The following is a 55,468-nucleotide window of genomic DNA, read 5'->3' as shown; positions in this document are numbered from 1 at the left end:
GGTGGTGCATAACCGGCTGGACGTGATCGACCCGGACGCTTTCCTGAAGGACAAGGTGAACCTCCTGCGCCTGTTCGAGGAGGCGCTGCGCACCGGCATGCTGATCCACCCGGACGCGATGCGGCTGGTTACCGCCAATCTGCACCTGATCGATGACAACATGCGCAGCGACAAGGAAGCCCGGCGCATCTTCCTCGACCTGCTGCTGAAGCACGGCAACCCCGAACGCGCGCTCCGGCGCATGAACGAGCTCGGCGTGCTGTCGGCCTTCCTGCCCGAGTTCGAGCCGATCGTGGCGATGATGCAGTTCAACATGTACCACTCTTACACGGTGGACGAACACACCATTCAGGTGATCGCCAATTTTGCCGAACTTGAACGCGGCGAGCTGGAAGATGAGCTGCCGCTGTCCTCGGAAGTGCTGCGCAAGGGGCTGAACCGCAAGGTGCTGATGGTGGCGATGCTGCTGCACGACATCGGCAAGGGCCGGGCCCAGGACCATTCGATCCTGGGCGCCCAGATCGCCCGCAAGGTGGCACCCAGGCTGGGGCTGAAACCCTCGGAATGCGAAACCGTGGAATGGCTGGTGCGCTATCACCTGCTGATGTCCGACATGGCCCAGAAACGCGACATCGCCGACCCGCGCACGGTGCGCGATTTTGCCAAGGCGGTGCAGACCGTCAAGCGGCTCGACCTGCTCCTGCTGCTCACCGTCTGCGACATTCGCGGCGTCGGCCCGGACACTTGGAACAACTGGAAAGCCGCCTTGCTGCGCGCGCTCTACAACCAGACCCGCGCCGCGCTGGAAGGCGGTATGGAAGCACTCAACCGTGAGCACCGCGGCGCCGCCGCCAAAAAGGCGCTGCGCAAGGCGCTGCCGGAGTGGCCAAAGCCCGAGCTCAAGCGCGAAACCGCCCGCCACTATCCGCCCTACTGGCACGGGCTGCATGTCACCGCGCATGTGGATTTCGCCGAGATGCTGCGCGATCTCACCGCCAAGGGTGACCCCGGCGAGGTGCTGATCCGCCTGACCCCGGACGAAGACCGCGACGCCACCCGCGCCTGTTTCGTGATGGTCGACCACCCCGGCATCTTCGCCCGGATCGTCGGCGCGCTGGCGCTGGCGGGGGCCAACGTGGTGGATGCGCGCTCCTACACCACCAAGGACGGTTATGTCACCGACGCGTTCTGGATTCAGGACAGCGAGGGCCACCCCTTCGACCCCGCCCGCTTGCCGCGGCTGACTGAGGTGATCCACAAGATCCTGCGCGGCGAGCTGATCACCCGCGACGCGCTGCAATCGCGGGACAAGATCAAGAAGCGCGAGCGCGCCTTCAACGTGCCGACCCATATCACCTTCGACAACGAAGGTTCGGAGATTTACACCATCATCGAAGTCGATACCCGCGACCGCCCCGGCCTGCTGTATGACCTTGCGCGCACCTTGGCGTCGTCCAACGTCTATATTGCCAACGCGGTGATTGCCACCTATGGCGAGCAGGTGGTGGATGCCTTCTATGTCAAGGATATGTTCGGTTTGAAATACCATTCGCTCTCCAAGCAGAGGTCGCTCGAAAAGAAGCTGCGCGAGGCCATCGCCGAAGGGGCGAGACGGGCCGGCACATGAAACCAATCAGATTGCTGACGGGGTTTCTGACCGTCGGGTTCTGGACGCTGGCCAGCCGGCTCCTCGGGTTTGCACGCGAAATCCTGATTGCCGCCTTCATCGGCCCCGGCCCGGTGCTTGACGCCTTCATTGCCGCATTCCGCCTGCCCAACCTGTTCCGCCGTTTCTTTGCCGAGGGCGCCTTCAACGCGGCCTTCGTGCCGGCCTTTGCCAAGAAATACGAGGCTGGCGAGGACCCGCGCGCCTTTGCCCAGAGCGCCTTCAACCTGCTGGCGGCGGCGGTGCTGACGCTGGTGGGGCTGGGGATGGTGTTCATGCCCGGGCTGGTCTGGCTCACCGCGGGCGGCTTCGTCGGGGATGCACGTTTCGACATGGCGGTGGGCTATGGCCATATTGTTTTCCCCTACATCCTGTTCATGTCGCTGGCGGCGCTGTTTTCCGGCGTGCTGAACGCGACCGGGCGCTTTGCTGCCGCGGCGGCGGCTCCGGTGCTGCTCAACATCCTTACCTGTGCGGCGATGACCATCGGTGCGCTTGTGGGCGGCGAGGTGATCACCTGGCTGGTCTGGACCGTGCCCCTTGCAGGGGTGGCGCAGCTGGCGCTGGTCTGGGTGGCGGCAGCGCGCGCAGGCGTCACCCTGCGCCCGGGCCTGCCGCGCTGGAATGATGAAATGCGGCAGCTCGTACGCGTGGCGCTGCCCGCGGCGCTGGCGATGGGGGTCACGCAGATCAACCTGGTGGTCGGGCAATACGTGGCCTCGGACATCGAGAAGGCTGCAAGCTGGCTGTTCATCGCCGACCGGCTCTACCAGCTGCCGCTGGGCGTGGTGGGCATCGCCATCGGCATCGTGCTGCTGCCTGCGCTGTCGCGCCGCCTGCGGGCGGAGGACGATACCGGCGCGCGCGATGCGCTGTCGCGCGCAGGCGAGTTCTCGCTGCTGCTGGCGGTGCCCTCGGCGGTGGCCTTCATCGCGGTTCCGGTGCCGCTGGTCTCGGTGCTCTACGAACGCGGCGCCACCGGGCCCGAGGACGTGGCCGCGATTGCTCTGGCGGTGGCGGTCTACGGCGCGGGCCTGCCCGCCTTCATGCTGCAGAAAGTGCTGCAGCCGCTCTACTTCGCGCGCGAAGACACCCGCACCCCCTTCCGCTTTGCTCTGGCTGCTATGGTCGTCAACGCCGGGCTCGCCTTCGGGCTGAAGCCCGCACTGGGATGGATCGCGCCTGCGATCGCGGCCTCGGCGGCGGGCTGGACGATGGTCCTGCTGCTCTGGCTTGGCTCCCGCGGCATGGGTGAAGCCGCGCAGTTCGACAGCCGTTTCAGAAGCCGTGCCTGGCGCATACTGGCGGCCTCGGCGGTGATGGGCGCCGCACTCTATGCGGCGACCGAGGTGGCGGAGTGGACCTTCTACCTCGCCTACTGGCGCTACCTCGCCCTGCTCGGGCTGGTTGCACTCGGCGGCGTGGTCTATTTCGGCACCGGGCAGGCGCTCGGCGCCTTCCGCCTTTCCGAATTCCGAAGCGCCCTCAGCCGCCGCAGGCAGGCCTGACATCGGCCGCCCTGCCCGGCTATCGCCGGGTCAAGGGCCGCAAGGCGGCCGCGCGGGACGCGCGGTTTACCCTTGAGGCGGGGATGGCCGGTATCACGCTGGGCAAGGCGCCTTAGGGGGCAGACCTGCCCCTGAAGCGCTTCTCAGCAGCCCCCTTCGGCAGCGCGCCCAAGCGCGCTGCCCGGCCCAACGGCTGGAAACGCCCCGGCAGGGGCTTTGACAGCGGGCGGGAGCGCGCCCGAAACGCTCAATCGTGGCGGATCTTGCTGCGGATGCGGGCCCAGCCGCCGGGCGCGAGGAAGAAGGACAGGCCAAACCCGGTGGCAAATCCCGTTAAATCCGCCACCCAGTCATTGTGCCCGCCAAACAGCAGCCCGAACAACAGCTGCGCCCCCATAAGGAAGGCAATCAGCGTGAATGCCCGGCTTTGCTGCGCGCCCACCGTCGCCAGCGAGCGCCAGAGCAGGTAGGTGAAGGCCCCGATCAGCCCGTAGACCGCCGGGAAGCCGCCCGCCAGCGGATACCCTCCGCCAACCACCAGCGCATATCCGAGCGCGCCGCCCGCGCCGGACAAGAGGAAGATCAGCACCATCGCCAGATCCCCCATCACCTCACCCACCATCTTGCCCATCGCCAGCACGAAGACGCAGACGAAAAGCGCATGGGTGAAGCCGCCATGCACGAAGATGTAGGAGAGAAAACGGATCAGATGCTCGGCAGGCCAGCGCCCGCTTTCCTGCATCCACCAGAACACCTCGCTGGAAAACGCATAGGATTGCAGCGCCGATAGCCGCCAGCCCAACGCCTCCGGCCCGCCAAGGATGCCGCGCGCGCCGAGCGAAAAGGCAGCCTCCACGCCGATGATCACCAGCACCAGCGCCACCACCGCGGCGGGCAGCGGGTTGACCGGGGCGCCGCCCGGCGCATGGCCCTGGGGCGGGTCTGCGGGCCCCCGCGGGGGGGTGTTCTGCGGGCTGCTCATCTTCTGCCTCCTAAAGTCTCGCGGGGGCGGCCGCGCCGGTTGACGGATCACGGCCTCATGGGTAAGCCACCGGGGTTGCTATTTCCAGACGGGAGTTACGCCCACATGAGCGAAACCACATTCACCCCGCGCGTGTTCTCGGGGATCCAGCCCTCCGGCAACCTGCATTTGGGCAACTACCTGGGAGCGCTCAAGCGGTTCGTCGACTGGCAGGCCAAGGATGTGGAAACCATCTATTGTATGGTAGACTTGCACGCAATCACCGTCTGGCAGGATCCCGCAGACCTGCGCAAATCCACGCGCGAGCTTTGCGCTGGTTTCATCGCAGCCGGTCTGGACCCGGAGAAATCCATCCTCATCAATCAGTCGCAGGTGCCCGAGCATGCGCAGCTGGCCTGGATCTTCAACTGCGTGGCCCGCATGGGCTGGATGCAGCGGATGACGCAGTGGAAAGACAAGGCGGGCAAGAACCAGCAGAATGCCTCGCTGGGCCTGTTCGCCTACCCCGCCCTTATGGCAGCGGACATTCTGGTCTACCACGCCACCCACGTGCCGGTCGGCGAGGACCAGAAGCAGCATCTGGAGCTGACCCGCGACATCGCGATCAAGTTCAACCATGACTATGGGGTTAACTTCTTCCCGGAGACCGAACCGGTGATCGAGGGCGCTGCGACGCGTGTGATGTCCCTGCGCGACGGCGCCAAAAAGATGTCGAAGTCCGACGCCTCGGACGCCAGCCGCATCAACATGACCGACGACGCCGACGCCATCGCCAAGAAGATCCGCAAGGCCAAGACCGACCCCGACGCGCTGCCGTCCGAGGCCGAAGGGCTGGAAGACCGCCCCGAGGCGCGCAACCTTGTGAATATCTACGCCGCACTGGCCGATCAGACCGTGGATCAGGTGCTGGCCCAGGCCGGCGGCAAGCAGTTCTCCGAGTTCAAGCCATTGCTCGCTGATCTGGCAGTGGCCAAGCTGGCGCCGATCTCCTCGGAGATGGCCCGGCTGATGGATGAGCAGGACGAAATCGACCGCATCCTGACCCGCGGCGCCGAGCGCGCCCGTGCGATCACAGCGCCGATCCTGCGCCAGACCTACGACATCGTCGGCATGGTGCCCCCGGCCGAAGTTTGAGTTCCGCAGCCGGCGCGCGGATTTCCGCCATCGGGCCGCTCCTTCGGGGGCGGCCTTTTCTTTTGCGGGACGCGCAATGCAACTTTTCTGCGGCTCATGGGTTTCCCCCCCGCGGCCATGTGCCGGAAAAAGGAAGGAACCGCTATGAAACCTGGAATTTTCAAATCGACCACGGCGCTGGCGGTGGTGGTCTCGCTTGCCGCTCCGCTGCCTGCCCTGTCGCAGGGCCAGGGCGGCAAGCGCATTGACCTCACCCAGATGTCCGGCGCCGAAATCGGCGAACTGGTCGATCGCTGCAAGAAACGCGCCGACCGGCGGCAGAAGAAATTGGACAAGGGCAAGGAAGTCGAGGAGAAATCCGGCCCCGTTGCCAAGTTCTGCACGGACTACGGCGCGGGCGCGTTCGACGGCCAGCTCCCCGCTGAATTGCAATCGGCCACAGTGCTGTCCAGCATTGCGGACATGACCGCAGAGGCGGAGGCCGGCGCCGCGGCGGAAGCAGAAGCTGAAGTCCAGGCAGAAGCAGCCGCCGAAGCGGAAACTGAAGCACAGGCGCAGGCCGAGGCGGACGCGGAGCTGAAGAAGCAGCTGCAAGCAGAACAGGAAGCAGCCGCAGCGGCCGAGGCGCAGCAGCAGGCCGAACAGGAAGCCGGGGCGGAGGAGCAGCCCGCCGCCGAAGCCGGCGCTGCGGATGCCTCTGGAGATGCCTCCGCAGAAGCGATTGCGCAGGACCTGGCTGAGCAGCAAGGCCAAGCCGGTGGCGAGGCGCAGGATGACGCCGCAGCCGGGGCTGGGGAGCAAGCCGACTCCGGTACGGCCGCAGAGGCGCAGCAGGAAACCGGCGGCGGCGCCGCGGCAGAGGCTCAGGCCGAAAGCGCGGCCTCAACCGATGGCGAGGGCGCCACTGCCGAGGCCATTGCCGAGGATCTGGCTGGGCAGCAAGGCCAAACCCAGGATCAGGTCGACACGGCAGTAGAGGCAGGCGCCGAAACCGAAGCCGGTACCGAAGCGGAAACCGAAGCTGCCGCGGCAGCCGGGACCGAGGCCGGCAACCCCGAGCTGGTGGAGCAGGACAGCCAGGCTCAGGCCGATGCGCTGGCCGAGGCGGAAGCCGAAACCGCCGCTGCCGCGGCAGCCGCTGCCGCCAGTGAGGACGCCGCAGCCGAGGCCGAGGTGATCGAGGAAACCGTGACCGAAGAGACTGCCCGCAGCTCGGACGAGGAGTTCGAGACGCAAGTGGGCGAAACCGCACCGGAAGCCGCGCAGGCTGGCGCCGGCGCCGGGGCGCAGGCCCCTGCCCCGCAGGCCAATACAGCGGAAGACGATGACAGCGGCCTCTCCGACCGCCAGCGCCAGGCGCTGATCGGCCTTGGCGCACTGGCCATCGGCTCGCTTCTGAACAACGGCGGCAAAGTGGTAGCCAACACCGGCGACCGCGCCATCGTGGAGCAGGACGGCCAGTACCGGGTCCTGAAGGACGACGACGTGCTGCTGCGCCGGCCGGGCTCCGACGTGACCACCTACAAGTTCAAGGACGGTTCCACCCGCACCGTCGTTGTCCGTGAGGACGGCACCGAGGTGGAAACCATCCGCGCCGCCGACGGCCGCGTGCTGCGCCGCACCCGCACCCTGCCCGATGGGCGCAGCGTGGTGCTGTTCGACGATACCCAGGCCGCCGAACGGGTGGTGGTGAACGAGCTGCCGCAGATCCAGGAAAACCGCCGTGCGATGATTGACGCGGATCAGGTTTCGGCCCAGGAGCTGGCTGCGGCTCTGGCTTCGCAGCAGGCGCCCGCCGTGGACCGCAGCTTCTCGCTCGCGCAGATCCGCAACATTGACGCGGTGCGCAAACTGGTGCCGGAGATCAACGTCGACTCGGTGAACTTCGATACCGGGTCCTCCGTGATCCGCCCGCAGGAAGCCGAGGAGCTCGCGGCGCTCGGCAACGCCCTGCGCGAAGTGATCGACAAGAACCCGGGCGAGGTTTTCCTGATTGAGGGCCACACCGATGCTGTGGGTGCCGCCACTTACAACCTCGCCCTGTCGGACCGCCGGGCAGAGACCGTGGCATTGGCGCTGACCGAGTACTTCGACGTGCCGCCGGAAAACATGGTGGTGCAGGGCTACGGCGAGAGCGACCTGGCGGTGAAGACGCTGGAGGCCGAGCGCACCAACCGCCGCGTGGCTGTCCGCCGTATCACGCCGCTGCTGGGGTCTGGCAGCTAAGGACGCGCCCCATAGAGAAACGAATGCCCCGGTTACGGCCGGGGCATTTTTCCTTCGGCGCCGGCCGCATGGGCCGGGATGTAGCGGAAGCTACAGGCCGCGCAGCCCGTTCAGCGTCAGGTTTGCGACCAGATCGGCGTAATCCTCCCGCGCCGCAGAACCAGCGCCGGAATTCCACATGTAATACCAGTTCAGCATGCCAAAGACGGACATGGTGGCCGCGCGCAGCTTTTCCGGGTGGCGGGCGAAGGCCTCCGGCGCGGCGGCGGCAAGCGCGTCGCTCATGAATTGCACCATCTGCCGCTGGTAGCCGCGCAGCAGCCTCTGCTGGTCCTCCGGCAGCGCCCCCATCGCGCTGATCTGCACCTGGTGCTCGTTGTCGGCACCCTGGTAGGCCATCAGGATTTCTGCCACGATCCGGCGCAGACGTTCGTCCGGGCCATATCCGTCCAGCACCACCCCGCAGACCCGGTCGCGCAGCGCGCTGAGGTAGCTGTCGAGGAGGCCGAACAGCACGGCATCCTTGCTGTCATAGTAGTGGTAAATATTGGCTTTTGAGATGCCGCACTCGCGCGCAAGTTGGGTCATCGACGCGCGGTCATAGCCGGAATCGGCAAACACCTTGGCGGCAGATTTCAGGATCTGGGCGCGTTTCTGGTCGTGGTCCTTGGCGATCGTGCGGGCCAATGCTCTCCTCCCTCCGGCTCAGTCCTTGCCGCGGTTGTCGACGACGCGCTTTGCCTTGCCCTGGCTGCGCTCCACCGAGCCGGGGTCGCCGACGACGATCTCGGTCGAGACCCCCACCACGTCCTTGATCCGCTTGGTCAGCATCCGCGCCGCGGCGGTGCGGCTGAGTTCGTCTGCCTTGTCCGGCTCCGCCTCTACATGGACCCGCATCGCGTCCATGCGGCCGGACTTGTAGAGCTCGATCTGGTAATGCGGCGCAAGGCCCCCGGTTGCCAGCAGCTGCTCCTCGATCTGGCTGGGGAAGACGTTGACGCCGCGCAGGATGATCATGTCGTCGCTGCGGCCGGTGATCTTCTCCATCCTCCGCATCGAGCGCGCAGTGCCGGGCAGCAAGCGGGTGAGATCCCGGGTGCGGTAACGGATCATTGGCAGGCCTTCCTTGGTGAGCGTCGTGAAAACCAGCTCGCCCATCTCCCCGTCAGGCAGCACCTCGCCGGTTTCCGGGTCGATGATCTCGGGCAGGAAGTGGTCCTCCCAGATCACCGGGCCGTCCTTGGTCTCGACGCATTCATTGGCCACACCCGGCCCCATGATCTCGCTGAGGCCATAGATGTCGACCGCGTGCATGTCGAAGGCCTGCTCGACCTCCTTGCGCATTGCGTCGGTCCAGGGCTCGGCCCCGAAGACGCCGACTTTCAGCGAGCTCGCCCGCGGGTCGAGGCCAACCTTGTGGTACTGCTCCAGGATGTTGAGCATGTAGGAGGGCGTCACCATGATGCCGTCGGGTTTGAAATCGGTGATCAGACTCACCTGTTTCTCCGTCTGCCCGCCGGACATCGGCACCACCGTGGCGCCCAGCCGCTCGATCCCGTAATGCGCGCCCAGGCCCCCGGTGAACAGCCCGTAGCCATAGGCGTTGTGCACCATATCACCCTTGCGCAGGCCCGAGGCGCGCAGGGACCGCGCCACCAGATCCGCCCAGTTGTCGATGTCGCCCTTGGTGTAGCCCACCACGGTCGGCTTGCCGGTGGTGCCGGAGGACGCGTGCAGGCGGATGATCTGCTCACGCGGCACCGCAAACAGGCCGAAGGGGTAGTTGTCGCGCAAGTCGTTCTTGTAGGTAAAAGGGAACTTTGCGAGGTCTTCCAACTCCTGCAGGTCGTCCGGATGCACGCCCGCCTCGTCGAACCGCTGCTTGTACATCGGCACGTTGTCATAGGCATGGCGCAGCGACCACTTCAAGCGCTCCAGCTGGAGTGCGCGGATCTCGTCGATCGAGGCGATCTCGATCGGGTCCAGTTCAGCCCGGTTCGGGGTCAGGTCTTCCATGGCGTCCTCCACACCTTATTCGTCAAACAACTGGCCCTTCACCGCCCGGGAGAAGCCCCGGAACTCGGCGATCTGCTGGCCGTCCTGGTTGGTCACTGTCACATCGTAAATGCCGCTGCGCCCGGTGAGCGACACTTCGCGGGCGGTGGCGATCAGTGTGTCGCCCAGCCGGCCCGGCGCGGTGAAGCTGATCACGTTGTGCTGCGCCACGGTTGCCTGGTTGCGGCTGTTGCAGGCAAAGGCAAAGGCGCTGTCGGCAAGCATGAAGGTGACGCCGCCGTGGCAGATGCCGTGGCCGTTGCAATGGTGCTGAGCGATGGTCAGCTCCAGCGTGGCCTCGCCCTCGTCCACGTGGGTGATCTCCATCCCCGCCCACTTTGACGCGTGGTCGTCCGCCCACATTGCAGCGGCTGATTTCTCGGCGCGTTCCTTGGGGGTCATCCTCATTCCCCCTTGAAGACCGGCGCGCGCTTTTCGAGGAAGCTTGCCACGCCCTCGGCATAATCGGCGCTTTCGCCGCAGGTCTTCATCGCGTCCGCCTCAATCTCCAGTTGGTCGGACAGCGTGTTGACCGCCGCCGCCTGGATCGTCTGCTTGGTGAGGCCCAGGCCCAGTGTCGGGCCGTTCGCGAACCTCTCTGCCATGGCGCGGGCTTCACCCATCAGCTCGCCGTCCGGCAGCGCTTTCCAGATCAGGCCCCAGTCCTCAGCCTTATTCGCAGGCAGCGGCTCAGCCGTCAGCGCCAGCCCCTTGGCGCGGGCCTCGCCCAGCAGCCGCGGCAGGTGCCAGCTGCCGCCGGTGTCGGGGATCAGGCCGACCTTGGAGAAAGACTGGATGAATTTGGCGCTCTCGCCCGCCAGCACCATGTCGCAGGCCAGCGCCAGGTTAGCCCCCGCCCCTGCGGCGACACCGTTCACCGCGCAGATCACCGGGAAATTCAGGTCACGGATCAGCCGCACCAGCGGCGCGTAGAACTTCCGCACGGTCTGGCTCAGGTCCGGCGGCGCGTCCATCTTGCGCGGGTCCCGGTCGCCGAGGTCCTGCCCGGCGCAGAAGCCGCGGCCCGCGCCCGTCAGCAGCACGCAGCGCTTGCCGCCGTCGCGCGCGGCCACCAGCGCGGCCCGGAGCGCCTGGTGCATCTCCTCATTGAAGCTGTTCAGACGGTCCGGACGGTTCAGGGTGACCTCCACCCAGGCGCCGTGATCTTCGACCAGAATCGTATCCGACATGTCGCTCGCCTTCTCCCTCTCTCCCTGCCCCTCCCCGCGGTCACAATCGCAAAGCCCGGGCGGCGGTTTCGACAAATTTCTTGCATAAACCGACCGGACGGTCAATATATTCCCGCATCGGATTCACCCTGCGCCGGCGCCGCCCGGCCTGACCTGAAAGGAAAGCAGCATGAGCCTTCAAGAGATTTCCAGCTTTGCCGCAGGGCAATGGGTCGCGCCGGGCGCAGGCGCTCGCAACATCGCCAGCGCCATCACCGGCGAGGTGATCGCCAGCGCCGGCAATGACGCGCTCGACGTGCAGGGAATGCTCGACTACGCCCGCACCGTGGGCGGCCCGGCCTTGCGCAAGCTGACCTTCCACGACCGCGCCCGGATGCTGAAAGCGCTGGCGGGGCACCTGAACCAGCACAAGCAGGCGCTTTACGACCTCAGCTTCCACACCGGCGCCACCCAGTCCGACCACCTGATCGACATCGACGGCGGCATCGGCACCATGTTCGTCTTTGCTTCCAAGGGCCGCCGAGAGATGCCGGACGCGCATGTCTACCTCGACGGCGAGGTGGAGCAGCTCAGCCGCAACGGCACCTTCCTCGGCCAGCACATCTGCACCCCGCTGCGCGGCGTCGCAGTGCATATCAACGCGTTCAACTTCCCGGTCTGGGGCATGCTGGAGAAGCTGGCGCCCACCCTGCTGGCAGGCGTCCCCGCCATCGTGAAACCGGCAACCAACAGCTGCTATGTGACTGAGCTGGCGGTGAAGCTGATGCTCGACTCAGGGATTTTGCCCGAAGGCGCGCTGCAGCTGGTCTCCGGCGGGCTCGGCGGCATGCTCGACCACCTGACCATGCAGGATGTGGTGAGCTTCACCGGCTCCGCCGACACCGCGCTGAAACTGCGCGCGAACCCGGTGATTCTAAAAAACTCGGTGCGGTTTGTGGCCGAACAGGACAGCCTCAACGCGTCTATCTTGGGCCCCGACGCCCAGCCCGGCACGCCGGAATTCGACCTCTTCGTGAAGGAAGTGCAGCGCGAGATGACTACCAAAGCGGGCCAGAAATGCACCGCCATCCGCCGCATCATCGCGCCGCAGGCGCAGGTGGACGCGGTGATCGAGGCGCTCTCGGCGCGGCTGGCCAAGACGACCATCGGCGATCCGCGGCTGGAGACCACCCGCATGGGCGCGCTGGTCTCAAGCGGCCAGAAGCGCGACGTGCTGGAAAAGGCGCGCATCCTGGGCCGGGAGGCCGAGCGCGTCTATGGCGACCCCGAAAACTTCACGGTCGATGGCGGCGACGCGGAGAAAGGCGCCTTTGTGCCGCCGATGCTGTTCCACTGCGCCGACCCGGACAAGGCGCAGCGCATCCACGACACCGAGGCCTTCGGCCCTGTCTCCACCATCATGGGCTACCGCGATCTGGATCACGCGATCGAGCTTGCCAACCGCGGCCAGGGCTCGCTGGTGGCCTCGGTCATTACCCATGACCCGGCCGTCGCGCGCGAGGTTGCCGTGGGCGCCGGCGCCTACCACGGGCGGCTCTACTTCAACAACCGCGACTCGATGAAGGAATCGACCGGCCACGGCTCCCCGCTGCCGCACATGGTGCATGGCGGCCCGGGCCGGGCCGGCGGCGGTGAGGAAATGGGCGGCGTGCGCGGCGTCAAACACTATATGCAGCGTACCGCCATCCAGGGTTCGCCCGACCTGCTGACCGCAATTGGCGAGAAATGGGTCCCCGGCGGCACCGAGATCAAAGGCCCGGCGCACCCCTTCACCCGCAAGTTCGGCGATCTGCAACTGGGCGAGACGCTCAAAACCGAGCCGCGCCAGGTGACGCTGGAGGATATCGAGACCTTCGCCCATTTCACCGGCGACACCTTCTATGCCCACATGGACGAGGAGGCCGCAAAGCGGAATCCCTTCTTCCCCGGCCGCGTTGCGCACGGCTACCTGCTGATCAGCTTTGCCGCGGGCATGTTCGTGCAGCCGGACGAGGGCCCGGTGCTCGCCAACACCGGTCTCGACAACCTGCGCTTCATGAAGCCGGTCTCGGCGGGCGACAGCATCAAGGTGCGCCTCACGGTCAAGAAGAAGACCCCGCGCAACGAGGAATACGGCGAAGTGCGCTGGCACGTGACTCTCACCAACCAGGACGGTGAGATCGCAGCCGAGTACGAGCTGCTGACCATGAATGCCTATTAATCCGCGCGCACCCGGGCTGGTCTATCCGGCCCGGGCGAACTATCCTTTAGTATATGAACAACGCGCAAAATCTCTGGTTTGACAACGCCGTGCAGCGGCTGAACGATCCGCAGAACCAGCGGGTCTGGTCCGTGATCGTCTCGCTGTTCGGCGACCTCGCGCAGGAGAAAGGCAGCCGCATCAGCGGCAGCGCTCTCACCCGCATCATCACCCCGATGGGGATCAAGCCCGAGGCGATCCGCGTGGCGCTGCACAGGCTGCGCAAGGACGGCTGGATCGAGAGCGCTCGCGCGGGCCGCGCCTCGGTGCATTACCTCACCCGCTACGGCCGGAGCCAGTCCGCCGCCGTCACCCCCCGCATCTACGAGCGCAGGGCGGCAGCGCCCGGCGACTGGCACCTGCTGATCGCCGAGGACAGCGCGGGCCAGGCCACGCTGGACGAGCTGCTGATGCTGCCGAACTACATCGCGGTGAACCGCAACACCGCGCTGGGGCACGGGGACATGCCGCGCAGCCTCGATGACCTGCTGGCAGCAGAACTGAGCGGCATCTCGGTGCCCGGCTGGCTGAAGGCGCGGCTGTTTCCCGAAGATCTTTCCGCGGCCTGCGCCAGCCTGCAGGAGGCACTGGAGCAGACGCCATTGCCGCCGCCCGGGCTGACACCCGCGCAGACCGGCACCCTGCGCACCCTGATCGTGCACCGCTGGCGCCGGGTGGTGCTGCGGCACCCCGATCTGCCGCCGGGCTTCCATCCGCCCGGGTGGTGCGGCGAGACCTGCCGCGAAATGGTGTTCCGCCTGCTGGACGGGTTGCCCCGCCCCGCGCTCACCATGCTGGACGACTCCCGCGCCTGACCTGCTGTCCTCGCCCCGCCGCTGCAATCCGAATTCGCCGCACCGGCCGAGCCCCCTTCCCCCGGGCGGGCCTGCCCCGCCTTTCACACCGTCAGTTCCGCCAATCGCCTGACCCGGTTCGCCTTTCCAGGGGCACGCAAAAAAATCCGCCGAAAACCGTTCCCCGGCCGCTTTTCCCGCTTGACCCTGCCGCCCCCATTCCGTAAATCGCCTCCACACAGCGAGCGGCGGAGTAGCTCAGTTGGTTAGAGCAGCGGAATCATAATCCGCGTGTCGGGGGTTCAAGTCCCTCCTCCGCTACCACCCTCCCATCTTATTCGAACCGCTGGAAACCAAGGCGCTCAGGCGATCCTTGACTTTGACCGGCACACGGTTCCCTTCGGCCAGAAAACATTGATCGCCGCGGCCAGCGCGCGCTCTGTGCCGCCTGCCTTATGCTGGCCTTGCCACGATAAGGGATCATTTCGGTGTATTCAGACATGTGCTGTCACGCTGCCCGCCGCAAGGCGTCACCGTCATACAGCGTGCGCGCGGGCGCCTGCGACATAGCTGCGGCCCGTGATTCCGCCGGACCCGCACCCGGGGAGCGCGGGTGCCGCCGCCCGCCATCTGCCCCGCCATTGCTATTGCTGCCAGAGTGGTACAGGCTGGATTTCTCTGGCCTTCCCACGGAAACACTCGGCGAATGGAGGAAGAAAGAAATGGCCGTGGCAATTCAGCGGAATAACGTCAAAACATTCGGGACCGATGGACCGGCGATGGTTTTCGTGCACGGGTTCGGATGCGACCAGACGATGTGGCACCAGCTGCAGTCCCGTTTCGAAAATTCGCACCGTACAGTGCTGCTGGATCTCACGGGAATGGGGCAATCCGACCTCCAGGCCTATGACTTCCGCCGGCACGCCGGCATCGACGGCCATGCGGCGGATCTGGTAGAGGTGCTGGAAGAACTCGAGCTTACAGGCGCCGTTCTCGTCGGGCATTCGATCGGCGCCTCGATCTGCGCCGCGGCCGCCCTGCGCGCGCCGGAAAGGGTCTCCCGGCTAGTGCTGGTCTCGCCGTCTCCCTGCTTTCTGAACGATCCGGACAGCGGCTACACCGGCGGCTTCGAGGCCGGGCAGCTGGAAGAGCTCATCGAGCTGCTGGAAAGCAACCAGATGGGGTGGTCTTCGCAAATGGCGCCCGTCATCGCGGGTCACCCCGCGGGCACCGCCGCCACCGACGAGCTTACCCAGAGCTTCTGCCGCACTGATCCGCAAATCATGGCGCACTTCGGAAAGGTCACGTTCTTCTCCGATTGCAGGGGCGAACTCGCGCGCCTCACGCATCCCTCCCTCATCGTGCACTGCGGGGAAGACGCGCTTGTGCCGATGGCGACCGCAGACTGGATGCGTGAGAATATTCCGCAGAGCACGCTGGCGGTGCTCCAGCGGCCCGGCCATTGCCCGCATATGACCGTGCCTGGCGAAGTCGAGGAGGCCATGCGGGCGTTTCTGGGGAAGCGGTGATGGCCACCCCGCCGGCAGCCCCCGGGCTGGATCTTGCGGAACTGGCTGAGGATGCGCCCTGCGGTATCGTTGTTACCGACCCGCACGGCACGCTGCAATACATCAACAAGACCTTTGCCGGCTGGATCCGCCCCAGCGCGGCCAGCGGCAAGACACCGGGCAAGCTGACCGCGCTTTTCACCAAGGCGGGCCAGCTGTTCTTCGACTCTCATGTTCTGCCGATGCTGCATGTGCAGGGGTACGCCCGCGAAATCTCCCTGAAACTGGAGAGCTGCGGCGGTCCCGCCCCGATGCCAATTCTTCTGAATGGCAAGCTGCGCAAGGACGCAAGCGGCCTCCCTTCGCGGATTGATTTCACGATTTTCGATGCCCGTGAACGCCAAACCTATGAAGAAGAACTGCGCGTCGCGCAGCGGAAGGCCGATGAACTCGCTGCGATCGTGCGGAGTTCGCCGAACGCGATCCTGCGGGCCGACAGCCTCGGCAATGCTGTGAGCTGCAACCGCGGCGCTGAGGAGCTGTGCGGCCACCCCCTGGAAACGCTGCGCGGCAAATCCTTGGAGGAACTGGTGGTGCTGCGGGACGAGCCCCGGTGGTTCTCGGACCGCACCTCCCGCCATGGCGCCGAAGGCGTTCAGGTGTTCGAGGCCAGCCACGCCAGCGGCAAGACATACGAAGTCACACTCGCGCGGATAGATGACAAGACTTTTCCCGCCGAAGCGCCCCACTGGTCGGTGGTTTTGCGCGACATTACCAGGCAGAAGGCCGCGGAGCGGCAGTTGAGGTATGTCGCTGGCGAGATGAGGCACCGCGTCAAGAACACCCTGGCCGTGGTGGCCGCCATGACCCGCCAGTCGGTGCCAGAGGCGTACAGGGGCGCGTTGATGGCCCGGTTTCAGTCCCTGTCCAGAGCCCACGATATCCTGATCAGCAGCCAGCACGACCAGGTGCAGTTCGCCAGCATCGTCGAATTGACCTCGCAGGAAGCAGGCGGCCCCAGCAAGCTTCGTGCCTCCGGCCAGGATGCCGTCCTGACGGCGGATCAGGGCACGGCCCTCTGCATGGCCCTGCACGAGCTGACCACGAATGCGCTGAAATACGGGGCCCTGTCAGTGCCCGATGGGTACGTCGAATTGCGTTACGGCCCGGCCGGAGAGCAGAACGGCAACCTTTTTCAACTGTCATGGAAAGAGCACGGCGGGCCAGCCGTCACTCCGCCGTCGAGCAAAGGCTATGGGTCCCGCATTATCAGCACAATGCTCAAGGCCGCGCTGGCGGCAGACGTGGCGCTGGAGTTCCCCGTGGATGGCCTGAGCTTCCGGCTCACATTCGAACTGCCGGCAACCGCCCATGAACCCTCCAGCGGCAGCACCGGGGCAGCGGCTGTGTAAGCCGCCGCGCGGGCCGCGATGTTTCGACCGCTGCAGCCCTCAGCTGACGCTGGCAGCAATCGCATCCACTGCACGCAGCGACAGGGCCGCAATGGTCAGAGTCGGGTTCGCCGTAGCCGAGGTCGGGAAGGTTCCGGAACCCAGCAGGAACAGGTTGGGGTGATCGAAGCTTCTCAGGTCGGCGTCAACCACCGCGGTTGCCGCATCCTGTCCCATCCGCACTGTGCCGATGATATGCCCCGCGCCCTGCGCGTCCGGCGAATGCTGGACGTTCTGTGCACCAATTGCGGCAAAGACTTCCTCATGCGCCGCCTCCGCCGCCTGGAGCCCGGACCGGGTATACTCGTCCAGACTGAAGTGTATTCGCGGCAGCGGCACCCCGTTGGCGTCCTTCTTGTCTGGATCCAGCGTCACGCGGTTTTCCGGGTCCGGCGATTGCTCGACCAGAGAGGCCAGCCGGATCTGGCGAGAGGTGACATCCTTCAGCCGTGCATCCAGCTCCCCGCCGCGCAGACCCTCCTGCGCCAGCTTTGCTGCCGTGGTCCCCGGCGCGCCGGTGGGCCAGCTGTGGCCGTCGTTGCCAATTTCGATACGGAACGCGCCGCGTTCGCTGCGGAAGCTGCCGTCGCGCAGGTTTTCAATCCCGGAGGTCGAGAGCGGTCCGCGGTAGGGCCACACCGGCTCCGCGGCCTCCGCCCAGCTCAGCCGGATGGGATGGTCCATCAGGTAGCGCCCTACTTGGTCCGAGCTGTTCGCGATGCCGTTCGGAGCCCCTTCCTGCGCCGAATTCAGCAACAGGCGCGGGGTCTCGATCCCGTGCGCGGCGACGACAATCACCTTTCCCGTGGCCCTGCCAGTGCTGCCATCGGCGCGGCGGAAAGCAACCGATGCAATCCTGCCGTCCTGCCCGAGCTCCAGCCGGGTGGCCGTGGTCTCCGCATGCACCACCGCCCCTGCGGCTTCCGCATGGGCGACGTGGACGGTCGCGTCATACTTTGCCTGCACCGGGCACACCGGAATGCATGAAGCGTTGCCGCAGCACTCCGGCCGGTCGCCCCAGAATGTGGAATTACGCGCCTGCGGAGTGGCACTCACTTTGAAACGTGTCCCCTCCAGCCTCTCCGCAAAGTGCTTGTCCAGGTAGGTCATCGGGATCGGCCCCATCGGGAACCCGCCCGACCGCGGCGAGCCGAGGTCCTCCGCGGAGTCGCCCGCTACGCCGATTTCCTCCTCGGCGGCCTGGTAGAATGGTTCCAGATCGTCATAACTCAACGGCCAGTCGGCACCCCGCCCGTAAAGTGTCTGCAGCTGGAAGTCTGACGGCAGGTTTCGCAGCGTGGTGCCGAGCCAGTGCCAGGTGGTGCCGCCGACGACCTTCACATAGGTCGAGCGGAACAGTTCCGGCCCGGTCTGCTGGTAGAAAGCTTCCGGCTTGTGGCTCTCCGGATGGGAAGCCGCCGGATCATTGGGATAAGCCGATTCCGGGACCTTGATTTTCGCCGCCCAGAAACGCTCTACCGCTTCGAACCGCTCGATCCGCTTGCCAGCTTCCAAAAAAGCGACGCTGAGCCCGCGTCCGGCCAGCTTGGCGCCCGCCAGGGCCCCCGCCACCCCGGTACCGATGATCAGAACATCTGCAGTAATATCTTGTGCCATGCGCCCCCCCTGGAGTTTTTTCTGCCGGTTGCCGGAACTGTCAGCTTGCGGGCGGCTCCGCCCAGTAGCCGACGGGGCCGCCGCAGTAGCCCATCGGTTTGGTGTAAGACATCGCCTCCCACATGAGGGCCTCGGTATAGGTCAGTACCGTTTCCGCGTCCGGGTCCGGGGATACGCCGCTATACCAAGCCGCGACGATGCTATTCTGCAGCGCCGGATCCGGCTGATCACTGCCAAGCTCGGCCAGCTCGGCTTCGTGCCCGCTTGCCTTGAAAGCCGCAAGCATGGCGGCGGCAATGTCCTCATCCAGCCCGCTGCGGCCGGTAAGATCTTGGGATATTTTCAGAAAATCACCCGCTGTAAGCGCCGCGGCGCGGGCATCAATGGGCCAGCCTGCGGCAGCAGAAAAAGCGGCGGCGGACGATCCCGCGAGAAAAGCGCGGCGTGAAGATAAAATATCCATAACGGTGTCCTCGGGCAGCGCGCCGGAGCGGGAAATGCGTCCGGTGCATGAAACAAACGAACGGAAGGGAAAAAAGGTTCCGCCCCGTGCCTTCTGCACTTCGGAGTTCACCCGGATAATCCCTGCGCGACGGCTGTGAATTCCCGCCCCGGTGCCCGCGCCCGCTGCGGAGGATGCGGCGCTTTGCCGGGAGCTGCCGCAGCCGCACCGAGTCCCGGGAGCGTCTACAGCGGCGTGAAGCGGTAACCGCCGTCTGCCCGCGAAATCCTCCCCATCCCGCCTTCCGGCAGGTGGAAGCCGATGACCGCGGTGCCGCTTTCCGCCAGCCGTTCCAGCAGCGCAACGCGGGTTTTCGCGCCGGTCTCCGGGTCCTGATCCGCGGCCGACGGCCACTCCGGCCGGGCCAGCGCCACATGCGCGTTGCCGATGGCATCGCCGGCGATCCAGGCCGTGTCAGCGCCAGGACCTTGGCCAAGTTCGAAGCCCATATGCCCCGGTGTGTGGCCATAGCTGGCGCGGGCGGTAACGGCTGGCAGGATCTCTTCGCCATCGTCGAAAACCTCCAGAAGGGACCCAAGGATCTCCAGCCGCCGCGCTGCGCCCGCAGCAAAGCTCTGCCGCTCGGCGCCTATGCTGTCCAGCGTCGCCGGATCGCGCCAGTAGTCCCGCTCGGCCCGGCCCATCAGATGGCGGGCGTTGGCAAAGAGCGGCTCGTCGAAATCATCCACCGCGCCCCATAGGTGGTCGGGGTGGCCGTGAGTAAAAACCACATGGGTGATTTCTTCCGGCGCCACACCCAGTGCGTCAAGCGCATCGGGCAGCTGGCCTGCGCTCTGCATGAAGCCGGGTCCCGCGCCCGCATCGAACAGCACCGTATCCGCGCCGCGGCGCAGAAGCGTCACGTTGCAGGGCGGCGTGTAACGGCCCGGCGGCACGCCCGCCGCGTCGAGAATGGCGCGCAGTTCCTCCTGCGGCAGGTCGCCGGTCAGAAAACTCTCCGGCAGCTGCAGATACCCGTCGCTCAGGGTGGTCAGCGTCATACCCGGAAGGGCGAGTTCGGCAAGAGCCCAGCCAGGTGCCAGGGCGAGCGCCGGGGCAGAGGCGGCCGCGCATTGCAGCAGCCTGCGTCGTGTCAGTTTCATGGTGTCCTCTCGCAATAATACATTCGCATCATTGCATCTGATCGCCACTCCGTCGAGAGGGCAGCTCACTCGGCCGGGGCAAACCCCCGGATCAGCTGGCGCAGGCCAAGGCACGCGCCAAGAATAATGGCCGCCAGGGTCACCGGCGCGCCGACCGAGAGCACCGAGAAGGCAGAAATTCCCTGCCCCACGCTGCAGCCCGCCGCGGTGACCGCGCCCCAGCCCATCAGCGCCGCCCCGAGGATTTGGCGCTTGAGCTCGCGCGGGTCCTCGCAGGCCTCCCAGCGGAATTGCCGTTTCCATAAGCTGCCTGCAAAGGCGCCTGCCAGCACGCCCGCAACCGAGCCGATGCCGAAGCTGGGCGCTGCGCCGCTGGAGGTCATGGCATAAAGCAGCGTCTCTCCCAGCGGGGCCGAAAAACTGTGCGACACCACCGGCAGAGCGTCAAAACCTGCCCGGGAGAGCCAATAGGTGCCGCCCCAGCCCGCGGCAATGGCAAGCCCCACGGCACCCCCCGCCAGCACCGCACCGCGCGGCAGCAGAAGACCGCGGCCCCAGAACGCCGCCCCGGCGATCAGCAGGCCCGCTGCGGCGCCGCAGGCGGCGGCGGGCAGGCCGCTCGCCAGCGACAGCCAACCCGCCATCCCCGGCTGCGGCGCGCCCGCGGGCAGGAACAGCGCCACCCGCAGCCCCGACAGGGGGCCTGAGAGCGTCGCATAAGCCGCAACCCCCATCACCAGCACGATCACGAAAGCACGCATGTCGCCTCCGCCGAGCCGTGCCAGCGCGCCGTAGCCGCAGCTGCCCGCAAGCGCCATGCCGTAGCCAAAGACCAGCCCGCCCAAAACCGCGCCGGGCAGGCTCCAGCCCTCACTGAGGTAGAAACTGGCGGCCGGATCGAACAGCCCGCCCGCCGCCAGCGCAAAACTCGCGAGGATGGCCACGCCGATGGCAAAACCCCACATCCGCAGCCGCAAGAGGCTGCCGCCATAAACGGCATCCTCGATTGCGCCCAGGGTGCAGAAGCGGCCCAGCCGCGCCGCCAGCCCCAGCACGGCGCCGCTGCCGAGCCCGATCAAAGCCGCGATCACCGGTTCTTCCAGCCATTCCAGCATCTTGCCTTCCTCCCTCGCCTGCGCCCTCCCTGGCGCCTCCGGCCCGCACCCGCCCCGGCGCAGCCCGGTCAGCCCGGCTGGCAGAACAGGTCGTAAACCAGCTCCATGATCCGGCGCGGCCGGTCATCGGCCAGACTGTAATAGATCACCTTACCTTCCCGGCGGGGGGTCACCAGCCCCTCCAGCCGCAGCCGTGCCAGCTGCTGCGAGACCGCCGCCTGGCGCGCCGACAGGAGCTGCTCCAGCTCGGTCACCGATTTCTCGCCCGAGACCAGGTGGCACAGGATCATCAGCCGGCCCTCGTGGCCCAGCGCCTTGAGGAAATCCGCGGCGGCGCGCGCATTACGCATCATCAGGTCGCGGTCTTCGTCGCTCATGCTCTCTGTGATCTTGGGCAGCGCCATCTTCACGTTCTCCAGTAGGGCAGACAGCTTCCGCCGGGTCTGTAGCCCGGGTCTATGCCGGGTGTCCGGTTAATGCAATCCGGGCGCGCCAAGAGGTCTCAGTCCTGCGGCGCCGCAGCCGCGGCCGCGCGCTCTGCCAGCAGCTTCTGCAACAGTCCCCAGAAGAATGCCTCGCCCGGATAGCCCTCGATGCGGCCGGTCTCGACGCCGTCTTCGACCAGCAGGAAGGTCGGTGCGGCGCGCACCTCGCGCGCGAGCGTCAGTCCGGCCGGCATATCATGCAGGTCGACCCGGCGCAGGGGGGCGGCGGCGCCCTCTTCCGTTTTGGGGTAGATCGGCGCGATCTCCGCATTCCATCGCTTGCACCAGGCGCAGCCTTCGAGTTCAACCATCACCAGTTCCAATTCCGCCCGCACCGGCGCGGCGGCGAATGTCAGGGCCAGGGCAGCGCCTGCCAGCAAGGGGGCGAGTCGGACCATGGGAGCTCCGGGAGCAGCGGCGCGGGGAAGCGCCTCAATTAATCAAATAGTAGTATTGCAATGTGTCCAGGGCAAGCGCCAGATCCGCGCAGCGTCCCGATTGAGCGGGGAAAATACCTGGCTGAACCCGGACCAGGCCGACTTGGGACGGCGCCGGCATACAGCCGTATTCAAAAAATCAAATATGATATTGCCTGCCACGGATACCGCGTGGTAGCGTCCCTGCGGAGGACACTGTTTTCAGGGAGGACACATGTCGCGACAACTTACCTTCGCCTGCGCGCTGGCGCTGGCAGGCGCGGCCGCCGAGGCCGGCGTGGTGGCGCCCGAAAGCGTCGCCTTCGACGAGTACGGCGCTATCGAGGCGTCCCTCAGCGGCCAGCCCGGCGACCCGGAAGCGGGCGCGGCGGTCATGGCCGAACGGGGCCTGGGAAACTGCGTGGCCTGCCACGAGATCAGCGCGCTGTCGGAGGTTCCCTTCCATGGCGAGGTCGGCCCGCCGCTCGATGGCGCGGGCGAGCGCTGGAGCGAGGCGGAGCTGCGCGGCATCGTCGCCAACGCAAAGATGACCTTCCCCGGCACCATCATGCCGGCCTTCTACAAGACCACCGGCTTCATCCGGCCGGGCGATGCTTTCACCGGCGAGGCCGGCGAGGAGCCGCTGCCGCCCCTGCTGACCGCTCAGCAGATCGAGGATGTGGTCGCCTATTTGATGACGCTGCGCGAAGAATGACGCGCGGCAGGAGAGGAGAACCATGAGCTTTTCACGCAGACAGACACTGGCCCTGATGGCCGGCACCGGGCTTTCGGCGATGCTGGGCCCGCGTGTGGCGCTGGCCTCGGCAACGGACGAGCTGATCGCCAAGTTCACCGGCGGCGCCGAAATCAGCGGCAGCGGCCTGACCCTGACCGCCCCGGAGATCGCCGAGAACGGCAACACCGTGCCGATCGAGGTCGACGCGCCGGGCGCCGAAGCGATCCTGCTTCTGGCTACCGGCAATCCGAGCCCCGAAGTCGGCGAGTTCCGCTTCGGCCCGCTGGCCGGGGCGCAGATGGCCTCGACCCGGATCCGGCTCGCAAGCACCCAGGAGGTTGTCGCGATTGCCAAGATGGCCGACGGCAGCTTTGCGCGCGCGGCGCAAGAGGTGAAGGTCACCATCGGCGGCTGCGGCGGCTGAGCCAGGAAAGGAAAAGGACATGGCAGAAAACGTCACCCCCCGCGTCCGCGTGCCCAAGAAAGCCGCTGCAGGCGAGGTCATCACCATCAAGACCCTGATCTCCCATCCGATGGAATCGGGTCAGCGCAAGGACAAAGACGGCAACGTCATCCCGCGCTCGATCATCAACCACTTCACCTGCACCTTCAACGGAGAGACCGTGATCGAGGTGCAGATGGAACCTGCGATCTCGACGAACCCCTATTTCGAGTTCCAGGCCAAGGTGCCGGAAAGCGGCAGCTTTACCTTCACCTGGCACGATGATGACGGGTCTACCTACGAGGAAACCAAGGAGATCACCGTCGCCTGACGGGATCGCCGCTCACCGGGCAAGGGAGGAGACCGGAATGAGACAGACGCTGAGGACGGGCGCCATGCTGGCCGCCTTCGGGCTGGCCGGGCCGGCCGCCTTCGCCACCGCCGTGCAGGCAGAGGAAGCCGGGCTCGTCATCAACGGCGAGACCGAAATCGTGACGCGGGCGGAGGCGCCCGCGCACCTGGAGAACCTGGACGAAGTTATCTCGGGCTGGGAATTCCGCTCGGCGGAGACACAGGCGCTGCAGATGGACGACTTCGAGAACCCCGGCATGATCGGGGTCGACAACGCCCGCGCCGATTTCGAGACCGCCTTGGGGCCGGACGGCAAGTCCTGCGCCTCCTGCCATGAAAGCCCGGAAGCGCTGGCCGGTGTGCGCGCGGTCTACCCGAAATGGGACGGGGCCAAGGGTGAAGTGCAGACGCTGGAAATGCAAATCAACGAATGCGTGACCGAGCAGGCCGGGGCAGAGCCCTGGAAGTACACCGGGCAGCGGATGACCGAAATGTCGGCTCTGCTTGCCTCGGTGTCGCGCGGGATGCCGGTCAACGTGGCGATCGACGGCCCCGCACGGGAAACCTGGGAGCAGGGCAAGGAGATCTACTACACCCGCTACGGACAGCTGGAACTCGCCTGCGCCAACTGCCACGAGGACAACTACGACAACATGATCCGGGCCGACCACCTGAGTCAGGGCCAGATCAACGGGTTCCCCACCTACCGGCTGAAGAACGGCAAACTGAATTCGGCCCATGCCCGCTTCAAGGGCTGCGTGCGCGACACGCGCGCTGAGACCTTCAAGCCCGGCAGCCCGGAGTTTGTCGCACTGGAGCTCTACGTCGCATCCCGCGGCAACGGGCTTTCGGTCGAAGGCCCTTCCGTCCGCAACTGACAGAAAGCACCCCGCCCGGCCCTAGGCTCGGCGGGGTGTTTCCGCCCAAACATATTCAAGAGATTGCATCTGATGACGCTTTCGACACTGATACTTGCGCCAAAACGAGGGGCCCGCCCATGATCTCCCGCCGCCACTTCCTCCAAGCGGGTCTGGCCGCCTCCGCACTGTGGGGCGCCTCGGGCTTCGGCAACTGGTCGCGGCTGGCCGCGCAGCAGAAGCTGACCCAGGAAGACCTGATCGGCAGCGGCGGCCCCGGTGAGCTGACGCTGATCCATATCACGGACATTCACGCCCAGACCCAGCCGGTCTGGTTCCGCGAACCGGAAATCAACCTTGGCGTCGGCGCAGCGCGCGGACATGTGCCGCATGTGACCGGTGCCGCATTCCGAAAGCTCTACGGGATCGAGGACGGCTCGCCGCTGGACTACGCGCTGACCTATGATGATTTCGTGGCGCTGGGACGCGCCTACGGCAAGATGGGCGGGCTCGACCGCATCGCCACGGTGGTGAAGGCGATCCGCGCCGAGCGCCCCGATGCAATTCTGCTTGATGGCGGCGATACGTGGCAGGGCTCCCTGCCCGCGCTGCGCAGCGAAGGCGCCGACATGGTGCGCCTGTTCAACGCGCTCGGAACCGAGGCGATGACTTCGCACTGGGAATTCACCCTCGGCATCGGCCGGGTGACGGAGATCCTCGAAAACGAGCTCGACCCTGCCTTCCTTGGCGCCAACATCTTTGACGCCACCTGGGACGAGCCGGCCTATGAGCCGATGAAGATGTTCGAGCGCGGCGGCACTAAGGTCGCGGTGATCGGCCAGGCCTTCCCCTATCTGCCGATCGCCAACCCGTCCTGGATGTTCCCTGACTTGAGCTTCGGTGTGCGCCAGGCCCGCATGGCAGCGGTGGTGCAGGAAGCCCGCGATGCCGGTGCCGAAGTGGTCGTGGTGCTGTCCCACAACGGTTTCGACGTGGACCGGAAGATGGCGGCTGAGGTGCCGGGCATCGATGTCATCCTGACCGGCCACACCCATGACGCGCTGCCCGAGCCGGTTCTGGTCGGGGACACCCGGCTGATCGCCTCCGGCAGCCACGGCAAGTTCGTCTCCCGCGTCGATATCGAGGTCGAGGCCGGCCGCTTCAAGGATCTCACCCACCGGCTGATCCCGATCTTTTCCGACGTGATCACGCCCGATGCGGAAATGGCGGCCCTGGTGGAGGAAACCCGTGCACCCTACGCCGCGGAGATGGCCGAGGTGCTGGGCGAGACGGATTCGCTCCTGTACCGGCGCGGCAATTTCAACGGCACCTGGGACGACCTGATCTGCAACGCGCTGATCGCCGAGCGGGAAGCCGACATCGCGCTGTCGCCGGGCTTCCGCTGGGGTGCCACCTTGATGCCCGGCCAGAAAATCACCCGCGAGGACGTCTTCAACGCGACTGCGATGAGCTATCCCGCCGCCTACCGGTCGGAGATGACAGGCGAAACGCTGAAGCTGATCCTGGAAGACGTGGCCGACAACCTGTTCAACCCCGATCCCTACTACCAGCAGGGCGGCGACATGGTGCGGGTCGGCGGCATGGGCTACCGCATCGACATCTCCAAGCCGCAAGGCGCGCGGATCACGGATATGACCCTGCTCGCTTCCGGTGAGGCCATCGACGCGGCAAAATCCTACGCGGTGGCCGGCTGGGCCAGCGTTACCGAGGGCACCGAGGGCCCGCCGATCTGGGACGTGGTGGAAAGCCACATCCGCCGCCAGGGCACGGTCTCCATCGACCCCAACACCAGCGTTGACGTGGTGGCCGGATGAGCCGCCGGAACGACACAGACGACAGAAGGACTTTGCGCATGAGCAATACTCCCGCGCCCTCGCGGCGCCGCTTCCTCGGCGGCGCGCTGGCGGCAGGCGGCGCGCTGGCAGCCGCCCGTGCGGCCACTGCCCAGGCCCCCGACCCCGCGATCACCGAGCTGCAGCCATGGATGCAGGAGCTGGGCGAAGGCGTCGACGCCCGCCCCTATGGCACCCCCTCCCGGCACGAGGCCCACGTGGTGCGCCGGAATGTCGAGTGGCTGACTGCCGATCCGGTCTCCTCGGTGAACTTCACACCGATCCACGAGCTCGACGGCATCATCACCCCCAACGGCCTGTGCTTCGAGCGCCACCACGCAGGCATAGCCGATGTCGATCCGGCCAAGCACCGGCTGATGATCAACGGGCTGGTGGACAAGCCCCTTGTCTTCACCATGCAGGACCTGATGCGCTTCCCGCGGGAGAACCGCACCTATTTCCTGGAATGCGCCGCCAATTCCGGCATGGAATGGGCAGGCGCGCAGCTGAACGGCTGCCAGTACACCCACGGCATGATCCACAACGTGGTCTACACCGGCGTGCCGCTGCGGCTGCTGCTTGAGGAAGCGGGCGTCAAGACCAACGGCAAATGGATCATGCCCGAAGGCGCCGATGCCTCCGCGATGACCCGCTCGATACCGATCGAGAAGGCGCTCGATGATTGCCTTGTCGCCTTCAAGATGAACGGCGAGGCACTGCGCCCCGAGCAGGGCTACCCGGTGCGCCTGGTGGTGCCCGGCTGGGAAGGCAACATGTGGATCAAATGGCTGCGCCGGATCGAGGTCGGCGACAAGCCCTGGCACCACCGCGAGGAAACCTCCAAGTACACCGACCTTCTGGACAACGGCACCGCCCGCCGCTTTACCTGGGAGATGGACGCAAAATCAGTGATCACCAGCCCCAGCCCGCAGGCGCCGATCCTGCACGGCCCCGGCCCCACCGTGCTCAGCGGCATCGCCTGGTCCGGCCGCGGCACCATCCCGCGGGTGGACGTGACACTCGACGGCGGCAAGACCTGGCACCAGGCGCGGATGTCGGGACCGAGCTTCGACAAGTCGATGCACCGCTTCTATTTCGAGTTCGACTGGGACGGCAAACCGCTCCTCCTGCAAAGCCGGGCGCATGATTCCACCGGCTACGTGCAGCCCACCAAGGACGCGCTGCGGCAGCTCCGCGGCGAGAATTCGATCTACCACAACAACGGCATCCAGACCTGGCATGTCAACGCACGGGGTGAGGCGGAAAATGTCGAAGTATCTTAAAGTTCTTGCCCCTGCGCTGGCCGGCACCGCCTCGGTTCTGGCGCTGTCCTGGGTGCTGGCGGAAAACGCCGTGCCTGCAAGCCCGGCCAATGCGGGGGGCATTCAGGCAGCCGCCGCGGCCAACACGGCAGCAACGGAAGGCGAAGCCGCGCCGGAAACCGCAGCGGCTGCCGCCCCCGAGGCCGCCGCGCCCTCGCGCGGGGGCGGCTACGGGCTCGGCCGCCCTGCGCTGCCGGAGGAGGTCGCCGCCTGGGACATCGACATCCGCCCCGATGGCACCGGCCTGCCGGAGGGCTCGGGCGATGTCTGGACCGGCGAGGAAGTCTTCGTCGCCAAATGCGCTTCCTGCCACGGGGACTTCGGCGAAGCAGTCGGACGCTGGCCGGTACTGGCAGGCGGGCAGGGCACGCTGGACCGCAAGGATCCGGTTAAGACCATCGGCTCCTACTGGCCCTACCTCTCCACCGTCTGGGACTACGTCAACCGCGCCATGCCCTTTGGCGAGGCGCAGTCTCTGGAGCCCGACGAGGTCTATGCGATCACCGCGTATCTGCTTTATCTCAACAATGTCGTCGACGATGATTTCGAGCTGTCGAGGGAGACCTTCACCGAAATCACCATGCCGAACGAAGACGGGTTCAAGCCCGACGACCGCCCGGAAACCGAGCTCCCGGTATTTTCCGGAGAGGCTTGCATGGAAGGCTGCAAGGAAGAGGTGGAGATCACAATGCGGGCTGCGGTGCTCGACGTGACGCCCGGCACGGATGACAGCGGAGATACCGCCGCAGCGCAGCCCGAAGGCGCGGAGCCGGCCGAAGAAGCGGCAGCCGGGGATCAGCCGGCAGCGGAAGACGCATCCGCGCAGACGGCTGACCCGGAGGATACCGCCGGGGAAGCCGCCGCAGCAGGCCCCGACCCCGAGCTGGTAGCCGCAGGCGAACGCGTCTTCAAGAAATGCGCAGCCTGCCACCAGGTGGGAGAGAACGCCAAGAACCGCAGCGGCCCGCACCTGAACGGCGTCGTCGGCCGGGCCGCCGGTGCGGTGGAGGGCTTCCGCTACTCTAAGGCCCTTGACGAGGCCGCTGCCGGCGGACTGGTTTGGGATCACGAAAACCTCGCCGCATTCCTGGCCAAGCCGAGGAGCTTTCTGAAAGGCACCAAAATGTCCTTTGCCGGGCTTAAGAAGGACAAGGACATCGAAGCGATCACCGCCTACCTCGAAGCCCAGGGCGGGTGAGCCATTCCGGCGGCCGGCCCATCCGGCCACCGCATCGCGCCGCGCCAGCGGCAGGGAAACGGCCGGGCTTTGCCCGGCCTGACCCGCATCAAGTCTGGAAGCAAGGGAGGACCAAGGCATGAAGACATTTGTGATTGCGGCGCTGGCCGCGCTGGCAGGCGGCGCTGCCGCCGCCCAGGAGGTGATCACCTACCCCTTCGACGGCAGCTTCGAAGACGCCGCCTTCAGCGTGGAAAGCGCCATTGTCGGCGAAGGGCTGGTCGTGGACTACGTGAGCCACGTCGGGGCGATGCTCAACCGCACCGGCGAGGATGTGGGCAGCACCGCAAAGATCTTCGACGAAGCCGACGTTTTCCTGTTCTGCTCGGCGGTGCTGTCGCGCAAGGTAATGGAAGCTGACCCTGCGAATATCGCCCATTGCCCCTACGGGATCTTCGTCACCGGCCGCGAGGGGACTGTGGAAATCGGCTACCGGGTGCTCCCCGAGGGCCCGATGCAGGACGTTCAGGCCTTGCTCGACCGTATTGCCCAGGAGGCGGCCGGCCAATGACGCCGGCAGCCGCCCGCCCGCAACTTGCAGCCTGAGGAGGCCATTTATGTTCCGCATCGCCGCTTTCCTGTCCTGTCTTGCCCTGCCGGTCCTGGCGGAGCCCGTCGGTATTGACGCCGAACGCCTGTCGGTCACGGTGGAAACGCCGTCCGGCCCGGTCGAAATCCGGCGCGGGCAGGACAACAGCGCCGTGATTACCGGCGAGTTTGCCAAGACCTCCCGCGCCTGCCCGCCCTTCTGCATCCAGCCCATGAGCCCGGCCGAAGGCGTAACGACGATCGGCGAGCTGGAACTTCTGGACATGCTGAACGATCCGGAAGCCATCGTCATCGACAGCCGCACCCGCGATTGGTACGAGGGCGGCACCATTCCCGGCGCCCGCCATCTGCCCTGGGACGAGATCAGCGACCGGCTGGGGGAACTGGGCTGCGAAGCGGATTTCGACGGCTGGGATTGCGCGGACGCGCCGCGGGTCGCCCTGTTCTGCAACGGCCCGTGGTGCGGCCAGTCGCCCACCGCGATCCGCGCAATGATCGGGGCCGGCTACCCGGCGGAACGGATCAGCTACTACCGCGGCGGCATGCAGCTCTGGCGCATTCTGGGTCTCACGGTATCTGAAGGGAACTGAACCGCCAGGCAGTTAAGGGAATCTGAGCCGCCGGGCGCCAAAGCCCGGCGGCTCAGCCGCCCGTCTACGGCTTCACATATGTGTAGCCCTGCCCCTGCAGGTAGCTTAGTTCCGCCACACCCGAAGGCACGATCTGGTCCTCGAAGACCTCAAACAGCCCGGTTTCGTAGTCGATGCCGCGGCCGGTGAGCGTGTTGTTGCAAACAAGGAAGACCACATTCTGTCCCCGCAGGCTGGTCACCGCCATTTGCACCTGTTCGTTGGAAAGCGCTTCCTGGAGCAGCCCGACGCCATTGCCGTGCAGCACCACTTTCACCTCGAGATTTTCGCGCCCGACAGCGTTGATGTGGTTTTGCACGTTGCGAAGGGCACCCCGGTAAGCTTTGGCTTCTTCACCGCCGGTGCCGTTGATGTGATACACCACCTTCTGCGGTCCGTAGCGGCTGCTGTCCTGCGCCGCCGCTGCGCCGGCGGCAAACAAGGCCACCGCGGCGAGCCCGGCGGCAACCGCGCCGCGCACCCATTTCATAAGCATTTTTTGACCTCCCGTGATTGGCCGCAGACGGCACCGCCCAGCTGCTTTCAAATTGCACCCGGGCTGCGGATTCCGCCGGTGCGGCACGTGTCTGTTCGCACTTCGAATTTATACATTCGACTATATACATGCGACTTGTCTACCCAGGGAGAGCCCTGCGCAGATGACGGAAGAGAGCTCCAGTCCGGATCTCACCCGCGGGGCACGGCACGATCGCAATAAAGCCGGTGCAGCGTTTCCAGCACAGCAGCAGCCTCACGGCTGGTAACCCGGTAGTAAATCGTCTGCCCATCGCGCCGGGCCGCCACCAGCCCGGCTTCCTTCAGCCGCTTCAGCTGCTGCGACATCGACGGTTGCGGCATCGCGCAGAGCCGTGCCAGCTCGCCCACCGAACGCTCCTGCCCGCCGGCGAGGCGGCACAGGATCTGCAGCCGCGCCTCTGATGCCAGCATCCCCATCAGTGCGGCCGCCCCCGCGATGTCGCCTTGGAGGAAATCTTCGGCCTCGATATCTTCAGCTTCCCGCATATTAGACCTATTGAATATTCTCGATTAGGAATATATGCATAATATGGAACAGTGACAAGCACGGCGGCGTTGTCCGCCTGATAACGGAGTGCTGACATGGAAACAGAGTTCACCCCCTGGGCCTCTCTCGCGGGCGGCGCGCTGATTGGCGTCTCCGCGGTGCTCTTGATGGCCACTAACGGCCGGATCGCCGGGATCAGCGGCCTTACCTCCCGCATCTTCGCGCGGTCCACCGATGGCGAGGCGCGCGGCGTCTCGGCGATGTTCGTGCTGGGATTATTGCTGGCAGCACCGCTTTGGGCCCTGGCGTCCGGCAGCTGGCCCCAGCAATGGGTGCCCTCCAGCCCGCTCCTGATGGCGGCCGCCGGCCTGCTGGTCGGCTTCGGCGCGGTTGTCGGCAGCGGCTGCACCTCAGGCCACGGTGTCTGCGGCATCTCCCGCGGCTCGATGCGGTCGATCCTGGCGACCGTGACTTTCATGGCGACGGCCTTCGTGACCGTGCTTGTCATCCGCCACGGCTTCGGAGGCTGACATGAAACAGATCTTCGCGCTGCTTTCCGGCCTCGTTTTCGGCCTCGGCCTGATCCTTTCCGGCATGGCGAACCCGGCCAAGGTCCTGAACTTCCTGGACCTCTTCGGCACCTGGGATCCTTCGCTCGCCTTCGTAATGGGCGGTGCCATCGCTATCACCGCGCCGGGCTTCGCGCTGCTGACGCGGAACCTGCAAAAGCCCTTGTTCGACAGTCAGTTCCGCATCCCCACCCGAACCGACCTCGACCCCAAGCTGCTCACCGGCGCGGCGCTGTTCGGCGTCGGCTGGGGGCTGGGCGGCTTCTGCCCCGGCCCGGCGCTCACCGCGCTGCCGATCGGTGCCACCGGCACGCTGATTTTCGTGCCCTTCATGCTGGCCGGCATGTGGCTGGCCCGCAATGCCGGCAACCTCCCCACCCCGTTTTCGAAAGGAGCGACCCAATGAGCGATCCCCTGGAAACCCCCGTCGTGCGCTTTTCCGCTTCCACCGGCGCGGGCAGCCCGGATGTCTGGGGCATCTACGAACCGGATACCGGCTCGATCCAGTACATCTGCGCCGACCCGGAGACGAAGAAGGCCGCGCTGATCGACGTGGTGTGGAACTTCGACCATCGCAGCGGCACGTTCTCCACCGAGAGCCTGGAGCAGGTGCTGGGCCTGGTCGAGGAGAACGGGCTGGAGGTGGTCTGGGTGCTGGACACCCACCCGCATGCCGACCACGTGATGGCCTCGGCCCAGCTGAAGGAACGCACCGGAGCGCCCAACGCCATCGGCGCGCTGGTACCCGAGATCGCGAAGATTTGGGCGGATCTCTATAATCTGCCGAATGCTTTCGATCCCCAGCGCGACTTTGACCGCCTGTTCGAGGAAGGCGAGACCTTCGAGATCGGCAATCTCGGTGTCAAGGTCATGCTCTCGCCGGGCCACACGCTCGGTTCGATCACTTACGTCTGCGGCGATGCCGCTTTCGTGCATGATACGCTGATGCAGCCGGACGCGGGCACCTCACGCTCGGACTTCCCTGGCGGCAAGACCGAGGAACTGTGGGAGTCGATCCAAGCCATCCTGTCCCTGCCGCCGGAGACCCGTCTTTTCGTCGGCCATGACTACGGCGCGCCCGGGCGGGACGAGCCGATGTGGGAGGCCACGGTGGCCAGGCACAAGGCGGAGAACAAGCACGTGAAGGACGGTACAACGCGAGAAGATTTCATCCGGCGGCGGCAGGAACGCGACGCCACACTGGCGCTGCCCCACCGCATTCTTGCGGCGCTCCAGGTCAACCTGCGCGCCGGACGTCTGCCCGAGGCCGAGAATGACGGCCATCACTACCTGAAGCTGCCCGCCAACCGCTTTACCTGACCGGGTGCCCCTCCCCTATTGAACGGACCCAGCAATGCCCCTGCGCCCCCTGACGCGATACCTGCCCATCCTCGACTGGGGCCGCCGCTACGGGCGTGCCGAGTTCACCGGCGATGCGGTGGCGGCGGTGATCGTGACCATCATGCTGATCCCGCAGTCGCTGGCATATGCGCTGCTGGCCGGACTGCCGCCAGAGGCCGGGATCTACGCCTCGATCGTGCCGATCCTGCTCTATGCGGTACTCGGCACTTCACGCTCGCTCGCGGTCGGGCCGGTGGCAGTGGTCTCCCTGATGACGGCGGCGGCCGTGGGCCAAGTGGCGGAGAGCGGTACTGCGGGCTATGCCACGGCTGCGCTGACCCTGGCGGGACTGTCGGGGGCGATGCTGCTGGCGCTGGGGTTCCTGCGCCTGGGGTTTCTGGCCAACTTCCTGTCACATCCGGTGATCGCGGGCTTCATCACTGCAAGCGGCCTGCTCATTGCCGCGAGCCAGCTGCGCCACATCCTCGGCGTGGAGGGCGGCGGCCACACGCTGCCGGAAATCCTCGAAGGGCTATGGCAGAACATCGGCTCCACCAGCCTCGCGACGCTCATAATCGGCGCGGCGGCCACCGCTTTCCTGTTCTGGGTGCGCAGCGGTCTGAAGCCGCTGCTGCGCCGGATCGGGCTGGGTCCGAAGCTGGCGGATGTTGGCTCGAAAGCCGGGCCGGTGCTCGCCATCGCTGCCGCAACGCTGGCGGTATGGGCCTTCGGCCTTGACCAGCAGGGGGTAGCCATCGTCGGGGAAGTGCCGCAGAGCCTGCCTCCGCTGACCCTCCCGTCCTCCTCGCCAGCGCTGATTTCACAATTGGCGATGCCCGCGCTGCTGATCTCCATCATCGGTTTTGTCGAAAGCATCTCCGTCGCCCAAACCCTTGCCGCCAAAAAGCGGCAGCGCATCGACCCTGATCAGGAGCTGATCGGGCTGGGCGCGGCCAACCTCGGCGCGGCCTTCAGCGGCGGGTTCCCTGTTACCGGCGGCTTCTCCCGCTCGGTGGTGAACCACGACGCCGGTGCTGAAACCCCCGCGGCCGGGGCCTTTACCGCCCTCGGCCTTGCCCTGGCCGCGCTCTATCTCACACCGCTGATCCACTACTTGCCGAAGGCGGTGCTGGCGGCGACCATCATTGTTGCGGTGCTGAGCCTTGTGGACTTCTCCATCTTAAAACGCGCCTGGACCTTCAGCCGCGCCGATTTCGCCGCGGTCGCCGTGACCATCGCCCTCACCCTGCTGGCCGGGGTCGAGGCCGGGGTATCGGCGGGTGTGCTGACCTCGATCCTCGTGCATCTCTACAAGACCTCGCGCCCGCATATGGCGGTGGTTGGCCGCGTGCCAGGCACCGAGCATTTCCGCAACGTGCTGCGCCACCGGGTGGAAACCCAGCCGCATGTGCTGTCGCTCCGGGTGGACGAAAGCCTCTACTTCCCCAACGCCCGTTATCTGGAGGACCAGCTTGCTGCCTATGCCGCCGACAAGGCCGAGCTCACGGACGTGGTGCTGATGTTTCCGGCGGTGAACGAGATCGACCTCTCCGCGCTCGAATCGCTGGAGACGATCAATACCCGCCTGCGCGAAGCGGGCATCCGGCTGCACCTGAGCGAGGTGAAGGGCCCGGTGATGGACCGGCTGAAACGCAGCCATTTCCTGGACGAGCTGACCGGCGAAGTCTTCCTCAGCCAGCACGAAGCCGCCTGCACCCTGGGAAAATCCACCGCAGATGGCACACCGGATCGCGCACGACCCATGCCGGAAACGACAGCAATTTCCTCCAAATGCGGCGCTTAGCGGTAAATTAACGCCTTCGATGTCTTCTGCCTGCCGAGATTTCTCGCGGCCCTCCGGCCCGCGTGGTTGGGGAGAAAGACATGAAAGCACTTTCATCGCTGAAGATTGCCTACAAACTGCCGCTCTTCGTGGTCGGCTTCGGGATGCTGATCACCGCCTTCATGGTGGTCACAAGTACGGTGAATTTCCAGAGTCAGGCCATCAGACAGGCCAACGAGCAATTCGAGGCGATGGTGACCAGCCGCAAGACCGCGCTGGAGACGCTGATCGGCGCGATAAACGCCGATCTGCGGACGCTGGCCGACACCCCCTCGACCGCCACAGCGCTGCAGCGCCTATCGGCCGCCTGGGGCAGCCTTGGCGCTGACGCTGGGACTCAAATGCGGGAGACCTTCATCACCTCCAACCCTCACCCCGAGGGCGAACGCCATCTACTGGACCGCGGCAAGAACACCATCCCCTACAACATCCATCATTCGAAGTTCCACCATTCCTTCCGCACCCTCCTCACCGCCAAGGGCTATACCGACGCCTTTCTGGTGAGCGTGCCCGGAGAGGTGATCTATACCGTCTTCAAACGCGATGAATACGGCACCAACCTTGTGAACGGTCCATACAAAGACAGCGACGCGGCCAAACTGTTTCAGGCCGCGCTGGAAGCCGAGGACGGCACGGTCCTGTTCTCCGACATCGCGCCCTACGCCGCTGATGGCGGCGCGCCGGCCGCCTTCGTCGCCACCAAGGTGGGGACGGACGCCGGCGCCACCGCGGGAGTTCTGATCCTGCGCGTCCCGGTGAACATGATGAACACAATCATGAACGATGCCAAGGGCATCGGGGAAACCGCCGAGGTCTACCTGATCGGCCAGGACCTGCGGGCACGCTCCAATTCGCGCTTTGACGGCGGGCATGCGGCCCTCGAAGTCCTGCCGGGTGGCCCCCACATCCAGGCCGCACTGGACGGCACCGCGGGCTTCTTTGCTGAAACCACCGGCCTTCGCGGCCAGAGCGTGGCGGCCTATGCGGCGCCGGTGCCGATGCTCGACACCACCTGGGCCATCGCGATCGAGCAGGACCGCGCCGAGCTGCTGGCCCCTGTTGCGCGCGACCGCAACATCCAGATCCTGATCTCGCTGGCGGGCGCTGCGCTGCTATCGGTCTTCGGCTGGCTCTTCGCGCGCTCGATCACCCGGCCGCTCGACGGCATCTGCCGCAGCATGGAGGCGGTCTCGGGCGGCAATTTCGGCACCGACGTGCGCGAGGCCCGGCGCGGCGACGAGATTGGCAAGATCGGAAAAACGCTGGTGAGCCTGCAGGACGACCTGCGCGAGGGCCGTGCCGCCGAGGAACAGCGCGCGCAGCAGCAGCAGGAGCAGGAAGCAGTGGTTGCCAGCCTCAGCGCAGGGCTCGTGCGCCTTGCAGGCGGCGACTTCTCGCAGCCGATCAAGGAACCTTTCCCAGCCGGCCACGAGCAGCTGCGGCACGACTTCAACATGACCGTTAAGACGCTGCACAACACCATCGCCCAGGTGATCGAGGTCACCAGCAGCATCCGGAACGGTGCCGGCGAAATCAGCCAGTCCTCCGACGACCTGTCGCGCCGCACCGAAACACAAGCCGCGACGCTGGAGGAAACCGCCGCCGCCCTGGACGAGCTGACTGCAAGCGTCAAATCTGCCGCCGAGGGCGCGCGTTCGGTGGAAAGCACCATGGGCGAGGCGCGCACCGAGGCCGAGGCCAGCAGCGGCGTGGTCCGCGATGCGGTCGCTGCAATGACCGAGATCGAGCAAAGCTCCTCGCATATTTCGCAGATCATCGGCGTAATCGACGACATCGCCTTCCAGACAAACCTTCTGGCGCTGAACGCCGGCGTCGAGGCCGCACGTGCGGGCGAAGCGGGCAAGGGGTTTGCCGTGGTCGCAAGCGAGGTGCGGGCGCTGGCGCAGCGGTCTTCGGACGCGGCAATGGAGATCAAGACCCTTATCGGGGACAGTTCAAAACATGTGGCACGCGGGGTCGACCTGGTCGGCAAGACAGGCGAAGCGCTGAGCGGGATCGTCAGCCGCGTGAGCCACATCGCCGGACTGGTCTCGGGCATCGCCGAGGGCGCGGCCGAGCAGTCCACCGGCCTGGCCGAGATCAACACCGGGGTCAGCCAGCTCGATCAGGTCACCCAGGAGAACGCTGCCATGGTGGAGGAGGCGACCGCGGCCGGCCACATGCTGAATTCGGATGCATCGAAACTGGCGGATCTGGTCTCCCGCTTCAACCTCGGCACCGCCACCCTCGCCAAACCCGCCGAGTCCGCGCCGGCCCCAGCCGCTGCGCCGCATACGGCCTCGGCGCATGGTGCGGATTGGGACGCCGGGGCGCTGCCGCCCAGATCCGCCAAGGTGGCAGTGGAGGGCAATGCCGCCAAGGATCTGTGGCAGGACTTCTGAGCCCCGCCGGTCAATCGGGTCGCGGGGCGCGGGACTGCGGGATGCTGCCCCGGTCCTGCCCCGCCGCTATTCAGCTTGCGCCGCTGCCCGGCTCTCCCAGCAGCAGCCTGTCCACCGCATCCCCGGGCATCGCGCCCAGCAGGCTGGAAAAATCGCCCTCCCCCAGAATGCCCCGCGCGGCCTCGATCAGCGTGGTCTGGGTGAGCCGCGCCAGCGCCGAGCCAAGCGAGATCCGCGCCGCGCCCATCCCGGCAAACTCCGCCCGTGGCACATTGGCGTAAGGGCCCGCCGCCAGCACGTTAACCGGTTTTAGGGTGGCCTCGCAGACGCTCTGCAAGTCGGCCTTTGACTTCGGCAGCGGCACATAGAGGCAATCCGCCCCGGCCGCATCGAAGGCACGGACGCGGCGCAGGGCCTCGCCGATATCGTAGACGCCGTTCATGATGCCGTCAGCCCGCGCCACCAGCACAAAGTCCTCGGGCAGCGCACGGGCCGCAGCGGCGGCGGCGCGGATGCGCTCCACTGCCAGGTCGAAGCCATAGGCGCTGCCATCCGCCATATCGGTGTCCTCGATGGAACAGCCCGCAAGCCCGGCCTCGGCCGCCAGCCGCACGGTTTCAGCCACGGTCTCCGGGGCATCGCCGTAGCCGTTCTCAAAATCGCCGGAGACGGGCAAGGGCGTCGCCGCCACCAGGTCCTGTGCATGGGCCAGCGCCTCGTCTCGGGTAACGTTGCCCATGTCGGCCCGCCCCAGCATGAAAGCATGGCCGCTCGACGTGGTGCCGATCGCCTGCGCGCCCAGCGCGGCCAGCAGTTTGGCACTGCCCGCATCCCAGGCGTTGGCCAGAATAAAGGGGTTGCCGCGCTGATGGAGCGCGCGGAATGTCTCGCCGATGGTCATACCGTCTCCCTCCCCGCGGGCCCGGCCCGCCTCATCGCCGCGATCATGTGCCAGCCTCGACAAAAGCGCAATGCGCGGCTGCGGGCCCGGCAAGCATCACCTGCTGCAGAAACGGTCTGGTGGCGATGCGGTGGTTGAGCGGGACGCGCCAGAGCGCCTCTCTGCCCCGGCAGCAACGAACCTTTCGCCCACGTCCTTGGCGCCTTCGCCCCCGTAAGGACGCCCTCCTGCAGGCTATTCCGGCGGCGCCATCGGGCCTGCGACCTCGATCGCGGCCAAGTACCCGGGCTGCTGCTGCAGCGCCCTCCAGTAGGCCGCAACTTTGGGATGCCCGCCCAGAAGGTCGAAACGATCCAGCAGCGCGAGCAGGTAGGACATCTGGATGTCGGCGAGCGTCAGCTGGCTGCCAAACAGCATCGGCCCTTCGCTCAATTCCTGGCTGAGGTAACTCAAGTGCTTGTTCAGTGCCTCACGCGCCTGCTCGGGCGCCTCCTTGCCGCGGAAGGCGGGCAGGATGACCGGCAGCGCGGCCCCGGCAAATGAGGACTCGACGTAATCGAGCAGCGCTTCGTGGCGCCAGAACGCCGCGGTGCCGGCCTCCGGCTGATGGCTGGTATCGCCGAACTTGGCAACCAGGTAGCGCAGGATCGCCGCGGATTCCGCGATAACCTGGCCCTCGTCTTCGATCACCGGCGACTTGCCCAAGGGGTGCACCCCGGAGAGTTCCTGCGGCGCGCGGAACTCCTCCGTGCGGTCATAATCGATGCGTTCGCAGGGCTGGTCCAGATTGGCCAGCAGCCATAGAACGCGGGTGGCGCGGGAGTATTTCAGCGCGTGGAGAGTAATCATGCCGGCACGCTGCCCTGCAGATGCGCGGCGGCGCCGGGGTTCACGGTGATCAAGGCGGTCATGGAGCTTCCTCTGGCTACTGGAAGAACAACCATCGGGCCTGGGCGGGGGTTCCCTGCCGGCAGCACATACCTCTCCCCGTCCATCTCGCCGCCGCACGCCTCCGGTGCCGTTCTGAATGGGGCTGTGAAAGTTTTCGCGCGTCAATTAAGGTGGCAGGGAAACAACCGGCATCGCTGCCCCGGCCGTGCCCGGCAGACTAAAGACAAGGCGTTCAGAGTCATGGAAGGCAAGAAGATCAGGAACATGGAGGAGTTCGCCGCGATCAGCGGAATCTCACGCCCGACTCTGTCGAAATTCTTTAATGATCCCGAAAGCGTGCGCGCCTCCACCCGGCAGCGCATTGAGGCGGCACTGGAGCGCTATGACTTCCGCCCGAACCTCTATGCGATGAACCAGAACCGGCGGCTGACCAAAACCATCGGCATCGTGGTGCCCAATCTGGCCGACCCGTTCTTTGCCAAGATCGCGGGCACGATTGAGGATCATATCCTCGGCACCAGCTACCGCCCCGTATTGCTGGGCTCCCACGGCAGCCCGGAGCAGGAGATTGCCAATCTGGAGAACCTGCGGCTCCTGAAGCCCGCGGGCGTGCTGCTGGCGCCACTGGGCCGGACCTCGGACCATGATTTCGTGAGAGCCTTCTGCGAGGAAGTGCCGACGGTCATGTTCGACGCCAGCATCGAAGACGCGGGCGCGGGGTTTGTCGGCTCCAACAACAGCCAGAGCGTTGGGCTCATTGTGGACTACCTCTGTCGCACGGGCGAGCCGCCGGCCTTTTTCGAGATGAAAACCCCCACCAACCCGAACGCGCACAAGCGGCGCAGCGCCTATCTCGCCTCGATGGAACGGCTGGGCCACCCGCCGCATCTGATCCAGGCCGAAGGCGATGGCTGGGAGTTCGAAGAAATCGGTTTCCGGGAGGCCACCCGGGTAGTGCGCGACCGGAACCTGCCCACCGACACCATTCTGTGCAGTAACGACCGGCTTGCCATCGGGGTTCTGTCGGCCGCTTATGAGGCCGGTCTGCGCGTCGGGCTGCAGCCGGACTGTGCCCTGCGCGTCGCGGGGCACGACGACCACCCATTCTCCCGCTACACCTGCCCGGGGCTGACCACCGTGTCGCAGGACTACGAATCCATCGCCCGCCAAAGCGCAGAGGCCCTGATGGCGCTGATCGAGACCGGCTCCGGCACCGATTCGCGGCAGGTGACGCTGTTTGACGGGCGGCTGGTGATGCGGGGATCGGCCTAAGACCCTGATTCTCTCCGGGAAACGCAAAAACTTTACGCGCGTAAATTTTTAAATTGACGCAAGTGCAGGCGCGGCGCTAACCTTTCGGCAGACATCTCAACAGGGAGGTAGAGGATGTTTGTCAAAAAGGCCCTTTATGCGGCCACTGCCCTTTCGCTGATCGCCGCAGGCGGCGCATCGGCCGAAACCATCACCATCGCAACAGTGAACAACGGCGACATGATCCGGATGCAGGGTCTGACCGATGAGTTCACCGCCAAAACCGGCCATGAGGTCGAATGGGTGACGCTGGAGGAAAACGTCCTGCGCCAGCGGGTGACCACCGACATCACCACCAAGGGCGGCCAGTTCGACATCATGACCATCGGCATGTATGAAACCCCGATCTGGGGCGCGAACGGCTGGCTGGTCCCGCTCGACGATCTTTCGGAGGAATACGAAGCCGACGACATCCTGCCCGCGATGCGCGCAGGGTTGAGCCATGACGGCACGCTCTATGCGGCGCCCTTCTACGGCGAAAGCTCGATGATCATGTACCGCACCGACTTGATGGAGAAGGCCGGTCTGGAAATGCCGGAGGCGCCGACCTGGGAGTTCATCCGCGAAGCCGCTGCGGCAATGGATGACCCGGAAAACGACATCAACGGCATCTGCCTGCGCGGCAAGGCCGGCTGGGGTGAGGGCGGCGCCTTCATCACCGTGACCGCCAATTCCTTCGGCGCGCGCTGGTTCGACGAGGACTGGAACGCCCAGTTCGACCAGCCCGAGTGGAAGGAGGCGCTGGAGTTCTACGTCAGCCTGATGAACGACTACGGCCCCGCGGGCTACGCCACCAACGGCTTCAACGAGAACCTGTCGCTGTTCCAGCAGGGCAAGTGCGGCATGTGGATCGACGCCACCGTGGCGGCCTCCTTCGTGACCAATCCTAACGAGTCGCAGGTTGCCGACAAGGTGGGCTTCGCGCTGGCACCCAACAAGGACGGCGTGGAGAAGCGCGCCAACTGGCTCTGGGCCTGGGCGCTGGGGATTCCTGCGGGCACCCAGAAGGCTGATGTGGCCAAGGAGTTCATCGAGTGGGCGACCTCGAAGGAATACATCGAGCTGGTCGCGGCCAAGGAAGGCTGGGCCAACGTTCCGCCCGGCGCCCGCATCTCGCTGTATGAGAACCCCGAATACCAGAAAGTGCCCTTTGCCGGCATGACGCTGGAGTCGATCAAGGCCGCCGATCCGGAGAACCCGACAGAGAAGCCCGTGCCCTACGTCGGCATCCAGTTCGTCGCCATTCCGGAGTTCGCCGGCATCGCGACCGAGGTGAGCCAGGAGTTCTCCGCCGTCTACGCGGGCCAGCAGTCGATCGACGAGGCGCTTGAGAAGGCGCAGGCCCTCACCAACGAAGCAATGGAGGCCGCCGGCTACCGCTGAGGCTCCCGCTAAAGACCGGGGGGCGCCACGCCGCCCCCCGGCATCCCTGCAAGCGCATGATCGTCCAAGGCGGCCCCTGCCGCCAGCGGAGGAGGAACACCCAATGGCAACCCAACACTCCCACCCCGCGGACCGGCTCGGCATCGCCGCCTCCGCCCCCGAGGCCGCGAGCCCGCCCGCGGCGGACCACCAGGCCGGCACGAAACATGCCCGCGCCGCAGCCCGGCTAATGCTGGCCCCCGCCGTGGTGCTGCTCCTGGGCTGGATGCTGGTGCCGCTGACCATGACGCTTTACTTCTCCTTCAAGAAATACCTGCCGCTGCGCGGCGGCGATCTCGGCTGGGTGGGCTTTGACAACTACGTCCGCTTCGTCTCCTCCAGCGCCTTCTGGCCCAGCGTTCAGGCGACCCTGCTGATCGTCGGTGGCGTTTTGGTGATCACCGTGGTGTTCGGGGTGCTGCTGGCGCTGCTGCTCAATCAGCCGATGTGGGGCCAGGGCGTCGTCCGCGTGCTGGTGATCGCGCCCTTCTTCGTGATGCCCACCGTTTCCGCCCTGGTCTGGAAGAACGTCTTCATGGACCCGGTGAACGGCCTTCTGGCGCACCTGTGGCGCGCCTTCGGTGCCGATCCTGTGGTCTGGCTGACCGAGGCCTCGACCCAGTCGATCATCCTGATCGTCAGCTGGCAGTGGCTGCCTTTCGCCACGCTGATCCTGCTCACCGCGATCCAGTCGCTCGACCGCGAGCAGCTCGAGGCCGCCGAGATGGACGGCGCGCCGCCGCTGAAACGCTTTGCCTTCATCACCCTGCCCCACCTGTCGCGGGCGATCACCGTGGTGGTGCTGATCCAGACCATCTTCCTCTTGTCGATCTTTGCCGAGATCTTCGTCACCACCCAAGGCGCCTTCGGCACCCGGACCCTCACCTACCTGATTTTCCAGCGCGTGCTGGAAAGCCAGAACATCGGGCTCGGCTCGGCAGGCGGTGTCTACGCCATCATCCTCGCCAACATCGTTGCCATCTTCCTGATGCGCATCGTCGGCAAGAACCTGGACGCGTAAGGAGGCTCTCATGGCACGCGCAACGACCCCGCAACGCAAAGCCCTGAACACCGCCATCGCATGGGGTGTGGGCCTCCTGATCTTCTTCCCGATCCTCTGGACCGCACTGACCAGCTTCAAAACCGAAGCCCAGGCCATCGCCGACCCGCCGATCTTCCTGTTCTTCGACTGGACGCTGGAAAACTATAGCGTGGTGCAGGAACGCTCCAACTATGGCCGCTTCCTGTGGAACTCGATCATCATCGCCGGCGGCTCCACCATCCTCGGCATCATCATCGCGGTGCCCGCCGCCTGGTCGATGGCCTTTGTGCCGACGAAACGGACCAAGGATATCCTCCTTTGGATGCTGTCGACCAAGATGCTTCCGGCGGTTGGCGTGCTCTACCCGATCTACCTGATCTTCATCAAGATGGGGCTGCTGGACACCCGCACCGGCCTGGTCATTGTGCTGATGCTCATCAACCTGCCGATCATCGTGTGGATGCTCTACACCTACTTCAAGGAGATCCCCGGCGAGATCCTTGAAGCGGCCCGGATGGATGGCGCGAGCTTGCGCGAAGAGGTGCTCTATATCCTCACGCCGATGGCCATTCCCGGCATCGCCTCGACGCTTCTGCTGAACGTGATCCTGGCCTGGAACGAAGCCTTCTGGACGCTGAACCTCACCGCGGCCAAGGCAGCCCCGCTCACTGCCTTCATCGCCAGCTACTCCAGCCCCGAAGGCCTGTTCTACGCCAAGCTGAGCGCGGCCTCCACCATGGCCATCGCCCCGATCCTGATCCTCGGCTGGTTCAGCCAGAAACAACTCGTCAGCGGCCTGACCTTCGGCGCTGTGAAATAAGGAGACACGCTTATGGGACGCATCACTCTGGACAAAGTCTCCAAAAGCTTTGGCGACGTGCAAGTCATCCCGCCCCTGGACCTGACCATCGAAGATGGCGAGTTTACCGTCTTCGTCGGCCCCTCGGGCTGCGGCAAGTCCACCCTGCTGCGGCTGATCGCCGGGCTGGAAGACGTAAGCTCCGGCCAGATCCGCATCGACAAGCAGGACGCCACCCATGTGCCCCCCGCCAAACGCGGCCTTGCCATGGTGTTTCAGTCCTACGCGCTTTACCCGCATATGTCGGTGCGCAAGAACATTGCCTTCCCGATGCGCATGGCCAAGGTTCCCGCCGAGGAACAGGACCGGCGCATCGAGGCTGCCGCCAGGGCGCTGAACCTCACCGACTACCTGGACCGCCGTCCCGGCCAGCTGTCGGGCGGCCAGCGCCAGCGGGTAGCGATCGGCCGCGCCATCGTGCGCGAACCCTCCGCCTTCCTGTTCGACGAGCCGCTCTCGAACCTCGACGCGGCGCTCAGGGTGGGGATGCGCCTGGAAATCTCCGAACTGCACGAACGGCTGGAAACCACGATGGTCTACGTGACCCACGACCAGGTCGAAGCGATGACCATGGCTGACAAGATCGTGGTGCTTCGTGCCGGGGTGATCGAGCAGGTGGGCTCGCCGCTGGAGCTCTATCACACCCCGCGCAACAAGTTTGTGGCCGGCTTCATCGGCTCCCCCAAGATGAACTTCATCGAAGGCGCGGAAGCCAGGAAATACGGCGCCCATACCATCGGCATCCGGCCCGAGCATATCGACGTCTCGGCCGAGGACGGCGCCTGGTCGGGCACTGTCAGCGTCTCGGAGCATCTGGGTTCGGACACTTTCCTCCACGTCCACGGCACCGGGCTGGCGGAAACCATCACCGTGCGCGCCAGCGGCGAAGTGAGCTTCCGCCACGGCGACCGTATCTTCATGACCCCGCGCGCCGATGTGGTCCACAAATTCGACGCCGAAGGCTTGCGGATCGTATGAGCCCGCGTGCAATGAGCCGCAGGACAGGTGAGCAATGGAGGGGCTGATGGAACGGCACACGGAAAACCCCGCGCCCGTGAAACTGAGCGAGGCCGCCTTGCAGAGCCTGCCAGCAGGCATTGCGGGCCCAGGGTACGACCGCGGCGCACTGACGCCCGGGATCATCCACATCGGGCTCGGCAACTTCCACCGCGCGCATCAGGCCTGGTATCTGCACCGGCTGATGCAGCAGGGGCTGGCGCAGGACTGGGCCATCCTCGGCGCGGGCGTGCGCCCCTATGATGCCGCCATGCGGCAGAAACTGCTGGCGCAGGACTGCCTGACCACGCTGATCGAGCTTTCCCCCGATGGTGTGACGGCCGAGGTCACCGGCGCCATGACCGGCTACCTGCCGATCGAGGAAGGCAACGGCGCGCTGATCCGCGCGATGGCCGATCCCGCGATCCGCATCGTCTCCCTCACCGTGACCGAGGGCGGCTACTACCTCGATCCGGCGACCGGCGGGCTGGACGCGGCGCACCCGGACATCCGCCACGACGCCGCAAACCCGGACCATCCGCGCACCGTCTTCGGCGCCATCGTCTCCGCGCTGAAACTGCGCCGCGATTCTGGCACCGGCCCCTTCACCGTGCAGAGCTGCGACAACCTGCGCGGCAACGGCCGCATCACCCGGCAGGCGGTGGTCTCGCTTGCGGGGCTCTCCGACCCGGCGCTGGCAGAGTGGATCGACACCGAGTGCAGCTTCCCGGACTCCATGGTCGACTGCATCGTCCCCGCCACCGGACCGGACGAAATCGCGCTGGTCTGCAAGCTGGGCATCGACGATGCCGCACCCGTCACCCATGAAAACTACCGCCAGTGGGTGATCGAAGATGACTTCTGCGCCGGCCGCCCCGACTGGGACAAGGCCGGAGCGGTCTTCACCTCCTCAGTGCATGACTACGAGTCGATGAAAATCCGCATCCTCAACGCAGGCCATCAGGTGCTGGCGGGCGCGGGGGAACTGCTGGGGCTCGCGACCATCGCCGATTGCATCACGCACCCGCTGCTTTCCGGCCTGTTCCGCAAGGTCCAGCGGCAGGAGATCGCGCCTTACGTGGACGCGGTTCCGGAGATGCCCCCCGAAGACTACGTGCAGCTGATCGAGCGGCGCTTCTCTAACCCCGCGATCCGCGACACCACCCGGCGCGTGGCCTTCGACGGCGCCTCGCGGCACCCGGGCTTCGTGCTGCCGATCCTGCGCGACGCGCTGGCCGCGGGCGGCCCGGTGGCGGGGCTGAGTCTGGTGGAAGCGCTCTGGGCCCGGATGTGCGCAGGCACCCGGGAGGACGGCAGCGCCATCGAGCCCAACGACCCGCAATGGGACAGCCTTCACGCTGCCGCCCAGGCGGCCCGGCTGCGCCCGCAGGCCTGGCTTGAACAGCGCCATATCTACGGAACGCTGGCGGCGGACACCCGCTTTGCCGATGAATTCGCCCGCTGGCTCACCCTGATCTGGGATCAGGGCAGCGAAGCCGCCCTGCGCACCTATATTGCGCAGGACCAGCCCCGTGACGGGGCGCAGTACGCTAAAGGAACCTGAAACCATGATCCTCTGCTGCGGCGAAGCCCTGATCGACATGATCCCCGCGCCGACCGCTGCCGGGCCTGACGGCTTCGTGCCCCATGCCGGCGGCGCGGTGTTCAACACCGCCATCGCGCTTGGCCGCCTTGGCGCGCGGGCCGGCATGCTGACCGGCCTTTCCACCGACATGTTCGGCCGCCAGCTGGCCGAAGCGCTGAAGGCAAGCCATGTGGACACCTCGCAGGTGATCCAATCCGGCCGCCCCACGACGCTGGCTTTTGTGCGGCTGGTGGACGGCCACGCCACCTACTGCTTCTTTGACGAGAATTCAGCCGGGCGCATGCTGGAGCCTGCCGCCATGCCCAAGCTGCCTGCGGAGATCTCGGCGCTGTTCTTCGGCGGCATCAGCCTGGCCTCGGAACCCTGCGCGGAAGCCTACGCTGTCCTGCTGGAACGCGAAGGCCAGGGCCGCGCGGTGATGATCGACCCGAACATCCGCCCCCGCTTTATCAAGGACATCACCCGCTACCGCGCCCGGCTCGACCGCATGGTGGCGCAGGCGGATATCGTCAAGGTCTCCGACGAGGATCTGAACTGGCTGCTGCCCGATCCACTTTCCCTCCAGGAGAAGGTCTTTGCCCTGCTGGAGCGCGGACCGTCTGTGGTAATCCTGACCCGCGGCGGCGAGGGCGCCACCGGTTACCTGGCAGGCGGTGCCGAGGTGCAGGTGCCCGCCGTGCGGGCCGAGATCGCCGATACCGTCGGCGCGGGCGACACGTTCAATGCGGGCGTGCTGGCGAAACTCTCCGAGCTGGGCCAGCTCACCAAACCGGCGCTCGCCGCGCTGCCGCCTGAAACCCTCGAACAGGCGATGCGGTACGGCGCGAAGGTGGCGTCGGTGACCGTCTCCCGCCCGGGCGCCAACCCGCCCTGGGCAGAAGAGCTGTAGCAATATTCCGCCAAGTGCCGCGGGGCGCTTTTGACCATACCACCGGCCCCGCGCTGCAAGCCGCACGCGCGGGCCGCATCCATATAGTGGCCCTTCACATCTGCGCGGTCAGGAACCGCGGGGCGCCGCCATCCAGGCAGACGGCAGAGAGCCGGCCCGTGGCAAAGGCCCCCGTATCGAGCGCGATCCGTCCCTGTTTCGCCGCCGCTCTGAAAACGATGGTATGGCCGTGCACCACCCAGATGCCGTCGCTTCTGGGAATGCGGCAGAAATCCGGATGCCCCCACAAAAGCGTCTCCCTTTCCTGCTCGGACGGGGCAGCACGCGGGTCCGCCCCGGCATGGGCCACCAGCACGCTGCCCGACAGCACCGAGGTCTTCAGTCCGGCCAGCCAGGCAATCAACGCCTCCCCCATCGCCTCCCGCAGCCGGTCGCGGCAGAGACCCAGGTCTTCCCCGCTCATCCGCGGACCAGGCCCCCGGACACCGAAGGAGGCCAGTGTCTGCAGCCCCCCGTTCCCGATCCAGAGCGGGCCGTCGCGGGCGGGCTCTTGGAGGAACCCCAGCAGCATGTCCTCATGGTTGCCCATCAGGCAGGTCAGTTCCGGGCGCGCAGAAAGATAACGCAGCACCCCGGCGCTGTACGGGCCGCGGTCGATGTAATCCCCGGCCAGGATGACCCGGTGATCCGCCGGCACCTGAGCCAGCAGCCGTTCCAAGAGCGGCAGGCAGCCATGCACATCGCCAATGACGCAAAGCGGCGCCCCGGGAGCGGGGTTTGCAAAGGCGGCACCCTTTCCAAACTTCCGCATGAAGGATGACAGCACCATAAGCGGCTCTCCCCCTGCCTTAGTGGCGGCGGTAATCCCGGCGCGGGACAGCACGCCGCAGCCTTGCCAGCCTGGACCGTGATAGCCGCCTGCCCGCCACGGGGCAAGCGGGCCCGCTCAGCTGGTGCGGCAGGCCAAGAACACGCCGCGCGGCCCGGGGCACCGAAGCGGGTATCAGCCGACCGGTCCATTGTCGGCGCGCTTCACCCAGATGACCGCCGAGCGCGGCAGGCTGCCCGGGCCATCCGGGAACGGGGCGTCCGGGTGCTGGATGCCGACGAACATCGTCCGCCGGTCCGGCGACCAGGTGAGACCCGTCACCTCCGCACCTTTCGGCCCGGTCAGGAAGCGGCGGATCTCGCCGGTTTCGGGGTCGCCCGCAAGCATCTGATTGTTGCCCATGCCCGCGAAATCGCCCTCGTTGCTGTCGTCCCCGTCAGTCTGGATCCAGATCAGGCCGGTGCTGTCCACCTGCATCCCGTCGGGCGAGTTGAACAGGTTGCCCGCGTTGACGTTCTCCGACCCCGCATAGAGCGTGCCGTTGTGCACCTCGGGATTGCCCGCCATCACGTAGAGGTCCCACTCGAAGGCCTCCGCACCGTGGTCCCCGCCTTCCGGGCGCCAGCGCACGATCTGGCCGTATTCGTTGGTCTCCCGCGGGTTGGGGGCGTTCACCGTCATCGGATCGCCGCCGGCATTGGTCTTCACCGTGCCGTCCTCAGCCTGCACGCCGCGGCGGCTGTTGTTGGTGAGGCAGCAATAGGCCTCGGGCGCGGTGGAGTTGACCGCGATCCATTCCGGGCGGTCCATCGTCGTCGCCCCCACGGCCGAGCCTGCCATGCGGGTGAAGACCGCGATCTCCGCAGGCTCCATGCCGGTTGCCTCGGGCGTCAGCGCAACCCAGGTGCCGGTCATGTCGTCGTCGAACACCGCGGCATAGAGCTGCCCCTCCACCATCAGCGTGGAGGTGTCGCCGCCTTCCTCATAGGGGTCGCGGCTTACCCACTTGTACATGAACTCGCCGCGCTCATCGTCGCCCATGTAGACGACAAGCCGCCCGTCTTCGGCCAGCGCGGTGGCCGCGTTCTCGTGCTTGAAGCGGCCCAGCGCGGTGTGCTTGACTGGCGTGCTCTCCGGGTCCGAAGGGTCGATCTCCACGATATAGCCCGCGCGGTGCGGCTCGTTCGGGTTGCGGGACACATCGAAGCGCGCATCGTGGATATGGTAATTGTAGCCCCAGCCATCTTCGGAGATGCCATAGCGCGCGTAGCCCGCGGCGTGCGGTTCGTCCCCCGGCAGGCCTTCGGTTGCGCCGAAGTAGCCGTTGAAGTTTTCTTCACAGGTCAGATAGGTGCCCCAGGGCGTGCGGCCCGAGCCGCAGTTGTTGAAGGTGCCGAGCGATTGCGTCCCGGACGGGTCGGCCTCGGTCTGCAACAGCGCGTGCCCCGCCGCGGGCCCGTCGAGCGTCATCGGCGTGTTGTGGGTGATGCGGCGGTTCAGGGGGCTGTCCACCACGACCGACCAGCCGCTTTCGCCCTCCGCGATCTCCATGACCGAAACGCCCTGGAAGTTCTGCAGCCGCAGCACTTCGTCAGCGGAGGCCGGGGCGATATCCTCTTCCCCCTCCATCGGCGGGCGGCCGAGATTGATATCGGTGTTGGCGTACTCACTGTTCACAGCGAGGACCGCACGGCCATCGATGGAGAACAGCTCCATCCCGTCGGTATTCTCGCCGAACACGCGGTCCGATCCTTCGGTCGGGATGCCGGTCTTTGCATCGAACTCCGGCGCGCCGGAGAAAAGCGGATCGCCCCAGCGCACCATCACGTCCCAAGTAAAGCCCTCGGGGACGTGGACGGTGCCGTCGGTCTGGATCGCGATCTGCTCGAAGGGGAACCGGCTGGCGCCCTGCGCCAGGGCGGTGCCGCCCTTGAGCATTCCGGTGCCCATCACCGCAGCGCCCGAGCCGAAGGCAAGCGCCCCGCCCAGGAATCCGCGGCGCGAAATCGCCCGTTCCACCACCCGGTCGAACTCCTGCGTCTCGGGCCGCGGGAAATTCACCTCGTCCCACTCGTCCGCCGACATTCTGCGCTTTTGCGTGGTCTCTTTCTTGCTCATCGCTCGCTCCCAGCTGGCTCAACCTGGCCGCAGCGCCCACGCGCCGCAGCCAATCGCTAGGAGTTTAATAGATTGTGGGCAAAATTTTTATGACGATCCGTCCCCGTGCGCCAGACGCAACAGGAAATCGCCGATCCTGCGGCTCTTGTATCGCCGCCAGCCTGGCAAACGTGTTTCAGGTTAGAAAAGATGGCGGAGACGAAGGGATTCGAACCCTCGAGACGGTTTCCCGCCTACTCCCTTAGCAGGGGAGCGCCTTCGACCACTCGGCCACGTCTCCGCTGACCCGTATATGTGCCAGCCTCAGGGGAAACAAGGCGTTTTTTGAAATTTATGGGCGGACCGGCAAATTTCGCGCGCGGCTTGCGGCAGGGGGCCGGGGATACCAGCGAAAGCCCGGCGCGGGCGGGGTTTTCTTGGACTTTGCCGGGGTCCGCGGCGGCCGGAAAGAGGCCGCCGCGAGCAGAATGGCGGATCAGGAGAGCTGCGCCAGCCGCTCCAGGAACAGGGTCTTCACCGCCTCCGAGTCCGTCGTCATGCAGACCTTGACCGGCGCGCGGCCGGAGCCTTCGTCCCTCAGCGTGGCACCGATGGTATCGCCCTCGCAGGAGACCTTCAGCGGCACCTCGCGCATGCCGAAGAGCTGCGGATGCGTGCAGGCGATCACCGCCGCCGGGTCGTGCAGCGAGCAGCCCTCGTGCTTGCCGACCGAAAGATAGAAGCGCAGGTAGAACTCCGACATCTCCTTGAGCATGCCGCCGAGCCGCGGCGCGCGTTCCGCGATACCGTCGAAATCCGCGGTCGAGCACTGGATGCGGTGGGTGACGTCGAGCCCCACCATCACCACATCGGCACCCGATGCAAATACCGCATCCGCCGCGTGCGGGTCGTGGTAGATGTTGGCCTCGGCATGCGGGGTGATGTTGCCGCCTTCCTCCAGCGAGCCGCCCATGATGACGATCTGCTTCACGTTACGCGCGAACTCCGGGTCCAGCTCCAGCGCGCGGGCGATGTTTGTGAGCGGGCCGACCGGGCAGACCACCAGCTCGCCCTTGTGCTCGCGCGCCATGCGGCAGAGGAACGCTGCGGCCTCCTCGGCCAGCGGCGCGCCTTTGGGCTCCGCCGCGGGGATGTCACCGAAGCCTTCCTCGCCATGGACATGGGCGGAGGGCTTGAAGGGCGGCAGTTTCAGCGGCGCCGCCGCTCCTTGGGCCACCGGCGCATCGACGCCCGCAGCCTCGAGGAGGCGCAGCGCATTTCGGGTGGCAGTGGCAGTGGTCACATTGCCAAAGATGGTGGTGAGCCCCAAGAGCTCGATGTCCGGCGCCGCCGCCGCGTAGAAGATCGCCATGGCATCGTCGATGCCCGGATCCGTGTCGATGATCAGCTTCACCATGTGCGTGTTCTCCCAGCGCTTACTTGAATTTATCGATCAGCTTTTCCAGCGGCGAGCGCGCGTCCGGCTCCGGCCCGGGCTTCGGATCGCCGCCCTGTCCCGCCTTCTCAGCCTTTGACCCCTTGCCATCGCCGTTGCCGCCCGAGCTGCGCGGCGGCGCCACCCTCAGGGCAACGGCATTCATGAACTTTCCGCCATCGCCGCGGGCAAGGTCCGCCGCGCCGTCGGAAATACCGCGCAGCAGGTCGTCGAGCCAGGCCTCGTCCGCCTTGGCAAAGTCGCGCAGCACGTAGCCCGCGACCGCATCCTTGTGGCCGGGGTGGCCGATGCCGATCCGCACCCGGGCATAATCCGGCCCGATATGCGAATGGATGGAGCGCAGCCCGTTGTGGCCCGCATGGCCGCCGCCCTGTTTCACCCGCGCCTTGCCCGGTGCCAGGTCCAGCTCGTCGTGCAGCACGACCACATCGGCGGGGGTCAGCTTGTAAAAGCGCATCGCCTCGCCCAGCGGCTGGCCCGAGAGGTTCATGAAGGTCTGCGGCTTCAGCAGCAGCACCTTTTCGCCGCCCAGGGTGCCCTCGCAGATCTCGGCCTGAAACTTGCTGCGCCAGGGCGAAAACCCGTGGTCTGCAGCAATCCGGTCCAGTGCCATGAAGCCGATGTTGTGCCGGTTGCCCGCGTATTTCGGTCCCGGGTTGCCCAGTCCGGCAAAGAGTTTCATCGCGCGCCTCGTGCTTGTTTGGCTTTGATCATGCTACATGCCCCGAAGCCGCGGGGAAATCCACCCTCCGGGCGCGGGCAGGTGCTTGCGGCTTGCTCCTGACCCCCAAGCCGCGCATCGGCGGCCAAAGCAATTTACGCCGGCGCGGAACAAGGCCGAAGGCCGCCGCGCATCGCCGCCGCGCCCCCACGCGGGGGCGATTTGGCTGCGGCTGGGCGGTCCCTCGAAAGGGCGTACGGATTTGGCCGGGATAAACTGCCAGTCACTTCCCTCCGGATCGCCCCCGCACGCGCCGGCAATGCCCGGCTACCCGCTGACAGGCAGGCAGGTGCTCACCAGCCCTTTCCGGCGCAAAACGCCCCCCCAAAAACAGAAAAGCGGGGCCCCGAGGGACCCCGCCTGCATCCGGCCCGAAGGCGGATGTCTTATGCTTCGGCTTCGCCTTCTTCGCCTTCTTCCTCGCCTTCGTCGTCAGAAGCCTTCAGGCCCGACGGCGCGGAGATGTTGGCGATCACGAAGTCGCGGTCGATGGTCGGCTTGGCGCCGCCCGGCAGCTCAATGGCAGAGATGGTCACCACGTCGCCGATATTCAGGCCGGTCAGGTCCACGGTGATCTTCTCAGGGATGTCGCCCGCGGTCACAACCAGTTCCACTTCGGGGCGCACAACGGTCAGCACGCCGCCCTTCTTGATGCCGGGCGCGGCTTCCTCGTTGATGAACTCAACCGGGATGAACAGGTTGATCTTCGAGGTGCGGCGCAGGCGCATCAGGTCGAAATGGGTCGGCAGGTCCTTCACCACGTCACGCTGCACGTCGCGGCAGATCACGCGCACGTCGTCCTGGCCTTCGACCTTCAGGTTCCACAGGGTGGACTTGAACTGGCCGGCCTTCAGCTTTTTCAGCAGCTCGTTGAACGGGATCTGGATTGCCTGCGGCTCTGCGTCGCCACCGTACACCACACCCGGAACCATGCCTGCGCGGCGTGCTGCGCGAGCGGCGCCCTTGCCCGTCCCCGCACGTTCCTGGGCTACGAGATCAGGAATCTCTTTTGCCATCTTAATTCTCCATCATGTTCGGGCGGGGTCCCTCCAAGGCTGTCACCCCGCGTGAAGCCGTGCCTATAGACCGGAAAGCGCGGCAGGGGAAGCGGAAATGCCCCCGCCCCGCCGGGCTTGAGCACTTATGCCTGCCAGCGGCCGCCGAAATCCTCCGGGATCAGCAGATTATGGCGTCCGAGCGCCTCCACCGAGCGTTCGCCGCAGAGCGCCATCGTGGTGTCGAGCTCCTTGCGAATCACCTCCAGCGCGGTTGTCACCCCCTTCTGCCCCATCGCGCCAAGCCCGTAGACAAAGGCGCGGCCGATCATCGTGCCCTTGGCCCCCAGCGCCAGCGCCTTCAGCACGTCCTGGCCGGAGCGTATGCCGCTGTCGAGATGCACCTCCACGTCGCTGCCCACCGCGTCCAGGATCTCCGGCAGCATCCGGATTGAGCTGAGCGCGCCGTCAAGCTGCCGCCCGCCGTGGTTGGAGACCACGATGGCGTCGGCGCCCAGCTTGGCTGCCATGCGCGCATCCTCGGCGTCGAGAATGCCTTTCAGGATCACCTTGCCGCCCCACATCTCCATCAGCTTTGCGACCTTGCCCCAGTCAAGCGACGGGTCGAACTGCTCCGCCGTCCAGACGCCGAGCTGCGAGGTATCAGAGACTCCCTGCACATGGCCTACGATATTGCCGAAGTTGCGCCGCTTGGCGCTCAGCATCTCGATGCCCCAGGCCCATTTCGTCATCAGGTTGGCAATCGTCTTGGGTGTCAGCTTCGGCGGGGCGGAGAGGCCGTTCTTAAGGTCCTTGTGGCGCTGGCCGAGGATCTGCAGGTCCAGCGTGATCACCAGCGCCGAGCACTTCGCATCCTTGGCGCGCTGGATGAGGCGGCGGATATAATCCTCGTCCTTCATGGTATAAAGCTGGAACCAGAAGGGTTTCGAGGTCGCCTTGGCCACCTCCTCGATCGAGTTGATCGACATGGTGGAAAGCGTAAAGGGTACGCCGAAGTCTTCCGCAGCCTTCGCCGCCTTGATCTCGCCATCGGCGTGCTGCATCCCCGTCAGGCCCACCGGCGCCAGCGCGACCGGCATCGCCACATCCTGGCCGATCATCTGGCTGGCCGTGGAGCGCCCGGACATGTCCACCGCCACCCGCTGGCGCAGGCGGATCTTCTCGAAGTCCGAGGTGTTTTCGCGGAAGGTCTGCTCGGTCCAGCTGCCGCTTTCGGCATAGTCGTAGAACATCCGCGGCACCCGGCGTTCGTAGATGCGCTTGAGATCGTTGATATTGGTGATTACCGGCACCGGGTCCCCCTCCGCTTAATCTGGTAAAGTTTCCTTACCAATTCCGGCAAGCCCCCGCAACGCTGCTGTTTCCGCGCGCCGCAACGCAAAAAGCCGCACCCTTGGGTGCGGCTTTGGACGCGGCGGCACTCACAAGTGCACCCGCAAGAAATTAACCGGGGACCCGTTCTCCAGACGTCTGCAAGCTGTCTTCATATGCCATGCACAGTGCGGCCGCGGTCAGATGAATGCCAAAAAAGCCCACCAGCTCCCCCAGAAAGCCCAGACCGGCCTCTACAACAATCATCGAACTATTACCCATGCTCAAGATCAGGAGCATCATGCCAGCAAACCCTGCCAGACTAAAAAGTCCGTTGCCCGACAGCAGCCGGAACAGAGTCACCCAGAACGTCCGCTGTCCCCTGGCCAGAGCGTTTGAAAACCCCGAGTCCTGCAAAGCAGCAGCAGCCGGAAGAACGGTCCCCAACAAAGCCAAGACCACGTAGACAAGAAGCGCAGCGGGAAGGATCCCCAGTATCACTACACCAAAGATTTTACCACGGTCTGGCGCCTCTAGGGTGTTGTAGATTCCCCAGGAACAAAGCGCCCACGCAACCGCCGCGAGCAGCCAAAAAACGATCAACTTCAGCATGAATGGTCCCTGCGGCCCCGCGAGCGGGCCATTCTTGCTCTTTCTGAACAATGCGCCCATGGGGATCTTTTCTCCACTCAGCAGCAAACGGTGGCTGTAAAGCGTTGCCATGGCGTAGAGGACCAGGCTGGCGCCGATGGCGCCGTTGTTGCTCATTTCCAATTGCTCAAAGATCACATCGGCCGCGGCAAGAATTGCGGCGAAGAGCGCAAACAGAGGGAAATTTCCAAGAAAACTCCTCCCGGCGCGAGCATACATTCTGAACATGTGGGATCCGTGAATTATAAGTTACAAATTTATCAGGAAAATGATCGGGCTGGCGGGGACCTGCCCGCCAACCCGCGGTCAAAACGAGTCAGCCCC

52 protein-coding genes and 2 tRNA genes (2 of these 54 running past the window's edge) are annotated in these 55,468 nt (G+C 65.9%); 30 read left to right on the top strand and 24 right to left on the bottom strand.

The features are described from left to right. Both ACOHWE_RS09065 and murJ read left to right on the top strand, forming a co-directional pair. Window positions 1-1,627, top strand: partial view of a [protein-PII] uridylyltransferase gene (locus tag ACOHWE_RS09065; protein ID WP_420665793.1) — the 3' portion only. It extends 1,205 nt beyond the left edge of the window; only the last 1,627 of its 2,832 coding nucleotides appear in the window; its start codon lies beyond the left edge, outside the window; the stop codon is at window positions 1,625-1,627. After that, window positions 1,624-3,174, top strand: a complete 1,551-nt coding sequence (gene murJ, locus ACOHWE_RS09060) for a murein biosynthesis integral membrane protein MurJ (protein ID WP_420665792.1) — start codon at window positions 1,624-1,626, stop codon at window positions 3,172-3,174. The genes ACOHWE_RS09065 and murJ overlap by 4 nt, the downstream gene beginning before the upstream one ends. A 247-nt stretch (window positions 3,175-3,421) precedes the next feature. On the opposite strand, the gene ACOHWE_RS09055 is transcribed toward murJ, so the two are convergent. Continuing rightward, complete coding sequence (locus tag ACOHWE_RS09055) at window positions 3,422-4,156, bottom strand: rhomboid family intramembrane serine protease (RefSeq protein WP_420665791.1); 735 nt, start codon at window positions 4,154-4,156, stop codon at window positions 3,422-3,424. Between the two features lie 105 nt (window positions 4,157-4,261). Here ACOHWE_RS09055 and trpS point away from each other — a divergent pair, with 105 nt between their 5' ends. Both trpS and ACOHWE_RS09045 read left to right on the top strand, forming a co-directional pair. Then, on the top strand, window positions 4,262-5,290 hold the full coding sequence (gene trpS, locus ACOHWE_RS09050; RefSeq protein ID WP_420665790.1) for a tryptophan--tRNA ligase: 1,029 nt from the start codon (window positions 4,262-4,264) through the stop codon (window positions 5,288-5,290). A 144-nt stretch (window positions 5,291-5,434) separates the two neighbouring features. Then, the gene (locus ACOHWE_RS09045) at window positions 5,435-7,516 is read left to right on the top strand and encodes an OmpA family protein (RefSeq protein WP_420665789.1); all 2,082 of its coding nucleotides are present in this window, start codon (window positions 5,435-5,437) and stop codon (window positions 7,514-7,516) included. A gap of 90 nt (window positions 7,517-7,606) precedes the next feature. Here the strand turns inward: ACOHWE_RS09045 and ACOHWE_RS09040 are convergent, their stop codons facing one another. From ACOHWE_RS09040 to paaG, 4 genes are read right to left on the bottom strand one after another with little or no spacing between them, the layout of a single operon-like run. Beyond that, window positions 7,607-8,203 (bottom strand): TetR/AcrR family transcriptional regulator, encoded by a 597-nt coding sequence (locus ACOHWE_RS09040; protein ID WP_420665788.1) that lies wholly within the window; start codon window positions 8,201-8,203, stop codon window positions 7,607-7,609. Window positions 8,204-8,221: 18 nt separating this feature from the next. Beyond that, a complete protein-coding gene (paaK, locus tag ACOHWE_RS09035) occupies window positions 8,222-9,532 on the bottom strand; it encodes a phenylacetate--CoA ligase PaaK (RefSeq protein ID WP_420665787.1) in 1,311 nt (436 codons plus the stop codon). A gap of 15 nt (window positions 9,533-9,547) precedes the next feature. Continuing rightward, window positions 9,548-9,973 carry a hydroxyphenylacetyl-CoA thioesterase PaaI gene (gene paaI, locus ACOHWE_RS09030; RefSeq protein ID WP_420665786.1) on the bottom strand — a complete coding sequence of 142 codons (426 nt, stop codon included), beginning with the start codon at window positions 9,971-9,973 and terminating at the stop codon, window positions 9,548-9,550. Window positions 9,974-9,975: 2 nt separating this feature from the next. Further along, complete coding sequence (gene paaG / locus ACOHWE_RS09025) at window positions 9,976-10,761, bottom strand: 2-(1,2-epoxy-1,2-dihydrophenyl)acetyl-CoA isomerase PaaG (protein WP_420665785.1); 786 nt, start codon at window positions 10,759-10,761, stop codon at window positions 9,976-9,978. Window positions 10,762-10,930: 169 nt separating this feature from the next. Between paaG and paaZ the strand changes: the two genes are divergently transcribed. The 5 genes from paaZ to ACOHWE_RS09000 all read left to right on the top strand — a co-directional run bounded on the left by paaZ (window position 10,931) and on the right by ACOHWE_RS09000 (window position 16,714). Next, window positions 10,931-12,961: a phenylacetic acid degradation bifunctional protein PaaZ gene (paaZ, locus tag ACOHWE_RS09020; protein WP_420665783.1), complete on the top strand. Its 2,031-nt coding sequence runs from the start codon at window positions 10,931-10,933 to the stop codon at window positions 12,959-12,961. Between the two features lie 53 nt (window positions 12,962-13,014). Continuing rightward, window positions 13,015-13,815, top strand: a complete 801-nt coding sequence (locus ACOHWE_RS09015; protein WP_420665782.1) for a PaaX family transcriptional regulator C-terminal domain-containing protein — start codon at window positions 13,015-13,017, stop codon at window positions 13,813-13,815. A gap of 226 nt (window positions 13,816-14,041) precedes the next feature. Then, window positions 14,042-14,118, top strand: a tRNA-Met gene (locus ACOHWE_RS09010). A gap of 398 nt (window positions 14,119-14,516) precedes the next feature. Next, a complete protein-coding gene (locus ACOHWE_RS09005) occupies window positions 14,517-15,323 on the top strand; it encodes an alpha/beta fold hydrolase (RefSeq protein ID WP_420665780.1) in 807 nt (268 codons plus the stop codon). Beyond that, window positions 15,323-16,714 carry a sensor histidine kinase gene (locus tag ACOHWE_RS09000; protein ID WP_420665779.1) on the top strand — a complete coding sequence of 464 codons (1,392 nt, stop codon included), beginning with the start codon at window positions 15,323-15,325 and terminating at the stop codon, window positions 16,712-16,714. Before ACOHWE_RS09005 ends, ACOHWE_RS09000 begins: the two co-directional genes overlap by 1 nt. A 39-nt stretch (window positions 16,715-16,753) precedes the next feature. Here ACOHWE_RS09000 and ACOHWE_RS08995 read toward each other — a convergent pair whose 3' ends face one another. From ACOHWE_RS08995 to ACOHWE_RS08970, 6 genes are all read right to left on the bottom strand, one after another. Next, a complete protein-coding gene (locus ACOHWE_RS08995) occupies window positions 16,754-18,370 on the bottom strand; it encodes a GMC family oxidoreductase (protein WP_420665778.1) in 1,617 nt (538 codons plus the stop codon). A gap of 40 nt (window positions 18,371-18,410) precedes the next feature. Further along, the gene (locus tag ACOHWE_RS08990) at window positions 18,411-18,944 is read right to left on the bottom strand and encodes a sugar dehydrogenase complex small subunit (protein ID WP_420665777.1); all 534 of its coding nucleotides are present in this window, start codon (window positions 18,942-18,944) and stop codon (window positions 18,411-18,413) included. Between the two features lie 113 nt (window positions 18,945-19,057). Beyond that, a complete protein-coding gene (locus tag ACOHWE_RS08985; RefSeq protein WP_420665775.1) occupies window positions 19,058-19,975 on the bottom strand; it encodes an MBL fold metallo-hydrolase in 918 nt (305 codons plus the stop codon). A gap of 65 nt (window positions 19,976-20,040) precedes the next feature. Continuing rightward, window positions 20,041-21,090, bottom strand: coding sequence for a YeeE/YedE family protein (locus ACOHWE_RS08980; protein ID WP_420665774.1), 1,050 nt, complete (start codon window positions 21,088-21,090; stop codon window positions 20,041-20,043). A 68-nt stretch (window positions 21,091-21,158) separates the two neighbouring features. Then, window positions 21,159-21,494 carry an ArsR/SmtB family transcription factor gene (locus tag ACOHWE_RS08975; RefSeq protein ID WP_420665773.1) on the bottom strand — a complete coding sequence of 112 codons (336 nt, stop codon included), beginning with the start codon at window positions 21,492-21,494 and terminating at the stop codon, window positions 21,159-21,161. Between the two features lie 98 nt (window positions 21,495-21,592). Next, entirely contained in the window at window positions 21,593-21,973 is a 381-nt protein-coding gene (locus ACOHWE_RS08970) for a thioredoxin family protein (protein ID WP_420665772.1), read from the bottom strand. Between the two features lie 253 nt (window positions 21,974-22,226). On the opposite strand from ACOHWE_RS08970, the gene soxX reads away from it, so the two are divergent. The 9 genes from soxX (at window position 22,227) to ACOHWE_RS08925 (ending at window position 29,928) form a co-directional block, all read left to right on the top strand. Continuing rightward, entirely contained in the window at window positions 22,227-22,706 is a 480-nt protein-coding gene (soxX, locus tag ACOHWE_RS08965; RefSeq protein WP_420665771.1) for a sulfur oxidation c-type cytochrome SoxX, read from the top strand. A 22-nt stretch (window positions 22,707-22,728) separates the two neighbouring features. Beyond that, on the top strand, window positions 22,729-23,151 hold the full coding sequence (gene soxY, locus ACOHWE_RS08960; RefSeq protein WP_420665770.1) for a thiosulfate oxidation carrier protein SoxY: 423 nt from the start codon (window positions 22,729-22,731) through the stop codon (window positions 23,149-23,151). 19 nt (window positions 23,152-23,170) lie between these two features. Beyond that, window positions 23,171-23,500 (top strand): thiosulfate oxidation carrier complex protein SoxZ, encoded by a 330-nt coding sequence (gene soxZ / locus ACOHWE_RS08955; RefSeq protein ID WP_420665769.1) that lies wholly within the window; start codon window positions 23,171-23,173, stop codon window positions 23,498-23,500. 37 nt (window positions 23,501-23,537) lie between these two features. Continuing rightward, window positions 23,538-24,398 carry a sulfur oxidation c-type cytochrome SoxA gene (soxA, locus tag ACOHWE_RS08950; protein WP_420665768.1) on the top strand — a complete coding sequence of 287 codons (861 nt, stop codon included), beginning with the start codon at window positions 23,538-23,540 and terminating at the stop codon, window positions 24,396-24,398. A gap of 119 nt (window positions 24,399-24,517) precedes the next feature. After that, complete coding sequence (soxB, locus tag ACOHWE_RS08945; RefSeq protein WP_420665766.1) at window positions 24,518-26,212, top strand: thiosulfohydrolase SoxB; 1,695 nt, start codon at window positions 24,518-24,520, stop codon at window positions 26,210-26,212. 38 nt (window positions 26,213-26,250) lie between these two features. After that, window positions 26,251-27,513, top strand: a complete 1,263-nt coding sequence (gene soxC, locus ACOHWE_RS08940) for a sulfite dehydrogenase (RefSeq protein WP_420665765.1) — start codon at window positions 26,251-26,253, stop codon at window positions 27,511-27,513. Next, window positions 27,497-28,750: a c-type cytochrome gene (locus ACOHWE_RS08935; RefSeq protein WP_420665763.1), complete on the top strand. Its 1,254-nt coding sequence runs from the start codon at window positions 27,497-27,499 to the stop codon at window positions 28,748-28,750. Before soxC ends, ACOHWE_RS08935 begins: the two co-directional genes overlap by 17 nt. A 118-nt stretch (window positions 28,751-28,868) precedes the next feature. Next, window positions 28,869-29,300, top strand: a complete 432-nt coding sequence (locus ACOHWE_RS08930) for a DUF302 domain-containing protein (RefSeq protein WP_420665762.1) — start codon at window positions 28,869-28,871, stop codon at window positions 29,298-29,300. Between the two features lie 46 nt (window positions 29,301-29,346). After that, window positions 29,347-29,928 (top strand): rhodanese-like domain-containing protein, encoded by a 582-nt coding sequence (locus tag ACOHWE_RS08925; protein ID WP_420665761.1) that lies wholly within the window; start codon window positions 29,347-29,349, stop codon window positions 29,926-29,928. A gap of 64 nt (window positions 29,929-29,992) precedes the next feature. On the opposite strand, the gene ACOHWE_RS08920 is transcribed toward ACOHWE_RS08925, so the two are convergent. Together ACOHWE_RS08920 and ACOHWE_RS08915 are read right to left on the bottom strand one after the other, a co-directional pair. Beyond that, window positions 29,993-30,463 carry a DsrE family protein gene (locus ACOHWE_RS08920; RefSeq protein ID WP_420665759.1) on the bottom strand — a complete coding sequence of 157 codons (471 nt, stop codon included), beginning with the start codon at window positions 30,461-30,463 and terminating at the stop codon, window positions 29,993-29,995. A gap of 191 nt (window positions 30,464-30,654) precedes the next feature. Further along, window positions 30,655-30,990 (bottom strand): ArsR/SmtB family transcription factor, encoded by a 336-nt coding sequence (locus ACOHWE_RS08915; protein WP_420665757.1) that lies wholly within the window; start codon window positions 30,988-30,990, stop codon window positions 30,655-30,657. 96 nt (window positions 30,991-31,086) lie between these two features. On the opposite strand from ACOHWE_RS08915, the gene ACOHWE_RS08910 reads away from it, so the two are divergent. The 5 genes from ACOHWE_RS08910 (at window position 31,087) to ACOHWE_RS08890 (ending at window position 37,146) form a co-directional block, all read left to right on the top strand. Continuing rightward, window positions 31,087-31,521 (top strand): YeeE/YedE family protein, encoded by a 435-nt coding sequence (locus tag ACOHWE_RS08910; protein WP_420665755.1) that lies wholly within the window; start codon window positions 31,087-31,089, stop codon window positions 31,519-31,521. A gap of 1 nt (window position 31,522) precedes the next feature. After that, window positions 31,523-31,966: a DUF6691 family protein gene (locus ACOHWE_RS08905; protein ID WP_420665754.1), complete on the top strand. Its 444-nt coding sequence runs from the start codon at window positions 31,523-31,525 to the stop codon at window positions 31,964-31,966. Next, entirely contained in the window at window positions 31,963-32,880 is a 918-nt protein-coding gene (locus tag ACOHWE_RS08900) for an MBL fold metallo-hydrolase (RefSeq protein ID WP_420665753.1), read from the top strand. The genes ACOHWE_RS08905 and ACOHWE_RS08900 overlap by 4 nt, the downstream gene beginning before the upstream one ends. Window positions 32,881-32,914: 34 nt before the next feature. After that, window positions 32,915-34,705 (top strand): SulP family inorganic anion transporter, encoded by a 1,791-nt coding sequence (locus ACOHWE_RS08895; protein ID WP_420665752.1) that lies wholly within the window; start codon window positions 32,915-32,917, stop codon window positions 34,703-34,705. 80 nt (window positions 34,706-34,785) lie between these two features. Beyond that, complete coding sequence (locus tag ACOHWE_RS08890) at window positions 34,786-37,146, top strand: methyl-accepting chemotaxis protein (RefSeq protein WP_420665751.1); 2,361 nt, start codon at window positions 34,786-34,788, stop codon at window positions 37,144-37,146. Window positions 37,147-37,216: 70 nt separating this feature from the next. Here ACOHWE_RS08890 and ACOHWE_RS08885 read toward each other — a convergent pair whose 3' ends face one another. Both ACOHWE_RS08885 and ACOHWE_RS08880 read right to left on the bottom strand, forming a co-directional pair. Beyond that, window positions 37,217-38,047: an isocitrate lyase/PEP mutase family protein gene (locus ACOHWE_RS08885; protein WP_420665749.1), complete on the bottom strand. Its 831-nt coding sequence runs from the start codon at window positions 38,045-38,047 to the stop codon at window positions 37,217-37,219. 234 nt (window positions 38,048-38,281) lie between these two features. Then, window positions 38,282-38,896 carry a glutathione S-transferase family protein gene (locus tag ACOHWE_RS08880; RefSeq protein WP_420665748.1) on the bottom strand — a complete coding sequence of 205 codons (615 nt, stop codon included), beginning with the start codon at window positions 38,894-38,896 and terminating at the stop codon, window positions 38,282-38,284. A gap of 282 nt (window positions 38,897-39,178) precedes the next feature. On the opposite strand from ACOHWE_RS08880, the gene ACOHWE_RS08875 reads away from it, so the two are divergent. The 7 genes from ACOHWE_RS08875 to ACOHWE_RS08845 all read left to right on the top strand — a co-directional run bounded on the left by ACOHWE_RS08875 (window position 39,179) and on the right by ACOHWE_RS08845 (window position 47,063). After that, window positions 39,179-40,210 carry a LacI family DNA-binding transcriptional regulator gene (locus tag ACOHWE_RS08875; protein ID WP_420665747.1) on the top strand — a complete coding sequence of 344 codons (1,032 nt, stop codon included), beginning with the start codon at window positions 39,179-39,181 and terminating at the stop codon, window positions 40,208-40,210. 114 nt (window positions 40,211-40,324) lie between these two features. Then, a complete protein-coding gene (locus ACOHWE_RS08870; RefSeq protein WP_420665746.1) occupies window positions 40,325-41,632 on the top strand; it encodes an ABC transporter substrate-binding protein in 1,308 nt (435 codons plus the stop codon). 229 nt (window positions 41,633-41,861) lie between these two features. Continuing rightward, window positions 41,862-42,692 carry a carbohydrate ABC transporter permease gene (locus ACOHWE_RS08865; RefSeq protein WP_420665930.1) on the top strand — a complete coding sequence of 277 codons (831 nt, stop codon included), beginning with the start codon at window positions 41,862-41,864 and terminating at the stop codon, window positions 42,690-42,692. Window positions 42,693-42,702: 10 nt separating this feature from the next. Then, window positions 42,703-43,533: a carbohydrate ABC transporter permease gene (locus ACOHWE_RS08860; RefSeq protein ID WP_420665745.1), complete on the top strand. Its 831-nt coding sequence runs from the start codon at window positions 42,703-42,705 to the stop codon at window positions 43,531-43,533. Window positions 43,534-43,545: 12 nt separating this feature from the next. Continuing rightward, window positions 43,546-44,550, top strand: coding sequence for an ABC transporter ATP-binding protein (locus ACOHWE_RS08855; protein ID WP_420665744.1), 1,005 nt, complete (start codon window positions 43,546-43,548; stop codon window positions 44,548-44,550). Between the two features lie 46 nt (window positions 44,551-44,596). After that, on the top strand, window positions 44,597-46,132 hold the full coding sequence (locus ACOHWE_RS08850; RefSeq protein ID WP_420665743.1) for a mannitol dehydrogenase family protein: 1,536 nt from the start codon (window positions 44,597-44,599) through the stop codon (window positions 46,130-46,132). Window positions 46,133-46,136: 4 nt separating this feature from the next. Beyond that, window positions 46,137-47,063, top strand: coding sequence for a carbohydrate kinase family protein (locus tag ACOHWE_RS08845; protein ID WP_420665741.1), 927 nt, complete (start codon window positions 46,137-46,139; stop codon window positions 47,061-47,063). Window positions 47,064-47,157: 94 nt separating this feature from the next. Here ACOHWE_RS08845 and ACOHWE_RS08840 read toward each other — a convergent pair whose 3' ends face one another. The 9 genes from ACOHWE_RS08840 to trpA all read right to left on the bottom strand — a co-directional run. Next, window positions 47,158-47,892: a metallophosphoesterase family protein gene (locus tag ACOHWE_RS08840; RefSeq protein WP_420665740.1), complete on the bottom strand. Its 735-nt coding sequence runs from the start codon at window positions 47,890-47,892 to the stop codon at window positions 47,158-47,160. A gap of 174 nt (window positions 47,893-48,066) precedes the next feature. Further along, window positions 48,067-50,010: a PhoX family protein gene (locus ACOHWE_RS08835; protein ID WP_420665738.1), complete on the bottom strand. Its 1,944-nt coding sequence runs from the start codon at window positions 50,008-50,010 to the stop codon at window positions 48,067-48,069. A gap of 190 nt (window positions 50,011-50,200) precedes the next feature. Beyond that, window positions 50,201-50,290, bottom strand: a tRNA-Ser gene (locus ACOHWE_RS08830). Between the two features lie 195 nt (window positions 50,291-50,485). Further along, window positions 50,486-51,406 carry a nucleoside hydrolase gene (locus ACOHWE_RS08825; RefSeq protein ID WP_420665737.1) on the bottom strand — a complete coding sequence of 307 codons (921 nt, stop codon included), beginning with the start codon at window positions 51,404-51,406 and terminating at the stop codon, window positions 50,486-50,488. A gap of 19 nt (window positions 51,407-51,425) precedes the next feature. Further along, window positions 51,426-52,127: an aminoacyl-tRNA hydrolase gene (gene pth / locus ACOHWE_RS08820; protein ID WP_420665736.1), complete on the bottom strand. Its 702-nt coding sequence runs from the start codon at window positions 52,125-52,127 to the stop codon at window positions 51,426-51,428. A 425-nt stretch (window positions 52,128-52,552) separates the two neighbouring features. Further along, window positions 52,553-53,182 (bottom strand): 50S ribosomal protein L25/general stress protein Ctc, encoded by a 630-nt coding sequence (locus tag ACOHWE_RS08815; RefSeq protein WP_420665734.1) that lies wholly within the window; start codon window positions 53,180-53,182, stop codon window positions 52,553-52,555. A 125-nt stretch (window positions 53,183-53,307) separates the two neighbouring features. Next, on the bottom strand, window positions 53,308-54,474 hold the full coding sequence (locus ACOHWE_RS08810) for an alpha-hydroxy acid oxidase (protein WP_420665733.1): 1,167 nt from the start codon (window positions 54,472-54,474) through the stop codon (window positions 53,308-53,310). 151 nt (window positions 54,475-54,625) lie between these two features. Next, complete coding sequence (locus tag ACOHWE_RS08805) at window positions 54,626-55,372, bottom strand: hypothetical protein (protein ID WP_420665732.1); 747 nt, start codon at window positions 55,370-55,372, stop codon at window positions 54,626-54,628. Between the two features lie 88 nt (window positions 55,373-55,460). Further along, on the bottom strand, window positions 55,461-55,468 hold the 3' end of the coding sequence (trpA, locus tag ACOHWE_RS08800; protein ID WP_420665731.1) for a tryptophan synthase subunit alpha. It continues 784 nt past the right edge of the window; 8 of the gene's 792 nt are visible here — the last part of the coding sequence; its start codon lies off the right edge, out of view; its stop codon occupies window positions 55,461-55,463.

Source organism: Cribrihabitans neustonicus (assembly GCF_048820895.1).
GTDB lineage: Bacteria > Pseudomonadota > Alphaproteobacteria > Rhodobacterales > Rhodobacteraceae > Cribrihabitans_A > Cribrihabitans_A neustonicus.
This window is presented reverse-complemented; position numbering and strand designations above follow the sequence as displayed.

What these genes read in the sequence shown, in the direction of transcription:
- ACOHWE_RS09000 (WP_420665779.1), top strand. Translation starts at nt 15,323, where the DNA reads ATGGCCACCCCGCCGGCAGCCCCCGGGCTGGATCTTGCGGAACTGGCT.
- soxC (WP_420665765.1), top strand. Translation starts at nt 26,251, where the DNA reads ATGAGCAATACTCCCGCGCCCTCGCGGCGCCGCTTCCTCGGCGGCGCG.
- ACOHWE_RS08825 (WP_420665737.1), bottom strand. Translation starts at nt 51,406, where the DNA reads ATGGTGAAGCTGATCATCGACACGGATCCGGGCATCGACGATGCCATG.
- ACOHWE_RS08935 (WP_420665763.1), top strand. Translation starts at nt 27,497, where the DNA reads ATGTCGAAGTATCTTAAAGTTCTTGCCCCTGCGCTGGCCGGCACCGCC.
- ACOHWE_RS08925 (WP_420665761.1), top strand. Translation starts at nt 29,347, where the DNA reads ATGTTCCGCATCGCCGCTTTCCTGTCCTGTCTTGCCCTGCCGGTCCTG.
- paaI (WP_420665786.1), bottom strand. Translation starts at nt 9,973, where the DNA reads ATGACCCCCAAGGAACGCGCCGAGAAATCAGCCGCTGCAATGTGGGCG.
- ACOHWE_RS08875 (WP_420665747.1), top strand. Translation starts at nt 39,179, where the DNA reads ATGGAAGGCAAGAAGATCAGGAACATGGAGGAGTTCGCCGCGATCAGC.
- ACOHWE_RS08880 (WP_420665748.1), bottom strand. Translation starts at nt 38,896, where the DNA reads ATGATTACTCTCCACGCGCTGAAATACTCCCGCGCCACCCGCGTTCTA.
- ACOHWE_RS08860 (WP_420665745.1), top strand. Translation starts at nt 42,703, where the DNA reads ATGGCACGCGCAACGACCCCGCAACGCAAAGCCCTGAACACCGCCATC.
- soxX (WP_420665771.1), top strand. Translation starts at nt 22,227, where the DNA reads ATGTCGCGACAACTTACCTTCGCCTGCGCGCTGGCGCTGGCAGGCGCG.
- ACOHWE_RS08870 (WP_420665746.1), top strand. Translation starts at nt 40,325, where the DNA reads ATGTTTGTCAAAAAGGCCCTTTATGCGGCCACTGCCCTTTCGCTGATC.
- ACOHWE_RS08900 (WP_420665753.1), top strand. Translation starts at nt 31,963, where the DNA reads ATGAGCGATCCCCTGGAAACCCCCGTCGTGCGCTTTTCCGCTTCCACC.
- murJ (WP_420665792.1), top strand. Translation starts at nt 1,624, where the DNA reads ATGAAACCAATCAGATTGCTGACGGGGTTTCTGACCGTCGGGTTCTGG.
- ACOHWE_RS08910 (WP_420665755.1), top strand. Translation starts at nt 31,087, where the DNA reads ATGGAAACAGAGTTCACCCCCTGGGCCTCTCTCGCGGGCGGCGCGCTG.
- ACOHWE_RS08890 (WP_420665751.1), top strand. Translation starts at nt 34,786, where the DNA reads ATGAAAGCACTTTCATCGCTGAAGATTGCCTACAAACTGCCGCTCTTC.
- soxA (WP_420665768.1), top strand. Translation starts at nt 23,538, where the DNA reads ATGAGACAGACGCTGAGGACGGGCGCCATGCTGGCCGCCTTCGGGCTG.
- ACOHWE_RS08905 (WP_420665754.1), top strand. Translation starts at nt 31,523, where the DNA reads ATGAAACAGATCTTCGCGCTGCTTTCCGGCCTCGTTTTCGGCCTCGGC.
- ACOHWE_RS08975 (WP_420665773.1), bottom strand. Translation starts at nt 21,494, where the DNA reads ATGGCGCTGCCCAAGATCACAGAGAGCATGAGCGACGAAGACCGCGAC.
- ACOHWE_RS09015 (WP_420665782.1), top strand. Translation starts at nt 13,015, where the DNA reads ATGAACAACGCGCAAAATCTCTGGTTTGACAACGCCGTGCAGCGGCTG.
- ACOHWE_RS08885 (WP_420665749.1), bottom strand. Translation starts at nt 38,047, where the DNA reads ATGACCATCGGCGAGACATTCCGCGCGCTCCATCAGCGCGGCAACCCC.
- ACOHWE_RS08930 (WP_420665762.1), top strand. Translation starts at nt 28,869, where the DNA reads ATGAAGACATTTGTGATTGCGGCGCTGGCCGCGCTGGCAGGCGGCGCT.
- ACOHWE_RS08920 (WP_420665759.1), bottom strand. Translation starts at nt 30,463, where the DNA reads ATGCTTATGAAATGGGTGCGCGGCGCGGTTGCCGCCGGGCTCGCCGCG.
- trpS (WP_420665790.1), top strand. Translation starts at nt 4,262, where the DNA reads ATGAGCGAAACCACATTCACCCCGCGCGTGTTCTCGGGGATCCAGCCC.
- ACOHWE_RS08995 (WP_420665778.1), bottom strand. Translation starts at nt 18,370, where the DNA reads ATGGCACAAGATATTACTGCAGATGTTCTGATCATCGGTACCGGGGTG.
- ACOHWE_RS08850 (WP_420665743.1), top strand. Translation starts at nt 44,597, where the DNA reads ATGGAACGGCACACGGAAAACCCCGCGCCCGTGAAACTGAGCGAGGCC.
- ACOHWE_RS09055 (WP_420665791.1), bottom strand. Translation starts at nt 4,156, where the DNA reads ATGAGCAGCCCGCAGAACACCCCCCCGCGGGGGCCCGCAGACCCGCCC.
- ACOHWE_RS08815 (WP_420665734.1), bottom strand. Translation starts at nt 53,182, where the DNA reads ATGGCAAAAGAGATTCCTGATCTCGTAGCCCAGGAACGTGCGGGGACG.
- ACOHWE_RS08865 (WP_420665930.1), top strand. Translation starts at nt 41,862, where the DNA reads ATGCTGGCCCCCGCCGTGGTGCTGCTCCTGGGCTGGATGCTGGTGCCG.
- ACOHWE_RS09005 (WP_420665780.1), top strand. Translation starts at nt 14,517, where the DNA reads ATGGCCGTGGCAATTCAGCGGAATAACGTCAAAACATTCGGGACCGAT.
- ACOHWE_RS08970 (WP_420665772.1), bottom strand. Translation starts at nt 21,973, where the DNA reads ATGGTCCGACTCGCCCCCTTGCTGGCAGGCGCTGCCCTGGCCCTGACA.
- ACOHWE_RS08805 (WP_420665732.1), bottom strand. Translation starts at nt 55,372, where the DNA reads ATGTTCAGAATGTATGCTCGCGCCGGGAGGAGTTTTCTTGGAAATTTC.
- ACOHWE_RS08840 (WP_420665740.1), bottom strand. Translation starts at nt 47,892, where the DNA reads ATGGTGCTGTCATCCTTCATGCGGAAGTTTGGAAAGGGTGCCGCCTTT.
- ACOHWE_RS08985 (WP_420665775.1), bottom strand. Translation starts at nt 19,975, where the DNA reads ATGAAACTGACACGACGCAGGCTGCTGCAATGCGCGGCCGCCTCTGCC.
- ACOHWE_RS08845 (WP_420665741.1), top strand. Translation starts at nt 46,137, where the DNA reads ATGATCCTCTGCTGCGGCGAAGCCCTGATCGACATGATCCCCGCGCCG.
- ACOHWE_RS08835 (WP_420665738.1), bottom strand. Translation starts at nt 50,010, where the DNA reads ATGAGCAAGAAAGAGACCACGCAAAAGCGCAGAATGTCGGCGGACGAG.
- ACOHWE_RS08915 (WP_420665757.1), bottom strand. Translation starts at nt 30,990, where the DNA reads ATGCGGGAAGCTGAAGATATCGAGGCCGAAGATTTCCTCCAAGGCGAC.
- soxB (WP_420665766.1), top strand. Translation starts at nt 24,518, where the DNA reads ATGATCTCCCGCCGCCACTTCCTCCAAGCGGGTCTGGCCGCCTCCGCA.
- ACOHWE_RS09045 (WP_420665789.1), top strand. Translation starts at nt 5,435, where the DNA reads ATGAAACCTGGAATTTTCAAATCGACCACGGCGCTGGCGGTGGTGGTC.
- paaG (WP_420665785.1), bottom strand. Translation starts at nt 10,761, where the DNA reads ATGTCGGATACGATTCTGGTCGAAGATCACGGCGCCTGGGTGGAGGTC.
- soxY (WP_420665770.1), top strand. Translation starts at nt 22,729, where the DNA reads ATGAGCTTTTCACGCAGACAGACACTGGCCCTGATGGCCGGCACCGGG.
- ACOHWE_RS08895 (WP_420665752.1), top strand. Translation starts at nt 32,915, where the DNA reads ATGCCCCTGCGCCCCCTGACGCGATACCTGCCCATCCTCGACTGGGGC.
- paaZ (WP_420665783.1), top strand. Translation starts at nt 10,931, where the DNA reads ATGAGCCTTCAAGAGATTTCCAGCTTTGCCGCAGGGCAATGGGTCGCG.
- pth (WP_420665736.1), bottom strand. Translation starts at nt 52,127, where the DNA reads ATGAAACTCTTTGCCGGACTGGGCAACCCGGGACCGAAATACGCGGGC.
- ACOHWE_RS08855 (WP_420665744.1), top strand. Translation starts at nt 43,546, where the DNA reads ATGGGACGCATCACTCTGGACAAAGTCTCCAAAAGCTTTGGCGACGTG.
- ACOHWE_RS08980 (WP_420665774.1), bottom strand. Translation starts at nt 21,090, where the DNA reads ATGCTGGAATGGCTGGAAGAACCGGTGATCGCGGCTTTGATCGGGCTC.
- paaK (WP_420665787.1), bottom strand. Translation starts at nt 9,532, where the DNA reads ATGGAAGACCTGACCCCGAACCGGGCTGAACTGGACCCGATCGAGATC.
- soxZ (WP_420665769.1), top strand. Translation starts at nt 23,171, where the DNA reads ATGGCAGAAAACGTCACCCCCCGCGTCCGCGTGCCCAAGAAAGCCGCT.